Raw genomic sequence first — 55926 nt, 5'->3', positions numbered from 1 at the left:
GCGCCACCAGCCGTCGGGCACCGATCCCACGACATTGGCCCCGTCCACCAGCAGGAGGGGACGGAGAAGCGGATCCTCGGGATTCATGGCTCCAGGATGTCAGTACGGCCCCCGTGGAACCCGGAGGCCGCTACTCGGGCTCCGCCGCTTCCCGGGCCTGCTGGGCGATCTGCTCCAGCACGGCCTTCGGGTCGGCGGAGGGCGCGACCGCCTTGCCGATGTTCCGCTTGATGGTGTCGCTGACCTGAAGCCAGGACGGTTCGTTGACCGGATAGAGCTGGGCACCGCGCAGGGCGATCAGGAACTGCTCGGCGTCGGGGTCCGCCGCCGCGTCCTGGGACACCTGGGTGGCGGACACCGTCGACGGCAGCAGGTGGTAGCGCTCGGCGAACTCGTTGAGGTTCTTGTCCTGGTAGACGAAGTTCAGGAAGGAGCTGACCAGTTCGCGGTTGCCGTCGTGCCTGAAGGCCATCATCCAGTCGGCGACTCCCGCCGCCGGCGGGGTCTCCTCGTCGCTCAACGTGTCGGACACCGGCATGCGCAGCGTGCCGACCTTCACGCCCTTCTCCGTCGCCTCGTGGAGGAGCGAGGGATAGCCGTTGACCATGCCGACGTCGCCGCGCAGGAACGCGGCGAAGGCGTCCTCCCGGTTGAGCTCGGCCGGCGGCACCGGGCCCGTCAGGCCCGGCCCGACCAGGTTGTCCTTGATCCAGCGGAACGTCTGGGTGTTCCGGTCGGACGCGAGCGTGTACTCCCCGCGGACGTCGGTGTACCCACCGCCGTTGCTGAGTTCCCAGATCAGGGCTTCGGCGTGCGCCTCCTCGGGGCCGAGCGGCAGGGCGTACGGATAGGGCACGCCCGCCGTCCTCAGCGCCCCGGCCGCCTTCTTCAGCTCCGACCAGGTCTTCGGCGGCTTCGCCCCGGCCTTCTCGAACAACTCCTTGTTGTAGAAGAGCAGCCGGCTGCTGGCCACGAAGGGCAGACCGTAGAGGACGGTGTCGACCGAGCCGGCCTCCACGAGCGGCGGCAGGAAATTGGCCTCCGTCCTGATCGACAGCACCTCACTGGCGGGATAAAGACGGTCCTGCGCGGCGAAGTCGGAGTACGCGCCCAGCAGCGCCACGTCCGGCGCGTCGCCCTCCTGGACCATGCGGGTGACCTCGCGGTCGACCTCGGCCCACGGGTAGAGCGTCACCTCGACCTTCTTGCCGGGGTGGGCGGCGGTGAAGGCGGTGGTCAGCCTGTCCCAGTACGCCTTGGAGCCGGTCGAGGGGCTGGTGCCGTACTCGGGGGCCACCAGGCGCAGCGTCGTCCGGCCGTCCTCGGACGAGCCGCAGGCGGTGACGAGGGAACCCAGCAGACCGAATGCGGCCACGGAGGCGGTCATGCCGAAGAGTCTTGGTCGCACGAATTGTTCCTCATGGTTCATCGGATGGTGCGACCGAAATCCTCTCCTGTGAACGGGCTGATTTCGCCCCCTACCGAAAGGTTGTTGCATAACTCCAATCGGGAGGATTCAGCATGGTGTCTTCCGATAGGCGGGCGTGGACGGGCTTTGCTTCCGCGGGGTTCCGCGCGAGTGGTCAGACGGTGGAGCGGAAGGCCGGCAGGTATCCGCCCGAGTGGCCGGTGGCGTTGGGGTGGTAGCTGTTGGAGACGGGCACCGTGAGGCTGTGGAGCCAGGCGCTGCCGGAGCAGATCTCGTGGCCGGTGAACTCGTCCACGACGCTGGAGTACGCGAAGCCCGCGTTGGCGGCCTGCTTGGCGAGCATGGCGTTCAGGGCGTCGCTGCCCCGGTTGATCGCGGCGCGTTCGGTCTCGCTCAGGCCGGCGATGCAACTGCCGTTCAACCGGTAGAAGCGCGGATAGCCGAGGACCACCACGCGGGCCCGGGGTGCGCGGCTGCGGATGGCGCCGTAGAGCGACGACAGGCTCCCGGGAAGGGTGCCGTTGACTTGCGCGACGGCGTTGTTCACCGCGTTGACGCAGGTCGCCTCGCTCTGCAGCACACAGGTCTGCATGACGTCGGCGAAACCGACGTCGTTGCCGCCCGCGGTGACGCTGACGAGCGTGGTAGAGCTGGTGAGCGGGGTCAGTTGACCGCTTCTGACCGTGCTGGTCGTCGCCCCCGAGCAGGCGGTGAACGCGAACGAGGCCGGGGCGTTGGCCGCCGCCCACAGGGACGGGTAGGCCTTGCTGCTGCGCTGGCAGTCGCCACTGTCGGACAGGTAGCTGCCGGCGCCCACCCCCGAGGAGTAGGAGTCGCCGAGCGCGACGTAGCGCTCCCCGGCCGCCGCGGCGGCTGAGGCGGGCTGGACGAGACCCACGGTGAGGGCCGACGCGGCCAGGAGCGCGGACAGGACCCATCTCAACTTAGTTGTGCGCATGACAAGGGGCTCCTTGGGAGTGAGGGGGAGTCACTTCTAGCAGGGCGCGTGGCTCACGGAATAGATGTGCGAAGAGGTTTTCTTCTGTTCGCCTCGGGCGTCGGAGGTGCGAGGGGCGCGGGGTGTCCGGCATCGGGGCCACCCGAAGGGGGCTTGGCGTGCGAGCCGGTGCGACCCGGCGCTCCCGGGCGGGACGAGGGTGATTCTCCTGTGGGCGGGACGGGCGATTCCGCACCGGAACCGTGTCCGTCGCGTCTTCGAGCGTATGAATTCGGCCATGTGGCGGATCGGGTGAATGGTCATCATTGCCGTGTACGTGCTCGGTGGAGGCGGTGGTCTCTCCGGTCGCTCTTCCCGTCGCGCGGTCCGGACCTGCGGGTTCGCCGTGGCGTGGAGGGGGCTCGCGTGACGCCGCCCGTGGCTCCGTACGGCCGTGGGGCATTGCGTCAGCGCGTGCTCGTCCCGTGCGGCCGGAACGCGGGGCCGGCGGAGCCGCATCCGCGCGGAGCTGCGCCTTCCGCCTCTTCGTGCTCCGAGGGGCCGGACCTCGGGGCGAGGCGGAGTTCCGGAACGCAATCACCTTCTGCAACTTGCTGACGGCCTTTCAGGGAGAGGGGGAAGGTGAGGTGTTTATTTGTTCGATCCTGTGGAGTGCGCCTCGCGGCGTGGACGCGCGTAGAGCGGCCGAAAGGACACCTTGTGGCACTCCGGCGCGGAGTCGAGGATTCCCCCAGCAATTGACAGGTTCATGGCGGCCACCGCCGCCGATCCGTGCTCCACCGGGCCCCTCACCCAGCGGCCCGACCACCCCCACCGGAGGATGCAGTGAACCGTTCGTCCCGTCGCGTCAGCATCACCCGGGGCAGCCGGCTGATCGCCGTGCTCGGCGCCTTCGTGGCCGCCTCCGCCCTGACCGCCCCCGTCTCCTCGGCGCAGCAGGCCGACACCGCGCGGGCCACCGCCACCGCCCTGGCCACCACCAGCAGCGCCGTCCTCCGGGCCGACGTGGCCGGCTCCGCCTGGTACACCGACCAGGCCACCGGAAAGGTCGTCGTCACCGTCGACTCCACGGTCTCCCAGGACGAGATCGCGACCCTGCGCAAGGCCGCCGGCGACAACGCCGGGAACCTCAGGATCGAGCGGACCGCGGGGAAGATCAACAAGCTCATAGCCGGCGGCCAGGCCATCTACGCCGGAGGCGGCCGCTGCTCCCTCGGCTTCAACGTCCGCAGCGGCAGCACCTACTACGCCCTGACGGCCGGACACTGCACCAACATCGGCAGCACCTGGTACACCAACTCCGCCAACACCGCCGTCCTCGGCACGCGGGCCGGAACCAGCTTCCCCACGAACGACTACGGCATCATCCGTCACTCCAACGCCTCCGCCGCCGACGGGCGCGTCTACCTCTACAACGGCACCTACCGCGACATCACCGGCGCCGGCAACGCCTACGTCGGGCAGTCCGTCCAGCGCAGCGGCAGCACCACCGGCCTGCGCAGCGGCACCGTCACGGGCCTCAACGCCACCGTCAACTACGGCAACGGCGACGTCGTCTACGGCCTCATCCAGACCAACGTCTGTGCCGAGCCCGGCGACAGCGGCGGCGCCATGTTCTCCGGGACCACCGCCCTCGGCCTCACCTCCGGCGGCAGCGGCAACTGCTCCAGCGGGGGCACCACGTTCTTCCAGCCCGTCACCGAGGCCCTCAGCGCCTACGGCGTCAGCGTCTTCTGACCCCTGACCCACCGCGCTCCCGGGAGGCGCCTCCGTCGACGGAGGCGCCTTTCGTCTGTGAGCCCCCGCCGACCGGACCCGACAGGTCCCGACCGGCCCCGACCAGTCCCGACCGGTCCCGACAGGTCCCGGCCGGAAGGAAGGACTCACCGACCCGTACGGCTCCGGGGCCACGGAAGTCGAGGCTCCGGCCACCTCGTGTTTCCGTCGCCCGCCCGCCGGGCAGCGCTTCGCCGAAGGGGTCATTCCCCATGTCTCGGAGCGCAGTGCGGTGTTCATGGCCATGACATCGGCGGGGAGTGGGATGGGTTCGCTCGCCCACTCCGAAGGAGCCATCGCCTTGAGAAACTTCCTTCGCCGGATCGGCGTCGTCGCCGCGGGCACCGCCCTTCTGGGCGGCGCGCTCTCCGTCTCACCGGCAGCCGCGGTCGACACCGTCGACGTCCAACTCCTCAGCTTCACCGACTTCCACGGATACCTGCAGCCGCCCACCGCGGGTCAGGGCGGTTCCATCCCCACCGGACGCGGCACCTCGGTCACCGTCGGCGGCGCCGCCTACCTCGCCACCCACCTCCAGCGGCTCCGGGGCGACCGCCCCCGCTCCGTCACCTTCGCCACCGGTGACAGCTTCTCCGGCTGGCCGTTCGAAGTGGACGCCTTCCAGGACGAGCCGACGATCGAGGTCCTCAACAAGCTGGGCGTGCGCTTCTCGGCCATGGGCAACCACGAACTGGACGTCTCCCCGGAGTTCCTCGTCCAGCACATGCAAGAGGGCCGGTGCTTCGGCACGATCGACGTGGACAGTTGCTTCACGGACTCCACCGGACGGCGCTTCCACGGCGCCGACTTCGACTTCCAGTCGGGCAACATCGTCGACGCGCGGACCGGTCGCCCCGTGGTGGAGCCGTACCGCGTCGAGACGTTCCGCTCCGACAGCGGCAAACGCGTCCGGGTCGGCTTCATCAGCACCACCGTGGAAGCCACCGTCACCGGCTCGACCTCCTTCCAGCCGCGGCTGCGCGCCCTCGACCAGGTGCGGACCATCGAGCGCTCCACCGCGGAACTCAAGCGGCGCGGAATCGAGGCCATCGTCCTCAACGTGCACGAGGGCGGTTCTCCGGTGAACACCGCGACCGCGGGCTACAACGCGTGCGACTCCGTCTACGGGCCGGTCGTCGAACTGGCGAAGAAGGTCCCCGCCGAGATCGACGCGATCGTCACGGGGGACTGGCACTGGCGCTTCAACTGCATGCTGCCCGACCCGGCCGGGGTGCCGCGCCCGGTCGTGGAAGCGGGCAACCACGGCGCCGTGATCAGCGAGATCAACCTGGCCCTCGACCCGAGGACCGGCGAGGTCCTCAGGGACCGCACCCGGTCCGTCAACCACGCGGTGACGCGCGACGTGACACCGGACCGCGACGTCCAGAAGATCGTCGACCACTGGGTCGCACGCGCGGCCCGGCGGTTCGCCGAGCCGCTCGCCCGGCAGACGGGTCCCTTCACCCGCACGCCGAACGCCGCGGGGGAGAGCACGGCGGCCGACCTGTACGCCGACGTGCAGTACTGGAACGCCAACCGCACCCCCGAGGGGCGGGCCGACCTGGCGCTGATCTCCGCACGGCCCGCCAAGGGCAGCAACGCCGTACGGGGCGACCTGCCGTTCGCCAAGGGGAGCCACCCCGCCGACGCGGACGGACGCATCCTGTTCGGCGAGTCCTGGAACGCCTACGGCTACGGAAACCCGGTGCTCACCGTCGGCGTGAAGGGCAGCCGGCTCGACGCGATCCTCGAACAGCAGTGGCAGACACAGGCCGACGGCACGGTGAGGGCCGCGCCCCTCGCCGTGTCCCGCAACGTCTCCTACGGCTACGACCCGACCCGGCCCGTCGGCGACCGGGTCTCCCCGCGCGACGTACTGATCGACGGCCGGCCGCTCGACCCCGCCCGTACCTACCGGGTGGCCGCCCTCGCCTACACGGTCGTCGGAGCCGACGGATACGACGCCTTCGCCGGCTACACCGCACCCGTCCGCAACGGCGCCGACCACGAGAGCTTCGTGGACTACCTCAAGACCCACAGGACGATCTCCCCCGCACCCCTCGACCGCGTCCGCGTCAAGGGCTGACGCGATCGGGAACCCCGGCGATCGGGAACCCCCACGATCCGACCACGGCCCCGGCGCGGGGCGGCACCCGTACCGACGGCCGCGGCGTCGGCCCGGCCCCGCTGGACGCCGACGCACCGGCCAGGACGGGCCCGCGCCCGGACGCCGCCGCGGCGCGCCGGGCCACGGTCCCCGAAGGCGGGGAACTGCTCTGGCACCGGGGCTCGGACCGCTGAAGGACGCCGCACCCCCCCCGGCCGACCCGCTGAGGCGGTCCGGCCGGGAAGTCCGGCGCGTCGCGATGAGTTTTCCGGCGCCCGGCGGTCTTACTGTCGAACCCGGTACCGAGGAGGCTTCCGATGCGCAGTGTGACCTATTCGATGGGCGTCTCGCTCGACGGCTACATCGTCGGGCCGGACGGAGGGTTCGACTGGTCGGAGCCCGACGAGGAGGTCTTCCGCTTCTGGATCGACGACATCCGGCAGGTCGGCGTCCACCTGCTGGGGCGTCGGCTCTACGAGACGATGCTGTACTGGGAGACCGCCGACCGGGACCGGTCGCTCGACGACGCGGAGCGCGAGTGGACCTCGCTCTGGAACCCGCTCCCGAAGGTGGTGTTCTCCAGGACCCTGTCGGCGGTGCGGGGCCGCGCCCGCCTGGCCTCCGGCAGCCTCGCGGAGGAGATCGCGCGGCTGCGGGCCGAGCCGGGGGAGGGCGACATCGCGATCGGCGGCGCGACCCTCGCCGCCGAGGCGGCCGCGGCGGACCTGATCGACGAGTACCGGACCGTGGTCCACCCGGTCCTGGTCGGCGGCGGCATCCCGTTCTTCCCCCGGCACGAGCGCCGGGTGGACCTCGAACTCGTCGAGACCCGCACCTTCCACTCGAAGTTCGTCCACCTCCGCCACCGCGTGGTGCGCTAACCGAGGCCCTGCCCCCCCGGGCCCGGTCAGCGGGACGGCGCCGCCGGGCCGGTCGGAACGTCGCCGCGCAGCGTGATGCGGTGCATGACGCGGTGCCGGTCGTCGTAGTCGCGGTTGGCGTAGTGGGCCGTGCTGCGGTTGTCCCACAGCGCGACGTCCCCCGGTTGCCAGCGGTGCCGCACGACGTGCTCGGGCTTGGTGAGGTGGGCGTACAGGATGTCGAGGACGCCCCGGCTCTCGTGCTCCGACACCCCCACGATGTGCGAGGTGAAGCCGGGGTTCACGAACAGGCCCTTGCGGCCGCTCTCGGGATGCACCCGCACCACCGGGTGCTCCACCGGCGTGAGGCGGGTGACCACCTCGCCCTCCCACAGGTTGCCGCGCCCCTGCCTGCGCTGGGCCAGGTAGTAGCCGAACTCGCGGGTGCCGTCGTGGACGGCGGTGAGCGTGTCGACGTAGTCCCGCAGACCCGGCGACAGCGACGCGTAGGCGAGCTGGCTGTCCGCCCAGTTGGTGTCGCCGCCGTGGGGAGGCAGCACGACGGCCCGCAGGACGGAGATCGCCGGCGGCCGCCGCACGAAGGTGACGTCGGTGTGCCACACGTCGGCGAACCCGTTGTCCTGACTGTCCAGCGCGTACACCTCGGGGGCCACGTCACCGGAGTCGTGGACCGGGTGCCCGGCGGTGACCTCGCCGAGCCGCCTGCCGAACTCGATCTGCGCGGCGTCGTCCAGTCCGTGCTGGCCGCGCACGAAGAGCACCTTGTACGCCACGAGTGCTTCGCGCAGGGCCAGGACCCGCTCGTCGTCGAGGCGGCCGAGGTCGATGCCGTGGACCTCGGCACCGAAGTGGGGCCCGAGTTCGACGACCGGGATCACCGGCGCGGCGGGCCGTTCGCTGAGGATGCTCACCTGTCTGTCCTTTCCGTGGGGTTGCGGTCAGGCCGCCGCGGCGGCCTTGACGGCGTGGGAGACCCGCGCGCGCAGTGCGGTGAACTCGGGGGAGTTGCGCAGCTCCTCGGCGTCGACGTCGCCGCGCGGCAGGCCGATCGGCAGGTCCAGGGCGACGGTTCCGGGGCTCTTGGTCAGCACCACGATGCGCGAGCCCAGGAACACCGCCTCCTCGGCCGAGTGCGTCACGAGCACCGTCGTCCGGCCGGTCCGTCCGGTCACCCGGCGGACGTCCTCCTGGAGCCGCTCCCGGGTCAGGGCGTCCAGCGCCGCGAACGGCTCGTCGAGCAGGAGCAGCGGGTTCTCGGCGGCGAGGGCCCGCGCGATCGCGACGCGCTGCTGCTGACCGCCGGAGATCTCCCAGACGCGCCGGTTCTCGGTGCCCTCCAGGCCGACCCGGGCCAGCAGCTCCGCGCGCCGCTCCGGCCACCGGCCGCGGTCGACGCCCGCGTACCGCAGCGCCAGGTCGACGTTGCCCCGCACGGTCCGCCACGGGAACAGCCGGGGCGTCTGGAACACCACGCCGGCCGTCGCGCCGGGCCGCGGCTCGCCGCCGGAGACCCGTACCGACCCCTGCGTGGGCCGCTCGAAGCCGGCGATCAGCCGCAGCAGCGTGCTCTTGCCGCACCCCGAGGCACCCACCAGGACCAGGAACTCCCCGGCGGGAACGGCCAGGTCGACCGGCCCCACGGCCGTGAAGGCCTCGCCGCCGCGGCCGTACCGATGGGTGACGCCGTCGAGACGTACGGCACCGGCACGCCCGGTGTCGACCGCGGCCCCCGCCGCGGTGCTCTCACTTGAGGACATCGGACAGCCCTTCGAGGTGGAACGCCTCGCGCACGACGGCCTCGGACGGGGCGGCGCCGATCTGCTTCTGCTCCGCCAGGAAGCGGCCGGTGTCGGTGACGTAGTCGAGCAGCTTGCCCGGCTTGCCGTCGGTGCCCAGCCAGTCGGCGGAGACGACCTGCTCCGGGGTGAGGAACACGCCCTGCGTGAGCTGCGCCTCCGCGTCCGCCGTGCTGATGCCGAGCTCGGCCGCGACGGCCTTGACCGACCCCTGCCGGTCGGACGCGAGCAGGCGCAGCGCCTCGGCCTCCGCCTTGCGCCAGGCCTTGATCGCCCCGGGGTCCCGGGCGATCAGGTCGTCGGACACCACGGCCAGGTCCAGGGTCGGCTTGCCCGCCGCGCCGATCTCCTTGCTGCTGGTGAGCTGGGTGCCGGTCTTGCGCAGCTCGTCCAGGGTCGGCAGCCAGACGTAGGCGGCGTCGATGTCGCCCCGCTGCCACGCGGCGAGGATCGGCTGCGGCTGGAGGTCGATGAGCCGGACGTCGGACGGCGAGAGGCCGGCGGCCTTCAGGGCCGCCAGCAGGCTGTAGTGCGAGGTGGAGGCGAAGGGCGTCGCTATCTTCTTGCCCTTCAGCCCGGCGACCTCGGTGACGCCGGTCTCCTTGCGCGCCACGAGGCTCTCGTTCTCACCGGCGACGTCGAGGATCCACGCGACCTTGTACGGGATGGGCGAGCCGCCGGACACCCCGCGGGCGAACGGGCTGGAGCCGAGCGCGGCGATGTCGAGGGACTTGCCGATGAACGCCTGGTTGACGCTCGCGCCCGAGTCGAACTTGATCCAGGTGATCTCGTGGTCCGGCAGCGCCTTCTCCAGCAGCTTCTTGTTCTTCACGAGCAGGTCGCCGCTGGGGAAGGCGAAGTAGCCGATGCGCAGCCGCTTCCCACCGCCGGACCCCGACGCCGCGCCGTCCGGGGAGCAGCCGGTGACGGCGGCGGAGACGGCGGCGAGGGCTCCGGCGAGGAGGAGGCGACGGGACGGGCCTTGGGGGACACGGGGCATGGCGGAGCCGTTTCTGTGCGGATGAGGGTACGGGTGGAGAAGTTGTTCGCGGGAGCGGGAGCGGGGCGCCCGGACGAGGGGAGGGGAGCCGGGGCCTACGCCCGGCCCCGCCACGGCACGACCGCGCGTTCCAGCCGCAGCAGCAGGCCGTCGATGATCAGGCCGGACGCGCCGATGGCGATGATGCCGACGACGACCACGGGGGTGTTGTTGTAGTTGGCCGCGTCCTTGACCATCCCGCCGATGCCGGGCAGGCCGTTGACCAGCTCGGCGGCGACCAGGGAGGAGTAGGCGACGCCGACGGCGAGCCGGACCCCGGTGAGCGTCTCCGGCAGCGCCGACGGCACGACGACGTCCCTGACGACGTCCCACCGCGACGCGCCGAGCGCGCGGGCCGCCTCGACCAGGCTCTTGGACACGGCCACCACGGCCGCGGTGGTGGACACCGCCACGGGCGGGAACGCGGCCACGGCGAGCAGCGTGACCTTGGGCTCCTCGTCGATGCCCAGCCAGATGATGAGCAGCGAGAAGTACGCCAGCGGCGGCAGCGTCCGCAGGAAGGTGATCCAGGGCTCGAACAGCGAGCGCACCCAGCCGACGGTGCCCATGACCAGCCCGAGGACCACTCCGGCCGCGATGCCGATGCCGGCGCCGAACGCGATGCGCCGCAGGCTGATGCCGAGGTGCTCGACGAGGGTGGTGCCGTTGTATCCGCGTACGCCGTCGTGCGTGGTGGAGACGGCGACGAACGCGTCCCACACCGTGGCCGGCCGGGGGACCAGCGTCTCGCTCCACGTCCCGCTCGCGGCGAGCAGGTGCCACAGGAGGAGGAAGAGCAGCAACGAGCCGAGGGGGAGCGCGGCATGGCGCAGACGCGCCCGCGCACGTCGCGCCGGGACGCGGGGACCGGGCGGGGCGGCGGCCGGCGGGGCGCCGCCGGCGGTTTTGACAGGCGTGGTCGTGGACACGATGCGGTCCTCCAGAGACGCCGCCGGGGCACGGGCGATCGGCATCGGCGGTCGGAGACGGCCGCCGGCCCCGGGCGGGTGTGACGCGGAACGAGAAGAGGGGGAGAACGCCCTGTGCGAGGACGTGCGGACCGCCCCCGTGCGGGTGTGATCACCGCACGGCGGGGCGCGCCGGAGGGAACTCGGTCAGCGACAACACGAGCCCGGGCGACGGCACAGGTCGATGACCAGGCGGCGCACCAGGGACTCGGAGTTCATGAGGCCCATTTCTACAACAGCCGCGGCCCGGCACCAACACCCGTCCACCTTTTGGAACGCCCCGCCCGGCGGACCGCGACGACCGGGCCGGGTCCCGGCCGCCGCGCTATCGGGACGGCGCACGGTCCGGCGACGCCGAGGGGCGTTCGGTGCCGAGGAGTTCGCGTACGAGCGCGGCGACCTGCTCCGTCTCGACGAGGAACCCGTCGTGGCCGTACGGCGACCCGATCACCCGGAGGGCGCCCGCGCCGGGGATGCCCGCCGCCAGCTCCGCCTGCTGCGACGGCGGGTAGAGGCGGTCGGAGTCGACCGCCGCCACGAGCGTCCTCGCGCCCACCCGCTTCAGGGCGGCGCGCACGCCGCCGCGGCCGCGCCCGACGTCGTGGCTGTTCGCGGCCTCGGACAGGACGACGTAACTGCCAGCGTCGAAGCGGCGCACCAGCTTGGCCGCGTGATGGTCCAGATAGGACCCCACCTGGTACCGGCCCCCCTGCCACGGGTCCTCCGCGCCCTGCGGCGAGCGGCCGAAACGGGCCTGGAGCTCGGGCTCGCTGCGGTACGTCATGTGGGCGATCCGCCGGGCCTGGCCGAGCCCGGCACGGGGGCCCGGCCCGGCGCGGTGGTAGTGGCCGCCCCGCCAGTGCGGATCGGAGCGGACGGCGTGCAGTTGGACGCCGGTCCAGGCGATCTGCTCGGCGCTCGCCGCGGCGGTCGTGGCGAGCAGCAGGAGCGCCTCCGTGCGCTCCGGGTACGACACCGCCCACTCGAGGGCCCGCATCCCGCCCACCGACCCGCCCACCACGAGGGCCCAGCGCTCGACGCCCAGCGCGTCGGCGAGGCCGGCCTCGGCCGCGACCTGGTCCCGCTGCGTCAGGAACGGGAAGTCACCGCCCCACGCCCTCCCCGACGGACCGGGCGAGGACGGCCCGGTACTGCCCTGGCAGCCGCCGAGCACGTTCGGCGCCACGACGAAGAGGCGGTCCGTGTCGAGCGCGCGGCCCGGGCCGATCAGACCGTCCCACCAGCCGGGCGTGGGGTGACCGGGCCCGGCGGGTCCGGCGGCGTGGCTGTCGCCGGTGAGGGCGTGCAGCACCAGCACCGCGTTGCGCCGGTCCGGCGCGAGCCGCCCCCACGTCTCGAACGCCATCCGCACGCTCCCGAGTTCGCCCCCGGCCTCCAGCGCCAGCGGGTGCTCACGTACGTACCACTGGCGCCGCCCGGGCGGGTCCCCCTCCCGCCAGCCCCCGGAGGCCGGCGGGAGGGGGACCTGCGACGGCGTCAGGACGCCGTTCAGGACGCGCCCTTCGCCGCGCGGAACCCGGCCTCCAGGTCCGCCTTGAGGTCGGCGAGGTTCTCGATGCCGACCGAGAGGCGCACCAGACCGGGGGAGGTGCCGGTGGCCGCCAACTGCTGCGCGTCCAACTGGCTGTGCGTGGTGGACGCCGGGTGGATGATGAGACTGCGCACGTCGCCGATGTTGGCGAGGTGGCTGAACAGCTCGACGGCGTCCACGAACCGCTTGCCCGCCTCCACGCCGTCCCGCAGCTCGAAGGAGAGCACGGCGCCCGCACCGCGCGGCAGGTACCGCTGCCCCGCCTCGAACCAGCGGCTGGACTCCAGCCCCGGGTAGTGGACGACGGCGACCTCGTCGCGCTGCTCCAGCCACTCCGCCAGGGCCTGGGCGTTCGCGGAGTGCCGCTCGATGCGCAGGCTGAGCGTCTCCACGCCCTGGAGGAGCAGGAAGGCGGAGTGCGGGGAGAGGGCGGGGCCGAGGTCGCGCAGCAACTGCACCCGCAGCTTGACGGCGAAGGCGCCCGGCCCGAGCGCGGGCCAGTAGCGCAGGCCGTGGTAGCTCGGGTCGGGCTCGGTGAAGTCCGGGAACCGCTCGGCACGGGCACCGAAGTCGAAGGTCCCGCCGTCGACCACGACACCCGCGATGGCGTTGCCGTGCCCGCCGAGGAACTTGGTCGCCGAGTGCACGACGATGTCCGCGCCGTGCTCGATGGGCCGCAGCAGATAAGGGGTCGCCACGGTGTTGTCCACGATCAGCGGCACGCCGGCCTCGTGCGCCGCGTCCGCGACCGACCGGATGTCGAGCACGTTGCCGCGCGGGTTGCCCAGCGACTCCGCGAACAGGGCCTTGGTGTTCGGCCGGATCGCCGCGCGCCAGGCGTCCAGGTCGTCGGGGTCGTCGACGAAGGACACCTCGACGCCCAGCTTCGGCAGCGTGTGCCGGAAGAGGTTGTACGTGCCGCCGTACAGCGACGAGCTGGAGACGATGTGGTCCCCGGCGCTCGCGAGCGTGAGGATCGCCAGCGTCTCCGCGGCCTGCCCGGAGGCCAGCGCCACGGCGGCCACGCCGCCCTCCAGCGCCGTGACGCGCTGCTCGAAGACGTCCTGGGTGGGGTTGTGGATGCGGGTGTAGATGTTGCCGGGCTCGGCCAGCGAGAAGAGGTCGGCCGCGTGCTGCGTGTCCCGGAACACGAACGACGTCGTCTGGTAGATCGGCGTCGCGCGGGCGCCGGTCGTGGGATCGGGCACGGCACCGGCGTGGATCTGCTTGGTCTCGAAGGACCACGCCGAGGTGTCGGGGCCGGAGTGCTCGTTCTCGGGGGTGTGGCCTGCGGTGACGGAGTCGACGGGCTGGCTCGGGCTCATGGTTCTCCCTGGGTGCGGGCGGGGGGATGCCTGGATGCGGAACGGGGACGCCGATGCGGCCGCAGGCCGACGGCCCGGCACCGTGCCCGGACACGGACAGGGGTCGGCGGTCGGCGCGATGCGGTGGAAAAGGCGGGTCGAACGTCGGAGGACGGAGTCAGCTCACGACGGAACAGGCCGTGGTGGTGACACGCACGTAGTCAACGTGGCGGCGGGTCACGAGCACGGTCATGGCATCAGGTAACCACAGGGAGGCACGCGCGCACCAGCAGGGCGCGCACAAGACGGGACCGGGCCGTCGGTGTGCGGAATCCGTTCGTCCCGCACACCGGCGCCCCGGCCCCCGGAGTCGGAGTCTCCCGATCGTCAGCGGTAGTCGTCCGGGTGGCCCTGCATCCAGGTGTTGATCCGGTCCCGCGTCCCGATCAGCAGACCCTGGTGCTTCTTCAGGTTCTCGAAGGAACGGTCGCCGTCGAGCGCCCCGTTGAGCTTCCCGATCAGCGCGATCGGCTCGGGGAAGTGCCCGGGCCCCTTCGCGTCGCCCTTCATGGCCCGGTCCATCCTCTGGAGTTCGTCGTGGACCCGTCCGAGGAAGTAGGGACAGTTGCCCGGGTCGGCGCACGAGTCGTTCAGGGTCGCCTGGAGCCCGGCGAAGGCGTCGCGCACGCGCTCGACCGAGGTCGTGCCGGGAAGCGGGCTCGCGTCGTGCGTGCCGGTCGGCGCGGCGCTCCCGCCCGCGTCCGCCGTCGGCGACGCGTCGCCGGCCTCCTGACCGGCCGGGGCCGTCGTGGCCACGGAGGTCGGCGCGCCGGCCGGCGCGCCGTTGTCGTCCGTGTCGGACGCGCCGCAGGAAACGCCGAACAGGGCCAGCGCGACGGCGACGACCACCGTGCCGGGCATCGAGGACTTGAGCACGGATCTCCCCCTGGATCGATGTGACGTGTCGGACGACCCCACAGAACGATCGGTTCCGGGGCGGTGGGAGCGGTGGTGCCGTGACGCCCGCGCCGGAAACTCGGATGCGCGAGCCCGTGCGGCCCCCTAGGCTCCGCTCGCGGTCAAGGCGCGGTGCCGTGACCGGCCGTCGGAACATCGGAGACGTACGAGGTATGCCCAGCCATCTGTTCGCGATCTGCTTCCGTGCGACCCGGCCCGCCGACCTGGCACGGTTCTGGTCGGGGGTTCTGGGCTGGGAGCCGGACGACGGCCCGACCGGCGGCCAGGACGGCGGCATCGCGATCCTGCCTCCCGACGCCGGTGGGTTCCGCATCCGCTTCCTGCCGGGCGGGGAACCGAGGACCGGCCGGAACCGGGCGCACTTCGACCTGACGAGCGACTCCCCGGAGCAGCAGCGGCGGACGGTGGCCAGGGCGCTGGAACTCGGCGGGGCACACCTCGACGTGGGCCAGCTCCCGGAGGAGGAGCACGTGGTGCTCGCCGATCCGGACGGCAACGAGTTCTGTGTCATCGAGGCGGGCAACAAGTTCCTCGCCGACACCGGTTCCGTCGGGGCGCTGGCCTGCGACGGCACCCAGGCGGTCGGGTACTTCTGGAGCGAGGCGCTGGGGTGGCCGCTGGTCTGGGACCAGGACGAGGAGACCGCGATCCAGTCCCCGGACGGCGGTACGAAGATCACCTGGGGCGGCCCTCCGGTGGCGCCGAAGACCGGCCCGAACAGGCTGTACTTCGAGCTGGCGCTCCCCGCCGGGGCCGACGCGGAGGCGGAACTGGACCGCCTCGTCGCACTCGGCGCGAAGCGCGTCGACGCCGGCGGGGAAGATGCCGGCCGGGAAGACACCGGTGGGGGAGACGCCGGTGAGGGCGACGACGACCGGGTGATGATGCTCGATCCCGACGGCAACGAGTTCTCCGTCCGCACGCCCCGGTAGCGCAGCCGCCGCGGACGTCCGTACGCGGCGGCTCGCCCGGCGACGGTCCTCACGAGCCGTCGCGCAGCCCCCACGGTGAGCCGTACTCCGTGAGGAGGTCGAGGAAGGGGCGGGGCGGAAGCGCCTCGGGGCCGAGGACGCCGGTGGCGTTCCAGGCACCGGTGGAGAGGAGTTCCAGGGCGACGACCGGATTGATCGCGGTCTGCCAGACGACGGCCTGCGAACCGTACTCCCGCATCGACCACTGGTTGTCGACCACGTGGTACAGGTACACCTCCCGCGGCGCCCCGTCCTTCGTGCCCTTCACCCAGGTGCCGGCGCAGGTCTTGCCGGTCATCCGGTCGCCCAGGGTCGCCGGGTCGGGCAGACAGGCGGCGACGACGTCGCGCGGGGAGACGCGCACGGGGCCGTCCTCACCGGGCACCGCGACCTTCGCCGTGGAGTCCAGACCCAGCTCGTGGAGCGTCTTCAGCTTGGCGATGAAGTCGTCGCCGAGCCCGTACTTGAAGGTGACGCGGCGCGCCTCCACCCAGCGCGGGATCAGCAGCACCTCCTCGTGCTCGACGTTGACGCACTCCACCGGGCCGATGCCCTCGGGGAAGTCGAAGACCTCGGGCTCGCTGAAGGGCGCGCTGGTGAACCAGCCGCGGTCCTCCTCGTAGATCACGGGCGGGTTGAGACACTCCTCGATCGTCGTCCAGATGCTGAAGGACGGGGCGAAGTCGTACCCCTCGACGGTGAGGTTCGCGCCGTCGCGGACGCCGATCTCCTCGATCTCGTCGAAGAGCTCGTCGGCGGCGTACCGGGCGAAGACGTCGGAGAGGCCGGGCTCCACGCCCATGCCGACCAGGGCCAGACGGCCCCCCTCCTCCCACTGCCCGGCCAGCTCGAACTGCTCGTCGCCGAGCTTGACGCCGCACTCCTCGTACGGACGCTCCGGGTGCGGCGCCGACAGGGACATCGCCATGTCCACGTAGTGCGCGCCGGCGTCCAGGGCGGCCCGGAAGAGGGGCATCACGAACCGCGGGTCGGTCGCGTTCAGGAGCACGTCGCAGTTCTGCTCGGTGAGGACCCGGCTCACCGCGTCCCGGTCCGAGGCGTCGAGCCGCAGCGCGCTGAACCGGTCGCCCCGCCCGCCGAGGGAGGCGACGGCGGCCTCGGCGCGGGCCGGGTCGTAGTCGGCGACCACCATGTGGGTGAGGAACTCCCTGCGGGCCGCGATGCGGGTGATGGCGGTACCGACGCCGCCCGCTCCGATGAGAAGTACTCGCACGTCATTCACCTTCCGTACGGGAGGCGGACGCCTCCGGCACGGCCGATGCAACGGGATGCGGCACACTAAGGTCAATCGTGTTGGCATAAGAGGGCGTGTCGTGTCGTGCCGGTGGCGCGGCGGCCCGGTCCCGGGGGCGGTGGAGCATGGCGAAGAAAGTGGTGCCCGAGACGGAACGGCGCAGGCGGCGCCCCACCCGCACCGGCACGGTCCTGTCGGAGGGGATCATCGTGGACACCGCGCTGCGGATGCTCCGGGAGCACGGCAGCGGCGGGCTCACCGCGCGGCGCCTCGGCGCGGCCCTGGGGGCGGACCCCAGCACCCTCTACCGGTACTTCGCCGGCATGGACGACCTGACCCGCGCGATCGGCGACGAACTGATGGGACGGGCGCTCGCCGGGTGGCGGCCGACCGGGGACTGGCGGACCGACCTGCGGTCCCTGGGCCTTGCCGTCCACGCCTCCTACCTGGCGCATCCGCAGGCCGCCGTACTCACGGCCAGCCGGGTCACCGGCCGCCCGCGCGAGATCGCCGTGGACGAGACGATCCTCGGCATCCTGCGCGGCGCGGGCCTCCCCGATCCGGCCGCGGTGCACGCCTATCACGCGTTCATCGACCAGAGCCTCGCCTTCGCCGCGCTGGACGCGGGATCGCTCGCGCTGACGGACGAGGCGCGGGCGGCGGACGAGGAGATGTGGCGGTCCACGTACGCCCTCCTGCCGGCCGAGACCCACCCCCACATCGCCGCCACGGCGCCCCTCCTGGCCCGGCGCATGCCCCACAGCGCGTACCCGGCCGTCCTGGAGATGCTCCTCGACCACGTGGCGGCGCGGGTCGGGGGAGGAGGGGGCGAGGGGGCCCCGCGCGGGTGACCGACGCGCCCCCTCGCCCCGCAACGAGCCCGCGGAGAGAACGCGGACCCTACGGGCGGCGAGCGGCCGGGGTCGACGGGGAGGTGTCCTCGCGGCGCCCCTGACGGACGACGGCCGCGCGTTCCGGATCGTCCCGCGGGGTGTCCACCCGCAGCCAGCGGTAGCCGTACGGTGCCAGGCCGACGTCGACGCGACCGCCCGCCGACGCCTCCACGGTGTCGCCGGTGAGCAGGTCGACGAGCGGCCGGCCGTCCTTCAGGCCCGGCACGGTCACGGCCGCGTCGATCTTCCGGGACGAGAAGTTGTGCAGCGCCAGCACCGCTCCCTCGGGCAGCGAGCTGAGGTGCGCCAGCACGCCGGGATCGTCCGCGTCGAGCACCTCGGTGCGGCCCCAGGCGAGCTCGGGGGCCTCGCGGTACCGCTCGATCAGCGTCCGTACGCGGGTGAGGAGCGAGTCCGGGTCGCGCGCCTGGTCGTGCACGTTCACCCGCTCCGGCCCGTACGCGCCCTCGGCCATCGGGTTGGGGAAGTCGCCGCTCGGCGCGGTGGAGAACCCGGCGTCCCGGTCCGCCGTCCACTGCATGGGGGTGCGGACGGCCTGGCGGCCCTCCGCGGCGAGGTTCTCGCCCATCCCGATCTCCTCGCCGTAGAAGAGCACGGGCGTGCCGGGCAGGGTGAACAGCAGGCTGTAGGCCAGCTCCACGCGGCGGCGGTCGCCGCCGACCATCGGGGGCAGCCTGCGGCGCAGGCCCCGGCCGTACAGTTGCATGTCCTCCTCCGGCCCGAAGGCCGCGAACACCTCGGCGCGCTCGTCGTCGTCCAGCTTGTCGAGCGTCAGCTCGTCGTGGTTGCGGACGAAGGTCGCCCAGTGCCCGTCGCGCGGCGCCTCCGGGCGCTCGCGCAGGGCCGCCGCCAGCGGCCCGGCCTCCTCGCGGGCGAAGGACAGGTACATGTTCTGCATGCCGATGAAGTCGAAGCACATGGTCAGCTCGTCGCCCCGCTCGGACTCCGGGCCGTCGAAGAACTCCATGGTCTCGGGATAGGGCAGGTTGACCTCGCCGAGCAGGACCGCCTCGCCGTTGCGGCGCCCCAGGAAGGCCCGCAGGTCGGCCAGGTAGTCGTGCGGGTCGGGCAACTGGCCCGCGTCCTCCTGGCCGTCGGTCTCCAGGAGGAAGGGGACCGCGTCGACGCGGAAGCCGGAGAGCCCGAGCTGCGTCCAGAAGCCCATGATGCGGGCTATCTCGTCGCGCACGGCGGGGTTGGCCACGTTGAGGTCGGGCTGCTGCCGGTAGAAGCGGTGCAGGTAGTACTGCCCGGTCTTCTCGTCGTACTCCCACGGGCTCTTCTCGGCGTCGGGGAAGACGACGCCCTTCGGCCCGTCCTCGGGCGGCTCGTCGCACCAGACGTACCAGTCGCGGCGGGCGGACGTACGGCTGGAGCGGGACTCCTCGAACCACGGATGCCGGTCGGAGGTGTGGTTCACCACCAGGTCGGCGATGACCCGGATGCCCCGGTCGCGGGCGGTCCGCACGAACTCGGTGAAGTCCCCGAGGGTGCCCAGGCGCGGGTCGACGCCGTAGAAGTCGGTGATGTCGTAGCCGTCGTCCCGTTCCCGGGTCGGGTAGAACGGCATCAGCCACACGCAGGTGACGCCGAGGCGCACGAGGTGGTCGATCCGCTGGGTCAGGCCCGCGAAGTCGCCGATGCCGTCCCCGTCGCCGTCCTGGTACGTCTCGACGTCCAGGCAGTACACGACCGCGTTCTTCCACCACAGGTCGGAGGTCCGGGTCAGTCTCATCGGGCGTCCTCCGCGCGTGCGGGCCCGACCGGGGTCGCGTCGAGCCGGGGCAGCACCTTGGCGCCGAACGCGTCGACGAACGCGCTCTGTTCGCGGCCGACGTGATGCAGCATGACCGTGTCGAAGCCGAGGTCGGCGTACTCCTGGAGCCAGGCCGCGTGCTGTCCGAGGTCCGCCGAGACGTTGACCGCCTCCGCGACCCGCTCCGGCGTGACGTGCTCACTCACCCGGTCGAACAGCTCGGCCGTGTCCAGGTCCCAGCTCACCGGCGGACCGTGCACGTTGGTGCGCCACTGGTCGTGGGCGACGGCGAGCGCGGTGTCCGGGTCGGGGTCCCAGCTCAGATGGACCTGGAGGTGCAGCCGGCCCGCGCCCCCGGCGGAGCGGTAGGCGTCCACGATCCGGCGCAGGCGCTCGTGCGGGGCGTTGACGGTGATGAGCCCGTCGGCCCACTCGGCGCACCAGGCGGCGGTGGCCTCGCTGCACGCGGCGCCGAGCAGCGGCGGCACGGTCTCGGGGAGGGTCCACAGGCGCGCCCGGTCCACGGTCACCAGGCCGTCGTGGCTCACCTCCTCGCCGCGCAGCAGCGCCCGGATGACGTCGACGCACTCGCGCAGCCGCGCGTTGCGCACGTCCTTGCGCGGCCAGCGGTCACCGGTGACGTGCTCGTTGGACGCCTCGCCGCTGCCCAGGGCCGCCCAGAAGCGGCCCGGGTACATGGCGGCGAGGGTGCCGACGGCCTGGGCGACGATCGCGGGGTGGTAGCGCTGTCCGGGCGCGTTGACGACGCCGAAGGGGATGCGGTCGGTGGCCTGGAGGGCGGAGCCGAGCCAGGACCAGGCGAAGCCGGACTCGCCCTGCCGGGCGCTCCAGGGCGAGAAGTGGTCCGAACACATGGCGGCGCCGAAACCGGCCTCCTCCGCGCGGACGGCCGCGGCCAGGAGGTCCGCGGGGGGCACCTGTTCGTGCGAGGCGTGGAATCCGTAGACGGTCATGCGCCGCGTGTACCCCGGGGCGCGGAGATCAGGCGGCGCGCCTCGCGAGGTGACGGCGCCTCATCCGACCCGCCGGTGCACCCTCGCCTCCCAGGGCGCGAGGACCGTGCGCCCGTGCTCCGCCAACACGGACGGCCCGTTGCCCAGGACGAGTTCGGCGTCCTCCCAACCGCCGGGGAGGTCCACGGCCACGGTCTCCCCGGTGAAGTTGCCGACGACGAGCAGCGTGGTCCCCTCGTGGTGGCGGGTGAAGGCGTACACGCGCTCGTCGTCGGGCAGCAGCATGGTGAAGTCGCCGTGCACGACGGCCGGTTCCTCGTGGCGCAGGGCGATGAGCCGCCGGTAGTGGTGGTAGACGGAGTCGGGGTTCGCGCGGGCCGCGGCGGCGTTGACCTCGGTGTGGTCCGGGTTGACCGGGAGCCAGGGGACGCCCGTGGTGAAGCCGGCCTGCGGGGAGGCGTCCCACTGCATCGGCGTACGGGCGTTGTCCCGGCCCATCGCCCGGAGGCCGGGCAGGACCTCCTCGGGCTCCGCCCCCGCGCGCAGCGCCTGCGCGTAGTGGTTGAGGGACTCGATGTCCCGGAAGTCCTCGATGGTGCGCAGGGGCGCGTTGGCCATGCCCAGTTCCTCCCCCTGGTAGACGTAGGGGGTGCCCCGGTGCAGGTGCAGCACCGTGGCCAGCATGGTCGCGGACCGCGTGCGGTGGCGGGGGCCGTCGTCGCCGAACCGGGAGACGACGCGGGGCTGGTCGTGGTTGTTCCAGTACAGGCTGTTCCAGCCGACGTCCGCGAGACCGGCCTGCCAGCGGCCCAGGGACGCCTTCAGATCGGTCAGCCGCAGCGGGCGCGGATCGAACTTGTGGGCGCCGTGGTCGAGCCCGACGTGCTCGAACTGGAACACCATGTCGAGCTCGGCGCGGTCCGGATCGGTGAACAGCCGGGCCTGTTCGACGGTCACGCCGGGCATCTCCCCGACGGTCAGCAGCCGGCCGGGATACCGGGCCATGACCTCCCGGTGCATCTCCCGGAGGTACGCGTGGATGCGCGGGCCGCAGACGTAGGAGGGCGACCCGTCGCCGTACGGGCCGTCACCGCGCAGCTCCCCGTCGGGCAGCGCCGGGTCCTTCGAGACGAGGTTGACGACGTCCATCCGGAAGCCGTCCACGCCCCGCTCCAGCCACCACCGCATCATCGCGTACACGGCCTCGCGCACCTCGGGGTTCTCCCAGTTGAGGTCGGGCTGCTTCGGCGAGAACAGATGGAGGTAGTACGCGTCGCTCGCGGGGTCGCGCGTCCACGCCGGGCCGGAGAAGAACGAGCCCCAGTTGTTGGGCTCGCGGCCGTCGCGCGGCGGCCGCCACCAGTACCAGTCGCGCTTGGGGCTCCCGGGGTCGCGCGACTCCCGGAACCAGGGGTGCTCGTCGGAGGTGTGGTTGACGACCAGGTCCATGATCAGCTTCATGCCGCGCCCGTGCACCGCCGCGAGCAGGCGGTCGAAGGCCGCCAGATCGCCGAAGACGGGGTCGATGTCCTGGTAGTCGCTGATGTCGTAGCCGTTGTCGTCCTGCGGCGACGGATAGACGGGGGAGAGCCACAGCACGTCCACGCCGAGCTCCACCAGGTGGTCCAGACGGCCGGTGATGCCGTCCAGGTCACCGATGCCGTCGCCGTCGGAGTCGGCGAAGCTGCGGGGATAGATCTGGTAGACGACCGCGGACTTCCACCACGCGTCGTCCTTCCCTGTCACGGTGCCGGGCGTCATCGGCGGTCTCCTCCGGGCGTCAGGGGGCAGGGGCCACGGGTTTCCTGTCCCGCGTACGGCGGCTGAACCGCGCGACCGGCGCGCCGGTGGGGAAAGCCCTCAGAATCCCTCGCTCACGGGTTCCGCCGACAGGAGGGAACCGACGAGCGCGGCGCCGACCAGGAGGACGAGGACGACGCGCGCGGCGGTGCGCAGGCCTGTGGGCTCGCCGGGGCGCGGACCGAGGCGCGAGGGCTGGATCCCCCGGGGATCGCGGGTCACCTCCACCTCGCCGCCGACCCGCGGGGCCCCCTCCCCGCCGAGTTCCAGACGTGTGGTCGTACCGCCGGGCAGGGTGACGTCCACCGCGGTCACCTTGTCGTCGACCCCGGCGAACGGATCGGAGGTACGGATCCAGCGGGAGACCGTCGCGGTCGCGGTCACGCCCCGGTCGTGCATCGCCTGATCGTCGTTCACGTCGGACCACAGCCAGACCTGGGCGCACCACAGCACGGCGACGAGCATCACGACGGCGGCGGCCCCCGGGGCCCGCCGGCTCAGGAGCAGACACACCGCGGTGAACAGGAACCCGACGACTCCCAGGTACACGAACAGCCCCGCGCCGCCGCCCGCCGTCTCGTCCGAGACGATCCGCGCGGCGGCGTACAGCACCACGGGAAACCCCAGCCCGGCCGCCCACCCACCGGCGACCGCGGCCACCTCGCGCCACGACATCCGCCACCCCCCGTACCGCCGCCGGACACACCGGCGCCGAGGGGGCATACCCCTGGAGGCGGCCCCTCACCCGTACGACCGGGAGACCGGGGCGCGGCGGGACACGAGTTCTGTTCCGGAACCGTCCGGGTGACGGTGGGCGGACGGTCGCAACCCCCGCCCCCGCCGACCGGTTCCACCGGGTGCCACCCCCTTCGCACCCCCTGGAGGAGCGCCCGTGCGCGACCACCCCGTCCCGGCCGTCACACCCCAGGCCCCCGTGCCCGGCACCGGAGGCCTTCGGCACGGAGGGCGCGGGTGAGCCGCGGCGTCCTGGTGGGACGGCCCCTGGCGGCGGGCCGGGTGGCGGACGCGTACGACGCCGTGGTGGTCGGCTCCGGGGCGGGCGGCCTGACGACGGCGGTCTGCCTGGCCCGCCAGGGACGGCGGGTGGCGGTGTTCGAGCAGCACTACACGGCCGGCGGCTACACCCACGCCTACCGGCGGCGCGGCTGGGAGTGGGACGTCGGCATCCACTACGTCGGTCAGCTCGGGCCGCGCGAACCGGTCAGGGCGGTGTCGGACTACCTGACCGGCGGCGCCCTGCGCTGGGCCCCGGGGCGTCGTCCTCGCGGACGGCACCCGCGTCCGCGCCCCGGTGGTGGTCGGCGCGGCGGGGGCCCACCACACCCACCGCACCCTGCTGCCCGGCCCGCCGGCCGCCGGCACGGACCGGCTGGAGGGCATGCGGCGCGGATTCCCGTTCGTGGTGCTCTTCGGCGGCCTCGACGGCGACCCGGAGGAACTGGGCCTGCCCCGGCACAACCTGATGGTCACCGACGGCGACTGCGACGCCTTCTTCGACGGGACCGGCGGACGCACCAGCGGCCTCTTCCTCTCCTTCTCCTGCGCCAAGGACCCGACCTGGACCGCGCGGCACCCCGGCCGGTCGACCGGCGAGGTCCTCGCCTACGTGCACCCGGAGCTGTTCGCGCCCTTCCGCGGCTCCGGCCCGCGCCACCGGGACCCGGCCTGCCTCGCCCTCAAGGCCGACCTCACGGCGGAGCTCCTCGGACAACTCCACCGCCACCTGCCGCGCACCAGGGGCCGGGTGGCCCACCACGAGCTCGGCACCCCCCTCACCACGGAGCACTTCACCCGCTGGCCCGGCGGCAGCCTCTACGGACTCGCCAAGGACGTCGCCGCCTTCGGCGACGGCCACCGCCCCGGCCTCGCGGACCGGCTGCGTCCGCGCACCGGCATCCGGGGCCTGTACCTCTCGGGCCAGGACTGCCTCGCCGGCGGCTTCCTCGGCGCCGTCACCGGCGGCCTGCTCGCCGCCCACGAAGCCCTCGACCGCCCCGGCCGGGCCCGCCTGTGGACAGGACTCCTGAAACACGCCGTACGGCCGCCCGCGCCCCGGCCCAGCCCGCCGCCGGGGACGTGAACGGCCTCAGGAGGCGTGCCAGGTGACGACGTTCTCCGGCTCCTCGCGGTCGGTACGGAACGCGTTGACCGGGTGGTCGGGGTCGGGGTGACCGAAGGAGACGCCCGCCACCACGCGCCGGTGGTCCGGGATGCCGAAGTGCGCGCGGAGGAAACCCGAGCAGGCGGCGAGGGCGGCCTGGGGCGCCGCGGCCAGGCCGAGGCTGTGGGCGGCGAGCAGGAAGGTGCCGATGTAGAGGCCGCAGTCGACGGCGCCGTAGACACCGAGGTCGGCCTCGGTGGTGACGATCGCGACGTGCGGCGCGTCGAACAGCTCGAAGTTGCGCAGCATCTGCCGCAGGGTCCCCTCCTGGTCGCCCTTGGCGATGCCGAGGCTGCCGTAGAGCTGGAGCCCGCACGCGCGCCGGCGCTCCCGGTGGACGCCGGTGTACTGGACGGGGAACGGGAAGTCGGGCGAGTCCGGGTGGCTCCGGACGTGGGCCGACAGCTCGGTGCGCAGCCGCTCGGTCGCGGCGCCTTCGGTGATGTGCACCCGCCAGGGCTGGGTGTTGCACCAGGAGGGGGTGCGCTGGGCCAGACGCAGGAGCCGCTCGACGGTCGCCCGGGGGACGGGGTCGGGCAGGAACTGGCGGCAGGTGAACCGCTCGGCGAGGATCCGGCTCAACGCCTCGTACAAGTCGGTACCGGTGCTGGTCGGATTCAAGGGGACGCCTCCGCACGGTGGTCTCGTTCCGGGACCGCACCCTATCCGGGGGCGGCCCCGCCCCGGATCCGGGCGGCCGGGTCGCACCCGCGCTCCCGCCCGGGTCGCCCGTGCCGGGAGCGGAGCGTCCTCCCCGTACGGCCGAGGGTCGTTCCGTCCGAGGGCCGTTCCGTCCGGGGCGGCGCGCGGCCCCGTCGCGAAGCGACACCCGTCGCACCGATGAGTTTCCCCGGCGGGGCCGGTCTGCACGGGTATGGAGACCCACACGCTCGAGACAGTCGGCGCGGACCTCGTCTACGACGTCCGCGGACCGCTGCCGACCACAGACGGACGCCCGCCGCTGTTCATGATCGGGCAGCCCATGGACGCCACGGGCTTCGCCGCGCTCGCCGCGCGCTTCCCCGAGCGGACCGTGGTCACCTACGACCCGCGCGGCCTCGGCCGCAGCACCCGCAAGGACGGCCGGACCGACCACACGCCGCAGACCCAGGCCGACGACGTCCACGCCGTCGTCGAGGCCCTCGGCGCCGGGCCCGTGGAGATGTTCGCCAGCAGCGGCGGAGCGGTCACCGCGCTCGCGGTCGTGGCCGCGTACCCCACGGACGTGACCACCCTGGTCGCGCACGAGCCGCCGCTCATCACCCTCACGCCGGACGGCCCGGCGGCCGTGCGGGCGCGGGCCGGGGTCCGGGAGGCCTACGAGAAGCGGGGACGGTGGGCCGGGATGGCCGCCTTCGTGGCCATGACCTCGTGGGAGGGGGAGTTCACCGAGGCGTACTTCGCACAGCCGGAACCCGATCCCGCCGCGTTCGGCATGCCCACCCAGGACGACGGCTCACGTGACGACCCGCTGCTGTCCGACCGGTCGTGGGCGGTCAGCGGTCACCGGCCGGACGCCGACGCGCTCGCCGCCGCGCCGACCCGCATCGTGATCGCCGTGGGCGAGGAGTCCCGGGACGTGCAGACCGGTCGCACCTCCGCCGCGACCGCCGCACTGCTCGGACAGCGGGTGACCGTCTTCCCGAGCCACCACGCCGGGTTCTGCGACGGAGAGTTCGGATACCCGGGGAAGCCGGACGAGTTCGCGCACCGACTGCGCCAGGTCCTCGACGGCACCCCGTAGACCGTCCTCCGACCGAACGGTCCCCGCCCGGGGCCCGGCCCCCGATCTTCCTGAATTCGTACAACCATCCGCACGCTCGAGGAGTCATGGAGGGCGAGCACGCCGCAGGCGTGCTCGTCTCGTTTCCAGGGGGGACCCACATGACTCGTCACATATCCCTGCGTGCCCGCGTGCTCCCGGCCGTGGCAACGGCCACGGCCGGCGTGCTCGTGCCCGTCGTCGCGGGCGCGGCGCCCGCCTCCGCCGCCCCCGCGACGACGGTCGCCTGTACGTCGGGCAAGGCCGGGCTCGCCGCCAAGCTCCAGAAGGACATCACCGCCGCCCTCGCCGGACGCGCCGGCACCGTCGCCGTCGGCCTGTACGACCGCACCACGAAGACCACCTGCACCCTGCGCGCCACGACCTCGTACGACTCGGCCAGCGTCGTGAAGGTGACCGTCCTCGCCACGCTCCTGTGGGACGCCAAGAAGACCAACCGGTATCTGACGTCGCGCGAGTCCGACCTCGCCACCGCCATGATCACCAAGTCCGACAACGCGGCCACCACTTCCCTGTGGAAGCAGCTCGGCGTCACCAAGGTGAAGGGCTTCCTGAAGGCCGCCGGCATGACGGCGACGGTGCCGGGGGCCGACGGCTACTGGGGGCTCACCCGGATCAACGTCACCGACGAGCAGCGCCTGCTCGCGCTGATCACCGCCAAGAACACCGTCCTGAGCGACAACGCCCGCGCCTACGTCCTCAAGCTCATGGGCGGCGTCGTCACCTCGCAGAAGTGGGGAACCCCGGCCGGCGCGCCCTCCTCCGTGTCCGTGCACGTCAAGAACGGCTGGCTGCAGCGCGCCACCCGCGGCTGGCGCGTGCACAGCGTCGGCGCGTTCAAGGGCGGCGGCCACGACTACACCGTCTCGGTGCTCACCGACGGCAACAGCACGATGAACTACGGCGTGGCCACGATCCAGGCCGTGGCCAAGGCGATCCACCGGGACCTGACCCCGACCGCGTCCGCCACCTCCCGTTACGCGCCGACCACCACGCCCAAGGAGGCGTACGTCGCGGTGCCCCAGGGCTGACGCCCCCGACCGCGCGCGAGGAGGGAGCCACTCCGGTACGGGGCGGCTCCCTCACCCGCATCCGGAGGCCGACGACGCCCTTCCCCTGCCGCACCCGACCGGCAGCCGCTACCGTGGAGCCATGGCACGGGAGATCCGCATCGAGATCAGCGACGAGGCGTACGAGGCGCTGGAGCGCGTCGCGGCGGAGAAGCACGTGCCCGCCGAGCACTACGCGGGCAGCGTGCTGGACGCCGATCTGACCCGTGCCCGGTTCGTCGAAGGCGCCCGCTCCTTCGTCGACCGGCACGGCCGGGCGTTCGCCGAGCGGTTCGGCCGCCCCGCCGACGCCGCCTGAGCCCGCGTGTTCCTCCGGATCGACCTGTCCTGGCTCCTCGACCTCGCCCAGCAGGAGATCCCCGGCGACCCGGCGATCCTCGACTGGGGAGCACTCGAAGCCGCCCGTGCCCGCCACGCCTTCCGCGTGATGGACGTCCCCGTCTACGAGCAGCCGCACCACCGCGCGGCCGCGCTCCTGGAGCAGCTCGTCCGCGTCCCGGCCCTGGAGCACTCCAACGAGCTGTACGGCGTGGTCGTGGCCGCCGCCTACCTCCACGCCTGCGGGCGGCCGGTCGGCGTCACGGCGGAGGAGGCCATCGACCTCGTCGAGCAGGTGGCCGAAGCCCGCATCGACGTCCGGCAGGTCGCCGCCGTCCTGCGGGAGTGGTCCCGCTGACCGGCGGCGCCGCACACCGCTCCGGGCCCGGGGACGCCCGAGATCCCCGGGCCCGGTTCCGTAGGATCACCCGATCAAGTGATGCCGTGACCTCAGCTCCCTGCGCGCCAGGGGTGGTTGTGCCGGAACGGGGAGCACACCACCGGGGATCTGTTGTAGACCTGGCGGAGTGAAGCCGGGTGACCCGGCCCGCTGACGGCCCGCCGCCGAGCCGAAGACCTCCGGAGGCCGACCGGCACCGGGAAGAGCACGGGACGCGGCCGCGTCCCCGGTCCCGACCGGCCGTTGCCTCCCGGGCCGGACGCCCGTCGGAACACCCCGTACCACGGTGCGACGCCGCGAGCACGCGGCCGCCCCTTCGAGAAAGAACGCGTCGGATGACCGAAACACCGTCCGTGCCCGAACCCCGCCGGGACATGGCGATGCACAACGGCTGGTGGGAGACGGGCTGGGAGCACGTCCTGCCCCGCCAGGGCTTCCCGCTGACGATGCTGATCGGCACCGCCAGCCAGCCCGGCTTCACCGGCTCCCTGGACGACCTCGTGGAGGAGATCTTCGACGGCCACTGGAGAATGCTCGGCGGCGACCTCGACGCCGCGCTCACGTTCTCGTGGCCCGACGAGGAATGGGACTACGAGGAGGCGCCGGAGGGACGCGAAGCAAGCGAGGCCGACCACTGGGAGACGTTCGGCGCGCTGCTCACGGCGGCCGGCTTCCCGGTGCCCACGACCGTACGGGAACTCTCCGAGCTCTACCTGGCCTGGGGGCTGGCGTACCGGGAAGAGACGCCGCAGGGCACCCGGTGGTCGATGCCCGACGCACTGCCCCGGCCCGGTGACCTGCTGCCCCTGGACGCCGAACTCGCCGAACGGCTCGACGGGATCCGCCGGACGATGCGCACCGGCCCGCTCGTCGGCGGTCTCATCAGGCACCTCGCCGACGATCTGGGCGAACCGGACGAGACCCTCACCTCCCTCGACCGCCTGGCCGTCGCCACCGGCCAGGACACCGACGACGTCCGCCTCGCCCTCGCGGAGCTCGTGAGGTCCGGCGACGCCCGGGTACGGCGCGGACAGGAGACGGCCGACCCGGAAAGGCTGGAGGCGCATCGACGCTTCCGCCTGATCATGGACTGGGACCACTACGACGAGACCCGGACGCAGCTCCACGTCATGGTCGACGACGCGTGACGGGAAGCGTGCCGGGCGCGGCGGGAACGCGGGACACACGCCGGTCCGGCCCCACGCCGCCACCGCCCTCTCGCCCGGCCCGTTCGCGGTGCCGGGGACGGCGACGATCCGGGCCGCCGTTCCGACCGGCCCCGAGCCGTGCACCGGCCTGAATCATCCGGGGCGATCGGGGTGTGTAGGGGGCGGGTTCGGGGGCATGCGGGGGATGAGCGCATGGGGTCGCTCTGGATAGGTAGAGCCTGCCGGTCCTTCCCCTTCCGGCCGGCTCTTGGGTTGCCGAACGGCTCGCACCACTGGGTGATGGTGCGGGCCGTTCGGCATGTACCGGCGGCGTGACGTCCGCCGTTCGTCGAGTGGAGCCGGTGAACGACGAGCGGTCGGCGGCGTGGAAGCAGGCAGCGGCGCTCCTGCCCGGCCCGGACGCAGGAGCCGGGGGAGTACGCGAGAACCCTCGGCGCGTGCGTCGAATCCGGTGGTGTCGGCGATCACCTCCGGGATACTGGTCGCCCATGGATGAGGTCGAGGTCGTCGTCGCGCATTCCGAACGGGCGACTCTGCGCGTCGGTGACGTGTTCCTGAAGGTGGACGCCGACCGGGCCCGTATCGACGCAGAGGTCGAGGCGATGTCCCTCGCGCCGGTCCCGACCCCGGAGGTCCTGTGGCGCAAGCCGCCCGTGCTCGCGATCGCCGCGCTCCCGGGGACGACGCTCGGGCGCCTCGGCGGACCGTCGACCGGGTCGTCGGCGGCGTGGACCGCGGCGGGCGCCGCCATCCGGAAGCTGCACGACGCGCCGCTGCCGCCCCGGCCCGGCCGGGCCGGCCGGAGCGCCGCCGCGCTGGCGGCGGAACTCGACGACGAGTGCGAGTCGCTCGTGGCGAACGGCCTCCTGCCCGCCGGCCTGGTCACCCGCAACCGCCGGATCGCCGAGGCCGCGCTCCGGCCGTGGACTCCGGCGTTCACGCACGGCGACCTCCAGATCGCGCACGTCTTCGTCGACGGCGACGAGGTGACGGGCATCATCGACTGGTCCGAGGCGGGCAGGGGCGACGCCCTGTACGACCTCGCCACCTTCACGCTCGGACACGAGGAGCACCTCGACGACGTGCTCGCCGGCTACGGCACCGACATCGACCTCGACGTGCTCCACGCGTGGTGGTCGTTGCGAAGCCTGCTGGCGGTTCGCTGGCTGGTCGAGCACGGCTTCGACCCCTTCGCGCCGGGCTGCGAAGTCGACGTGCTGAGGTCCCGGATGTGAGGCTGCGCGGACCCGACCGCTCCGTACGCGTGCCGACGCGTCGAGCAGGCCGACCCCTCGGGCGCCCATCCGCCTGTCCGGACGCCTGCGACCGGGCCGCCGCGGACTACGCGGGACGGCCGGAAGCAGCGGCTCGATGCGCGTCCGCGCCTTCTGCTTTCTTCCGCGCCCGGTGCGCGTCTGCTTTCCCGGACGGGAGGCGCGCGTTGTCGCGGGGCAGCAGCCTGTCGACCGCCCAGACGGCCGACGCGCAGGCCGCGAAGCCGGCCCCGAGCAGACTGGAGCCCGCCCAGCCGTGAGCGGTGAAGAGGGCGGTGGTCGCGGCTGCGCCGAGGGCGGAGCCGAGCGAGTAGAAGACCATGTAGCCGCCGATGACGCTACTGACCCGATCGGGACGGACGGCGGAGAGCAGGTGCTGGTTGGTCACGTGCACGGCCTGAACGGCGAAGTCGAGACCCACGATTCCGACGACGAGGAGCCACAGCGACCACGGCAGTTGCGCGATCGCCGCCCACGAGAGGACCAGCAGGGCGAGCGCGAGACCGGTGACCGGGACCGCCCGTCCCGCATCCGCCCACCGTCCCGCGCGCGCCGCGCCGAGTGCGCCGGCGAGCCCGGCGACGCCGAACAGCCCGATCCGGCCCTCGCTCAACTGCCACGGCGTGTCCGCCAGCGGCAGGGCCAGCCCGCTCCACAGGGTCCCGAACGACGCGAACAAGAAGAACGCGATGAGTCCGCGGGTCAGGAAGACGCGCTGTCCGAACAGCCCGCCGAGCGAGACGACGACCCGCCCGTACCCCGCCGGCGGGTCGGAGCGCTCCTCCGGCGGCAGGAGGACGAGGACGAGGGCCGCGAGCCCGAGCGACAGCACCGCGAGCACGGCATAGACGCTCCGCCAGCCCCCCACCTCGGCGAGCGCGCCGGTGACGACCCGCGCGCCCAGGATGCCGACCACGACGCCGGAGGTCACGACACCGATGGTCCGGCCGCGTTCGGCGGGCGACGAGACCGACGCGGCGTAGGCCACCGCGGTCTGCACCACGACCGCGAACGCCCCGGCCGCCGCGAGCCCCACGAAAGCCACCCACGCGGCCGACGCCGTGGCCGTCAGGGTCATGCCCGCCGCGGTGACCGCCAGGTGCACGGCGACGAGCCGGCGCCTGTCGACCACGTCGCCGAGCGGCACCAGCAGCAACAGCCCCGCCAGATAACCGAACTGGCCGATCGCGACGATCCACCCCACGTCTCCCACGGGCACACCGAGATCGCGTCCCATCGGCTCCAGCACCGGCTGCGCGGCGTAGATGCCCGCCACCGCGACACCGCACACCACCGCGAGCAGCAACCGCCGCCGTACGTCCATCGCTCCCCAACCCCAATCGGTAGCGGATTGCAACCAACTTGACCGTACGGCATGATGGTTTCAATCCGCAACTCATCGGGAGGTCCCATGCCCCGCACCACCCCGCGCGCCCCGGGCCCCGACTGGACCGATCCCGACTGTCCCGTCGCCCGCACGCTCGACCTCGTCGGCGACAGGTGGAGCCTCCTCGTCGTCCGCGACGCGATGGACGGAGCGCGATCGTTCACCGAGTTCCAGCGACGGACCGGCATCGCCCGCAACATCCTCACCGACCGCCTGCGCAAGCTGACCGCTCACGGCCTCCTCACCCAGCGCACCGCGCCGTCGGGCCGCCGCCAGGAGTACGTGCTCACCAGTGCCGGCCGCGCCCTCTTCCCCGTCGTCCTCACCCTGCGACAGTGGGGAGAACGGCACGCCTTCGCCCCCGGCGAGCCCCACTCCACCCTCGTCGACCAGCACGGCACCCCCGTGCCGGAACTCGTGCCGACCGGCGCCGACGGCACCCGCCTCGACGCCGACACCACCCACGTGCGGAAGACCGGGTAGAAAGCAGACCCCCGGCACCTTCGGGCCTCACGCACACTCCGCATGTGCACGGCACGTCGACGTGACAGGCATCGGACGGTCCGGACCGGTCCGGACCGGTTCAGTTCGGTCCGGTCCGGGAAGCGAGGTGGCAGGATGACGCGGTGTCTGATTCTCCGCACGCGCCGTGGCTGCGCGGCCTCGCCTTCAATCCGGCGGCGCCCTCCGACGTACTGATACGCCTGATGGACCGAGCGGCCGGCGAGGCCGGCCCGCTGATGTGCGAGGGCCGCGACCTGCCCGACGCCGTCATCGACGCGGCCCTGCGCCATCCGGTCAGAGACATCCGTGGCGCGCTGGCCCGCAACCGGTTCGTCGACCCGGCGAGGCTCGCACCGCTGGCGAGCGACCCCTCGGGCATCGTCCGCGCCCGGCTCGCCCGCGGCCCCGACCGCCGCTTCGAGCTCCGGTACGTCCGGCCGCTTCCGGACGACGTCCTCATCACCCTCCTGACCGCACAGGACGGCGGTGACGACGGAAGGGTCACCGCGGAGGAGATCGTGTCGGAACTCGAATCGTCCCGGCAGATGCCGTTGTCCTTCCGCCGCTCCCTGGCCGGCCGTGAGCACTCCGGACTCCGGATACGGGCCGCCCAGGGCTGGGGTTCGCTCACCCCGGAGCAGCGGGAGGCGCTGCTCGGCGACCCGGACCCCGCCGTCCGCGAAGCGGCCGAGAACGCCGACTGGATGCTGGACCCGCGACGGGTGGAGAGCCGGCTGCCGGACTACGACCGGCGCGGCAAGCTGTTCTTGTTCGCCACGTGCGCCCTGTCCGACGCGGTCGTCGAACGGTGCCTCGCGGACGGCATCGTGCTCCCCCTGGCCCGTAACCCCCACCTCCCGGCCCACGCCGTCGCCCGTCTCGCCCGCCGCCCCGAGGCCGAGGTCCGCGCGTTGGTCGCCGCCCGCCCCGACCTGGAACCGCACCTGGTCGCGGAGTTGGAACAGGACCCGGACGACGGCGTGCGGATGCGGGTGCGCCTCCGCCCCTACCCCCGCACCTGGGACGAATACGGCTGGTTCAACTGGACCGCCGACCACGGGCCGGACTGCACCTGCCCGATGGCCGAGCCCGACACCGGCTCGTCACCCGAATGGTTCGCCGCCTGCGCGGCGTCCGGGGAACCGGTGCTTCGCCAGGTCGCGGCGAGGTCGCCCCGCCTGCCCGCCGAACTCGTCGACGAACTCGCGCGGGACGACGACGAAGCGGTACGCGTCGACCTGGCCTGCCACCACCCCCTGGCCCCGCCACGCCTCCTCCTGGACGTCTTCGTCGCCCACCCGGTCCACCGCCCGCACCTGCTGGCCCTGCCCGCGTTTCCCCGTACCGGCACGAGCCACCTCATCGGCCATCCGGACCCGCAGGTACGCGCCCTGGCCGCGGCCGACCCCGCCCTGCCCGACCCGCCGGTGGAAGACCCCGACGAGTCGGTGCGCCGGGCGGCCGCCGCCAACCCGAGCCTGACACCGGGGGCCTTGGAGGACCTCCTCGCCGACCCCCGCACCGCAGAGGGCGCCGCGGCCAACCCGTCCCTCCCCGTCCCCCGCATGCACGCACTCCTCGACCGCTGCCTGAACGACGCCCCCGCGGCGCCGGCGACGCCCCGAGCGGCCTCTCGGACCGCACCCCCGCGATAACCACGAGGGCGGAGACGGCCCGGCTGTTCAGGCCTCGGTGTCGCTCAGGGCGCCGTCGGGGATCCAGGAGCCGTGGATTCCGGCGGGCACGCGGCGGGGCAGATGGACGGCGGCGACCCGGCCGAGACCGGAGGCGTCCAGGACCAGCAGGTGCGAGGTGTCCTGCTTGAGGTCGGAGACCACGCTGAAGAGGTAGCCGTCGTCCTCGTTGACGGCGTCGGCCGCGGGGACGAACACCGCCGTGTCCTGCGGCGCGGCGCCGCAGGCGCTTCCTCCCCGGACGGAGCGCTCTCGCCACCGAGCAGTGAGCGATCGTGGAACCCGGCCGCACAGCCGGTGGACGCCCTCTGCGGGCAGGGCGGCACCCCGGACGTCCGGGCGCTCCTCACCACCGCAGGTCAGGACGCCGTACGACGGACTTGCGCCGCTCGGCCCGCCTCTTCCGCGGCACGATGCCGGGGCGCCTCCGGCGCACCGTGCCGGGCCGGAACACCGTCTCGGCTGCCGGTGCGCCGCCCGGACACCGGCCCCGGCTTCAGAGACAGGCGATCCCGGCCGGGGCATTGGCGCCCCTGAAGTCCGCGCCGCTCCCGGACGCGTTCGCCCGGCCTCGTCCCGGCCGACGGGCACGCAGAGGCTCGGCGCTGCCGTTCAGACTTCCGGTCCGGTACGGACGACGGCCTGGTCGCCGTGCGGGCCGAACAGGTGCAGGATCTCGACCGCGCTGTCGCCCGCGGGCCCGAACCAGTGCGGCTCGCCGGTGTCGAACTCGGCGACCTCGCCGGGGCGCAGCGTGACGTCGGAGCCGCCCAGGATCAGCCGCAGTTCACCGGCGAGGACGTAGAGCCACTCGTAGCCGGCGTGGGTGACGAGCTTCGGCTCGCGCGGGGCGAGCACCTGCTTGAAGACCTGCACGCGGCCCGGGTACTGCGTGAGCGGCACCAGCACGCTGCCGCGGTCCTTGCGGTGCGGGCGCAGATGCACCCGTGGGTCACCGGTGGCCGGGGCCGCGACGAGCTGGTCCAGGGCGACACGGTGGGCGCGCGCCAGCGGGATGAGCAGGTCGAGGGTGGGGCGCCGGATGCCCGACTCCAGGCGGGAGAGGGTGCTCAGGGAGATGCCGGTGTCCTGGGCGAGCGCCTCCAGGGTGAGACCGCGGTCGCGGCGCAGGGCGCGCAGCCGGGGTCCGATGCCGTCGAGGATCTGGGTGAGTTCGGCGTCCATGACCTCCATTTTGCGGTCTCCGCAAAGACGCTGGGTGCGGGCGGCCGACCGGCCCGAGCATGGCGGCACATGATCCCGACGGAAGGCGGTCGCCGATGACCACGACCTCTTTGGCAGCAGAACCCGGACTCGGTGCGCGCCGGCGCTGGACGGTCCTCGCCGTCTGCGCGCTCAGCATGTTCCTGGTGGGGCTGGACACCACCATCGTCAACGTGGGGCTCCCCGCGATCGGGGAGGGCCTGGAGGCCGGCACGCGGGGCCTGGAGTGGGTGGTGGACGCCTACACCGTCGTCCTGGCCGCGCTCCTCATCACCTCCGGCGCGCTCGCCGACCGCTTCGGACGCCGGCGGGTGTTCCGCGTCGGCCTGGTCGTCTTCGGGGCCGCGTCGCTGGTCTGCGCGGTGGCGCCGTCGCTGGGCGTCCTGGTCGCGGCGCGGGCCGTGCAGGGGGTCGGCGCGTCGATGCTGAGCCCGGTGGCCCTGGCGATCGTGGTGAGCGCGATGCCCGATCCGAGGGAGCGGGCCAGGGCCATCGGGATCTGGGCGTCGGTGTTCGGGCTGAGCATGGCGGCGGGGCCGGTCACCGGCGGGGCACTCGTCGCGGCGCTCGGCTGGCGGTCGGTGTTCTGGGTCAACGCCCCGGTCGTCGTGGCCGCGCTGGTGCTGGTCGCGGTGTTCGTACCGGAGTCCCACGGGCAGCGCGCACGGCGTATGGACCTGCCCGGACAGGTGCTCCTCGCGCTGGCCCTGGGGGCGGGCGTCTGGGTGCTCATCGAGGGCCCGCGCATCGGCTGGTCCTCTCCCGCGGCCGCGGCCGTCTACGCGCTGATCGCCCTCACCGCGACCGCGTTCGTCCGGGTCGAGAACCGCCGGAGCGAGCCGCTGATGGACCTCGGGCTTTTCAAGCGGCCGGTGTTCGCCACGGCGGTGCTGGGCGCCGTCGCCGTGTTCGTCGCCCTCAGCACGGCCCTGCTGCTGAACACGCTCTACCTCCAGCACGCCCGCGGCTGGACCCCTCTCGCGGCCGGGCTCACCACCCTGCCCATGGCGCTCGGCGCCACCCTGTGCGCGCCCTGGGCCGGCAGCCTGGTGGGCCGCCTCGGGCCACGGCGCCCCCTGCTGCTGGCCGGCGCGTTCACCGCGGCGGGCGGCCTGTGCCTGGCCGACCTCGGCCAGGACACCGACATACGCCTCCTGCTGACGGCCCAGTTGCTGCTCGGGATCGGCTTCGGCTTCGCCAACACCCCCCTCACCAATGCCGCGGTCGGCGGCCTCCCCACCTCCCGCGCGGGCGTGGCCGGGGCCATCACGTCCACCGCCCGCCAAGTCGGCTCCGCCGTCGGGGTGGCCGTCTCGGGGGCCCTGATCGCCGGAGCCGGACCGGACGGACTGGTCCGGGCGGCACGTCCCGGCTGGCTGCTGGTCGCGGCCTGCGGGCTCTTCCTGATGGGTGCGGCGCGGGTCGCCGCGCCGGTACGCCACGCGCGGACGTGAAGGACCGCTGCACCTCGTAGGCGCTCGCCCCGCTCACCGCGGGCCAGGAGAGCCGGGCGCCGGCGCCGTAGGGGTCGTGTGTGGCCTTGAGGCCGGTGGGAGCGCCGGGAGGCATCTTGTCGGCGCTGACGACCCGTACCGGGACGGACGGCGGGAACGGGCTGCCGGAGCGGTCGAGGGCGCGGAGCGTGTACTCGTACGTGGTGCCGGTGGCCGGGGGAGTGCCCGTGTGCGGGGCGCCGGTGAGGGTGGTGGCGTTCCTGCTCGGCCAGGACGACGAGATCCACTCGGCCCGCCCCACAGGGCGGACGCCACCGAGCCCCCGGGACGGGAAGCGACCACCTCACGACCCCGTCGCACAGGGTGAAGATCACGTTAGGATCGGTCGTATGCCGCTGACGACGACCGATGTGGAGCGCTTCGAGGCTGCCCGGCCCCGCCTGGAGTCCATCGCCTACCGGATGCTGGGCTCGTCGGCGGAAGCCGAGGACCTCGTGCAGGAGACGTACCTGCGCTGGCAGGCGGCCGACATCGGGCGGATCGAGGTCCCCGATGCCTGGTTGACCAAGGTGCTCACCAATCTCTGCCTCAACCACCTCACTTCGGCCCGTGTCCGTCGCGAGACCTACATCGGCCAGTGGCTGCCCGAGCCGCTGCTCGAAGGCGACCCGATGCTCGGCCCGGCCGAGACGGCCGAGCAGCGCGAATCGGTCTCGTATGCCGTACTGACGCTGATGGAGCGGCTGACGCCCAACGAGCGCGCCGTGTACGTCTTGAAGGAGGCCTTCGCGTACGGACATCGTGAGATCGCCGAGATCCTCGACATCAGTGAGGCCTCGAGCCAGCAGGTCTTCTCGCGGGCCAAGAAGCACGTCGCCGGGGGCAAGGCGCGCACCGAGGTCGACGAGGTCGCGGCGAAGCGGATCGTCGAGGAGTTCCTGGCCGCCGCGACCAGCGGTCAGACCGAGCCGTTGGTGAAGCTGTTGTCCTCCGACGCCCTCGCGATCGGTGACGGCGGCGGGAGGGTTCCGGCGAAGGCCACGCCGTTCCATGGTGCCCTCGCGGTGGCGAAGTTCCTGCGTGGACTGTTCAAGCCGGCCGAGAGCAAGCGCCGCATGCTCGGCGGCGCCGCTCCGGAGGTCTACGCGACGACGGCCAACGGCTCCCCGGCCCTCGTCATCGTGGTCGAAGGACGGGTCTTCGGGATCATGTGCCTGGAGCACGGCGAGAGGGGCATCGTCGCGGTCCGCAGTCAGGTCAACCCCGACAAGCTGCACAGGGCCACCGAGATCTGGGCGTCGACCCGGCGCGGAGAACCGCTGGCCCTGAACGGCTGGTAGACGCACAGCCGCATGTGTGATGCGGGTCACGTTCGGCTCTTGTCAGGAATTCGAGGGCTGTCCGGTTCAAAGGACACGACCGCGAAAGAGCGGGTCCTGGAAGTGGCCGGGCCGCCCGAGAACAGGAGCAGCACCATGACTGCCGGAACCACCCGCAAGCACCGCATCGTCGTTCTCGGCGCCGGCTACGCCGGAGCCTCCGCGGCGGGCCGTCTTGCCAAGCGACTGCACCGCGACGACGTCGAGATCACCCTCGTCGACACCGAAGAGGACTTCGTCGAGCGGGTCCGCAACCACCAGCTCGCCGTCGGCCAGGAACTCAGGCACCGGCCCTTCGGCGCGATGTTCAAGGGCAGCGGTGTACGGCTGAAGTCCGCGAAGGTGACCGCGGTCGAAGTGGACCGAAGGTCCGTACGGGTCGAGGGCGCCGAGGGCGAGGAGGAGCTCGGGTACGACACCCTCCTCTACGCACTCGGAAGCCGCTGGAACGACCACGGGGTCCAGGGCGCCCCCGAGCATGCCCACGAGATCTCGAGCCGGGCCGGTGCGCTGAGGCTCCGCTCGCGTCTCGAGTCCCTCGCGCCCGGCCGGAAGGTCCTGGTCGTCGGCGGCGGACTCACCGGTATCGAGGCCGTCACCGAGATCGCCGAGTCCCGCCCGGACCTCGACGTCGCCCTCGCCGCACGCGGTGGGCTCGGCGACTGGCTGAGCCAGAAGGGCGCAGCACACGTACGCAAGGTCTTCGGCAGGCTCGGCATCACGGTGCACGAGCACACCACGGTCACCGCCGTCGAAGCGGAGCAGGTGAAGACCGCGGGCGGCAAGGCCATCGCGACCGATGTGACGGTGTGGACCGCGGGCTTCGCGACCCACCCGATCGCCGAGGCCGGCGGCCTGCGGGTGACCGACAGCGGTCAGATCGTGGTCGACGGCATGATGCGCTCGGTTTCGCACCCCGAGGTCTACGTGGGCGGTGACGCGGGCTGCGCGACGGGCGACACCGGCAAGCCGCTGCGAATGAGCTGCGCCACCGGCACCCCGATGGCCTGGCAGGCCGTGGACGCGATTACGGCGAAGCTGACGGGTCTGAAGCAGCCGAAGGTGCCGCTGCGTTACTTCAACCAGTGCGTCTCACTGGGCCGCAAGGACGGCTTGATCCAGTTCGTCACCGCCGACGACACCTCGAAGGAACAGGTCCTGACCGGCCGGACGGCCGCGTACTACAAGGAACTGGTCTGCAAGGCGGCAGCCTGGGCCGTGGCCAACCCGGGAGCCACCGTCCTCTCTCGGGGGCGGCGGACGATCGACAGGCCGACGGCCGAGGTGACGGCCGCATAACCCGGCGCGGAGGGTGGGCGTCCCCACTGGTGTGAGGCAGGGACGTCCCCTTTCCGTGCAACGGCGCGTCCTCCGGTTGATCCCGGCGCCTCCACCGCACCCGCGCCAGGCACGGATCCGCACCCTCGGACAGGCCCATCGCCACGACCATTGCTGAAGCAGGTCGTTTCGCCGGGGCGACCACCTCGTCGGTGGCACTCCGACAACAACGCCGGAAGCCGAACCCACCACAGACACGTCACGGCCCGGTGCCCGACGGGAGCCGGGCACCGGGCCGAGGGAGGTGGGGGTCAGAAGGGCATGTGGCTGCGGGCGCGACGGCCGGCGGAGCCACTCTTGCCGACCGCCTTCGAGCTGCTGCGGAACGGCTTGCTGAAGAGTCGGCCCAGCGGACCGGGGGCCTTGCCGCCCGCCCGCGAGCCCAGGCCGAGCGTCTTCTTGGTGCCGCGCTCGGGGTGCTTGGAAAGGCGGGGCAGGAAAAACGCCAGAACGGCGAGCACCACGCAGATGACGATGATTCCGACGATCATCATGGGCGGACTCCACTTCCTCGGTGGCGCGGTAACGCCTCGTCGTGTGAGGCCACGCGTACCCGGCCAACCTTCGTTCACGCGCCGGCCGTCAAGCGCACCACGGCGCAGAAGGCGCCTTCGGACATGCCTCGTCCTTCACGCTCCTGGCCGTGTCGCCCTCTCCTCGGTCTCACTGCTCGGAAGCGACGAGAACTCTGCCGTTCCGGAGCCCTGCCGCCGTTACCTGCGCTGCCCCACCGATGAACCGGCCACTCCCACCTGACCTGCTGACGTGACAGGAGGAAGTGGACGCCGGGACTTTCGGGCGCCCGCCCTGGCCGGGTCCGCGCGGACGAGGCGTACGCCTTCCACGGAAACCGCGCCTGCCTGCGCCGCCGTGGGATCCGCTGTGCCGTCCCTGACAAGGCAGACCAGGTGCGCAACCGCCGAAAGCTCGGGTTCCGCAGCGGCTGGCTGACCATGATCACCGCGTGCACGGTCCTCTACCGCGCCCTCCGCCGCAACAAGCGGCTTTGACCGGTGCCACCGACGGCGGCCCTGTGAGAAGAGGACCACACGGCAGACCAGTCCTCGAAGTCGGCGCCTCCGATCCGACCAAGGTGAGGACGGTGGACGGGTGCGATTGACAGGGCTGCCTCTCGCGGAACGACGGCCCTGTTGCTCCCGCTCCTTCACGGGCGGCGCCCGGTAGAAGACCTCACCCGCCGATGTCCCGTACGCGGAAGTCCTCCAGAGTCTCGCGCCGGACCAGCACCCGGGCCCCGCCGTCGTGGACCGCGACGACGGCGGGGCGGCCGACGAGGTTGTAACCGGAGGCCATGGAGAGCTGGTAGGCGCCCGCCACCGGTACGCCGAGCAGGTCGCCGGGCCGGACGTCACCGGGGAGTTCGGCGTCGACCGCGAGGACGTCGCCGGCCTCGCAGTGCCGGCCCACCACGGTGACCGCACGGACCCGGGCCGTCGAGCGGCGGCCGACGAGACGGGGCGCGTAACGCGCTCCGTACAGGGCGGGACGCGGGTTGTCGCTCATGCCTCCGTCGACCGCGACGAACACCTTCTCGCCTGTGTGCTTGACGGCGAGCACCCGGTACAGCGCGATCCCGGCCGGCCCGACCACGGCCCGCCCGGGCTCGACGAAGAGCCGTGGGAGGGGCAACCGGGCTGCGGCGCAGCCCTCGACGAGCTCAGCGCGCAGCCGCCCGGCGAGGGCGGTGGGATCGAGAGCGGGCTCGCCGGGTCGGTAGGCGATGCCGTGGCCGCCGCCCATGTCCAGTTCGGGCAGGGTGATGCCGTGCGCGTCACGGAGGCGGGCCATCAGCCCGATCATCCGGCGCAGGGCCACCAGATAGGGCTTCACCTCGCTGATCTGGGACCCTGTGTGGCAGTGCAGACCGGTCAGTTCGAGGGACGGCTGGTCCAGGATCCGCGCGAGGGCGTGCTGCGCCGAACCGTCGGTGGGGGACAGGCCGAACTTCTGGCCGTCCGTGCCGGTGCGGATCTTGTCGTGGCCGCCGGCCGAGACGCCCGGTACGACCCGCACCATGACCTTCTGCCGTTCGCCCGGGCCGACCGCGGCCGCGATCCGGGCGATCTCCGACGGGCCGTCGATGACGATCCGGCCCACGCCGAGGCGCAGCGCCGTCTCCAGGTCGCGCGGCGACTTCGCGTTGCCGTGCAGCACGATCCGCTCCGGCGGGAAGCCTGCCGTGACGGCCAGCTCCAGCTCCCCGGCGGAGCACACGTCCAGACCGAGGCCCTCCTCCCGCACCCAGCGCACCACCGCACGGGACAGGAAGGCCTTGGCCGCGTACAGCACCTCTGCCTCGGGGAAGGCGTCCCGGTACATCCGGCAGCGCCCGCGCACCTCGCCCTCGTCGAGCACGTAGAGCGGGGTGTCGAAGCGGGCAGCCGCCTCCGCCAAGGACACTCCGCCGACGGCCAGGTCGCCGTGCGGGAGGGGCAGCGTGGACGCGGGCCATATGGACAGGTCCGCCGCGTCGGCGGTGACCTCGGTGATGATCTCGGCGGTCACCGGAACCTCCTCATAGCGCACGGGCCGCGGCAGCGGTGGTCCGCGCCGGGACGGGGGTGACGACGGGAGCGGTGAAGGTCGGGTCGACCGTCAGCCGGCACGTGCCGAGCGCCGAGGCCAGCGCGCGCAGCGCCGGCGCGGACAGCCGGATCCAGGGCTGCTCCGCACCGAGGACCGTGGCCAGAAGGCCCGGGCGGGTGAAGCCGACGGCGGTGCGCTCACCCAGGGGGGTGCGGAACATGCGCAGCACCACCTCCGTGGTTCCCGGCCGGACGGGCACGTGGAGGAGTCCGGCCGGGACCGGTTCCTCGGGCTCGGGGTCGTCGTCGTACCGGAACAGACACATGGGGCTCTCCTGGGAGACCGCGAGGGACGGGTGGGGCCCCGGACGCGGGGAGGCGATCCGGGGCACGACGACGAAGCTATTCCCGCTCCCCTCGTCCGAGGGCGTCCCGTAACGGGTCCCTTACGGCGACCGGCCCCGTTCATACGGGGCGCTGACGGACGATGTCGTTCGGCGTCGGGGCTCCGTGCGGACCGGCGGCGACGCGGACACCGGACCGCGGCCGTCGAGCGGCTGAGGGCCGTCCTGGACACGGCCTTCGGCGCGGCGGGGCCCGGCGTCACCCTCGCAGGACTCACGGTTCGGGACAGTACGACGCCGGAATTCCCGGAGAAGGCCGTTGGGCCTGCGGGAACTCTCCGCATGAGGCTTGTACGACGCGATCCGAGCAGAGGGCCGAGTGGACGGCCCCGCACCCGGCGGACTGGGCGACGGACGTTCAGACGCACAGGTACGTCAAGGGCTCGGTGGCCAAAGCCCTTGCCCCGACCGACCGCCGCCTTGGGGCCGTTCTCATCAGCACTTCCGGAAACCACCGATGCGGGTGAGAACGACCTCTTATTCCGGGTCGAGTGGGTCTGGGGCGGGGGTGTGGGGGACGAGGGTGATGACGGTGTCCAGGCCGAGGCGGTGGAGCAGGTCGTAGACGTTGGCGTTGGCCCCGGCCAGGCTCAGGGTGCCTTCGAGCCCGCTCAGGCGCTGGTACCAGTTGATGAGCAGGGTGATGCCGCTGGAGTCGAGGAAACGGCTCTGCGAGGCGTCCAGGGTGAGGTGGCGGCAGCCTTCGTCGATGATGCGGGCCGCTACGGGGCGCAGCAGAGGAGCGGTGTGGAGATCGATGTTCTCCGGCAGCAGGGCGGTGACCCGGTCGCCGGTGCGTGTGGTGACGTGGAGCACAGCAAGGTCCCCTGCCTGGTGGGCCGGTGAACCTGCGGTCAGGTATTCCCGGTGCTGCACTCTTCACTGTAGTCCTGCCGGGCCGGACCGGTCACCGGCTCCAGGGGATGGTCTGCTGCTCTGTACCGGCGACCTGGTCCAAGGACCCTGCATCTCCACCGACCGGACGATCGAACAGGTCTCCCGGCTGCTCGTCGCGCACAGCAGCATCCGGAGGGAAGGCCTTCTTGAGCAGATCGCCGACCGGATCGCCGGCCCCGCTCATGACGACGACGTCACCCTGTCGTGACGAAGGCGTCACCCTGTCTGCCGTCAGCGCCGACACCCCGAACGCAGCTCAGGGCGAACCGTCACAAAGAAACGGGATCTCCACTGCTCTTGCCCTTCGCGGCGAGTTCGCCCGCCGGGGATCGCGGCATCGGGTCAGGCCTGCCGGTCGGTGGTGTCCAGGACGACCTGGACGGTCTTTCCCGCCTTGAGGGGGATGACGGTGACCTGGCGGCTGAGTTTTTGGATCAAGGGCCAGCCGAAGCCACCGGGCGCGGTGGGGTGGCTGTCCGTCCTCGTCCGCGGAATCACGGGCGAGGCGTCGGTGGCGCGGACGATGAGGGCGCCGCCGGTGAGATGGGCGGTGAAGCCGGTCAGGCCGCCACCGTGCCGGTAGGCGTTGGTGACGAGTTCGGAGACGACCAGGAGGATGTCGTCGGTGACTGTTCGGGGCGGGGGAGCGCGTCCGGTGGTGTGCAGGAGATCACGGACCTGGGCACGGGCCGCGCCGGCGGTGGCGGGCAGCGTGTGTCGGCCCGCACGGGGCTCCGTCGTCGTCATGTCCGTCCACCTTTCCCCTTCATGCGGTCACCTTCGCGTTTTCCCGTGCAGGCGGGTTGTACGCGGCTCACCGCTGGCGGGGCAGGGGGATGCGCGCGGATGAGGTCCGTGCCCGCGGACACGGTGGGGACGATGGTGAAGGCGCGGGTGAGGCCGGTCAGCTCCAGCATTCGCTCCAGGAACGGAGTGAGCCCGGCCAGGACCAGGGGGACGGCGGCTTGCTCGTGGCGCTGCCGGGCGGTGAACAGGGTGTGCAGGAAGGAGGAGTCGGCGAAGTCCACCCCGGCCAGGTCCACCACGGTGCCGGCCAGGGAACTGCCGGAAGGCAGGGCGAGGCCCCGGGCCAGGACGTCGGCCTCGTCGGTGTCGAACTCTCCTGCGACCCGCACGGTCCGTATGCCGTCGGCCGTGGCGACGGTCACTTCCACCTCGTCGTTCATCCGGGCATCTTCACAGACCGGCCCCACTTCGAACCAGCTCGGGGTGTCCGTCAGTACGGTCCTGCGGGTTCGCCGGGCAGCGAAACCCAAGGAGAGACCGATGTCACTGCCTCGTCCGTGCGAGCCGGTACTTCCGCGTCCGTAAGAGGGCGATATGTCGCTGATGGTGTGGGGAAGTCGTGCTGGCTTTGGCCTGACATTGCATGGGACTGGCGGATGCGAGACGGTTGCAGTCAGGCAAGTATTCTCCAGCGGCAGAAAGGCGGTGGGGTACGCACGATGCGTCCCCTCCCATGTGATTCCCTCCCCGGGTAACCCTGACAGTCCGCGCGGTGGTGGCGTTCACGTCAGTACGGCGTGGAGCAACGCCCCCTATCCCGTTCTCGTCGCCGACCGTGCCGGGAACATCGTCGAAACCAACGAGGCCGCCCGTCATCTGTTCACCCCGGCCGGCGGAGATCCGGTGGCCGGCGCGCTGCCGGACTGGCTGGCGCAGGCCCATCAACGCCTGACGAGCGGGATTCCGCCGCAACGCGCCCGCGGCACTGTGGCGGAGCGCACCTTCGAGGCGCATCCCTCGTCCGGCGAGGACGGGCACACGGTGTGGTGGCTGGTGGAGAACACCGACCTGCACCTGGCCGAACAAGCCCTGCGAGGAGAGCGCGAGCGCACCACTTTGCTGGTGGACGTCTCCAGCGCCCTGTTCTCCTCGCTGAACGTCGAACGGTGTACGGAGGTGACAGTGCGCATGGCCGCCGACCATCTCGCGGATGCCGCCGTCATCGTCGCTCCCTCCCAGGGGCGCCGCCACACCCTCACCTACGCCCAGGTCGGCGGTGAGGTCACACAGAGGACCGCGGCGATCGACCCCCACACGGTCCCGGGCCTGACCGAGGCCCTCCAGGGCTTTCCCCCCGTGCCCACACGCTGGATCGACCCCGGCGACATCCCCGACTGGGCCGTCCCACCCGGTTTCACCGGACCGATCGGATCGGTCATCGTCACACCCCTGCCCGGCTACGGCATGCCCGCCGGCGTGCTCATCCTGCTGCGCTCCAGCACCCACCAGGCCTTCACCGACGGCGAGGAGGTCTTCGCCCGTCTGTTCGCCGCCCGGGCCGGCGCCGCCCTGTCGGCCGCCCGTCTCTACGCCGAGCAGGCCTCGATCACCGCCACCCTGCTGCGCGAGCTGCTGCCGCCGCGGCTGGAACGCCTCCACGGGGTGGAGTACGCCGGCATCTACCGGGCCGCGAAGGACCACGAACGTGTCGGCGGCGACTTCTACGACGTCCATCCCGGCACCGACGCGACGAAGGAGACCTTCGTCGTCCTGGGCGACGTGGCGGGCAAGGGCCTGGAAGCAGCCGTCCTGACCGGCAAGATCCGCAGCGTCCTCCACGCCCTGCTGCCACTGTCCACAGACCATCAGCGTGTTCTGAACCTCCTCAACGACGCGGTGCTCACCTCTCACCACACCCGCTTCGCCACCCTGGTCCTGGCCTCCGTCCAACGCCGCCAGGGTCACGTGCGGATCAGGCTGACCAGCGCCGGGCACCTGCCCCCGCTCGTCGTCCGCACCGACGGCCGGGTGGAGGAAGCCCTCACCCGCGGCACCCTGATCGGCGCCCTGCCCGACATCAGCGCCCAGACCACGGAGGTGGTGCTGGCGCCGGGGGAGACGTGCCTGCTCTACACCGATGGCATCACCGAGGCCCGCGGCGGCCCGCTGGGCGATCAGCTCTACGGCGAGGAAAGGCTGCGGGCCGCGTTGCGGGAGTGTGTGCGGATGCCGGCGGAGGCGGTGGTGGAGCGAGTGCAGATGCTGGCCTCGCAGTGGCTCGGGGGCCGTGAGCACGACGACATGGCCACCCTGGCGATCACCAACCCGGCCAGCGGACACGGCGCACTGCACATCGTGGGCGGGCACAACGACTCCCGCACGTACACCAGGGAAGGCTGATGACCACCACCACTACACCCCGCCCCCTGCCTGAACTGCCGGAGCTGTCCGAGCGGTTGTGGGAGGCGGTGATCGGCCGGGACGAGCCGGCCGCGATGCGGCTGGTGACGGCGGCGGCCGACGCCGGAGCGGACACCGAAGTCCTACTGCTGGACGTCGTGGCCGGCGTGCAACAGCGGGTCGGCACGGAGTGGGCCGCCGACCGCATCGGCGTGGCCGACGAGCACGCCGCCAGTGCGATCACCGACCGCGTCCTGGCCGCCCTCGCCCACCACCAGGCCCCCCGGCAACCGCGCACCCGAGGACGCGTCACCGTGGCGTGCGTGGAGGGCGAGTGGCACGTCCTGCCCGCCCGGCTGCTGGCCGAGGTGCTCACCCACCGCGGCTGGCAGGTCGACTTCCTCGGCGGCCACACCCCCACCCCGCACCTGGTCGCCCACGTCCACCAGACCAACCCCGTCGCCGTCCTGCTCTCCGCCTCCCTGCCCACCCGCCTGCCCGCCGCCCACAAGGCGATCAGCGCCCTGCAGTCCATCGGCGTCTCCGTCATGGCCGGCGGCCGTGCCTTCGGCCCCGACGGCCGCTACGCCCGCCTCCTGCACGCCGACGCCTGGACACCTGACGCACGGGAAGCAGCCGACCACCTCGACCGGGGCCTGACACGGCACCACGTCGGGCAGCGCCAGCAGATCGAGGACGATCTGCCCCACCTCACCGACCAGGAGTACACCCTGGTCACCACCCGGCGCGCCGTCCTGGTCAAGCAGGCCCTGGAGGTCCTGGAGGAACGCTGGCCCGCGATGCGCACCTACAGCACCGCCCAGCGCGACCGCACCACCGAGGACCTCGCCCACATCGTCGACTTCCTCGCCACCGCCCTCTACGTCGACGACGCCGAACTGTTCACCACCTTCACCACCTGGACCGCCGACATCCTCACCGCCCGCGGTGTTCCCGCCGCGAGCCTGCGCCTGGGCATGGACGCACTGGCCGAACAACTGCGCGACTTCCCGCGCGCCCTGACCTTCCTCGCGGCAGCCACCGACGCGCTGCGCGCCACCTCCGATCACACCGGCCCGGGAATCACCGCATGACCTACCTGCCCACCGACCTCACCGTCACCGTCCGCAGCACCCACCCGCAGGCGCTGCACCTGGCCGTTACGGGAGACCTCGACTACGAGAGCGCCAGGCAGTTCACCCACGAGACCGACCAGGCGCTGGACACCCACCGCGAAGAGCACGGACCGGCCTTGCGGGACCTGCACCTGGACTTCAGCGGCCTGACCGGCATCGACTCCAGCGCCCTGAGCGCCCTCCTCGGCCTGCGCCGCCGCACCCACCCCGCGGGCACCACCCTGCACCTGGACCATCCACCCGCCCGCATGGTGCGCATACTCGAACTCACGGGCATCGCCGACCACCTCACCCAGGACGCCCGCACCCTCAGCACCTCCGGCGGCGAACTGGACGAGCAGACGGAAACAGCCTCCGCTCCCTGAACGGCCCCGGCCCGTGCACCGCTTGTGCGGACACGGATGCGAGAACCGAGTGGTGCGTCAGGCGCTGCGAACTGCGGCGGAGCGGCTGACTGGGGCACTGGGGGAGCCGTTGCCATTCGGTCACCCGCGCGCGATCGCCTCGGCGGTCGGCCATCTCGTCCGCACGGGCCTGCTTGCCCACCCCGGCGGCGGGGTGGCCACCCCTGACGCGCACCCCGAACAGGTCGCCATCCTCGTACGCCGCCGGGACCTGCCCGCGACCTGGACCGGTACGTCCCCCTCGGCCCTGAGCGGCCCGCCGTGCGCCTCGGCGTACGCCGCACCGACTTCGACCACGTCGTGCGCCTGGGGTGGATCGCTCCCGTCGGCGCGGTGAGGGTCGACTTCAAGCGTGCCCGGGGCGAGGTGACGGAAGTCCCGTCGTACTCCGGCCAGGACATCGCCCTTCTGCCTGTCTCCCGGCCGTCGGTGGACTGGCGGACCCTGCGAGTCCTCGCCCCGGCCACCGGGACCGACGTTCCCCCGGTTCGAGCGCTCCGCGTTGGTCGCCCGGCTCCTGGCGTACGACAAGACCGGAGTGTCTGCCGGCATTACGAGACCCACCTTCCGCCGGTCGGCTTGCAGACGGCTGCCACGGTCGGCTCCTGGACGGCTTCGGCGAGGAGGACCTCGCTTCGGGTGTCGCAGCCGTCGGCGGGGTCGGGGCCGGTGTTCCAGTGCCGGAAGGAGCTGCGAGTGCAGCCGGTGCGGTCCTCGTCGGCGACGGGGAGTCGGCCGACAGAATGCCGACACCTTCCAGGAGAGAAAATCTACGACGGCGGAGATAGATTTTTTCTCCCGGTGGGGCTAGTCTCTTCCTCGTACCCAGAAGTCGAAGGGCGCGGCAGGGACGCACTGCCGCGCATGCAGGTCCAGCAGGTGCGGAACGGCGGCGGAGTGGCGGAGCCGGAAGCGACGGGTTCCTCCACTGGCCGCCGGGCCGGGCGGCCCCAGGGGCCGTGAGCAGCACACGCAGTGAAGTGCACGGAAGAGAGAAGGAGCGGAACGCCATCAGGATCGCCCGGGCGAGCACGGCAGCCCGGGTACCGCAGGCCCCGGATTGGCAGGTGGTCCCCGGTCACGCAACCGCGATCCCCGCAGCCCCGCCCGCAAGGCGGCACCTGCGGAACAAGAAACCCGGCGCAGTCGGCCGGTAGATGGTGTTGAAAGCTCGGGGCCCGGACGCATGAGGCGTCCGGGCCCCTCGACGCGTCCCCGGAAGAAGAGGCCTATGCCCCCTCGCAGCACCCGCCCCGCCGACAAGTTCGACGACGACGACTACCCCGCCTACACCATGGGCCGGGCCGCCGACATGCTCGGCACCACCCCCGCCTTCCTGCGCGCCCTCGGCGAACACCGCCTGATCACCCCGCTGCGCTCCGAGGGCGGCCACCGCCGCTACTCCCGCTACCAACTGCGCATCGCCGCACGCGCCCGCGAACTCGTCGACCGGGGCACCCCCGTCGAAGCCGCCTGCCGCATCGTCATCCTCGAAGACCAGCTCGAAGAGGCCCAGCGCCTCAACGACCAGTACCGCCACGCGGCAGCCGACCCGCACCTGTCGACCACGGAGTGAACCGAACACCGCTCGCACGACGGGGTCCGCACGCCCCGGCCCCTGCGGACACCCGGACCTTTCCGGCGGTCACGGGTGGGGTGGGCATGTGGCGTCACCGTTAGCTGTCGTGGTTCGGAAGTTCCCCTTTGCCCACGCCTCGGGCATCCGCGAGCTCCAGGAAGGACAGGGCGTGACGTTCGGCGTCACCCAGGGGAAGAAGGGCCCCAGACGCAGAACATCACCCCCGCCTGACCCCCTCGCCCCGGCAGGACGAACACCCGGCGGCACAGCGTCTGGTGAACAGGTTCAGGGCTGTGCGGCTACCGACTGCACGGCCCTGAGTCGTTGTCCACGCAAGCCGGCCCGCCCGGTACCGATCCGAACGACCTGGACTCCTCCGGAGACGGCCGGGGCTGCGGTGCGAACGCGAGCAGACCGGGCCGCGCTGCCCCACTTCCTCTCCCGGCGGGCCCGGCCGTTCAGTGCCAGGTGCGGTGTTCGTAGTGCAGGAGGCGGGCGCGGGCGGCCTTCTCGGCAGTGCCGATGGTTTCGGCGATCGCAGGCATCGCCTCGTCGTGCTCGCGGACCAGGGCCCGGGCGATGCGGGCCTGGGGTGCTGACCGGGACCGGCCCACCCCCGAGCGATCACCGGCCTGTGCATCCGAGTTCGACCCGGTGGAACTGCTGTGGTCCTCGCTGAAGAAACGGGAGCCGGCCACCCTCGCCGGCGATCACCTCGTCGACGCCACCGAACAGGGCATCCACCGGATCAACGGCAACCCTCAACCGCCCTGGTCCTTCCTCACCCACACCGGCCTCACCCTCCACCCACCGACCCCACAGAACCAACGAGAAGGTCGGTAGCCGCAAAGCCCCGCTCATCAGGGATCCTCGTGGCCCGGCAGCGTTCACGATCCGACGTCCAGGCTTCGGGCAGGCAGAGCTTCCGGCCGGCCAGGGCCCGGCCCGAGCCGGTGGGCAGGCGGCGAACACTCCGATCTGGCAGTTGCCGATCTTTCCTGAGGTTCCGGTGTACTGCCGGCCCACTCGGCCAGACACCGGCCGTTCTTCCGCCCGACCGGCCCCGGCAGACCACGCACACGGTCCCGCATCCGCCACCGCACTCCCTCCCCGCCTCGCGATCACCCCGACACTCCCGCGCGGGCGGGGGTGGCATACCAGCCGAAAGATCATCCGCCGGTCTGGCGGCACGCGGGGACGGGCAGGAAGGGGGAGCGCCCGCCCCGGCGCCCACAGCAACGCCGAACAGCGAGGGAGGAACGAAGTGATCCCGTACGACGCCTTACGGCCATTTCCGCGTCCGAGCGGCCGTCCCGCCAACCGATCCGCTCCACAGCACCTCCTGCACGCCGGAACGACATGACCGGAACCGAACAGAGATCCTGTCGCCGAGAACGAGGAGAGTGGGGATCAGTGCTGTGGGAGCGGGACGAGTTACTGGGCACGGCCGCCGCCGCAGGGGAAGCCGCGCGGGCGGGCAACGGACGCTGGATGCAGGTCACCGGGGCGGTGCCCGGCACGGGCAGGACCGCCCTGCTCGACGAGGTCGTACGGCGGCAGACCGCCGACGGCATGCGTGTCGAGCACGCGCGCGGCACGCCGGAGGAGGCCGCGTTCCCGTACGGGCTCGTCCGCCGGCTCTTCACCGAGGACATCGGCGGCGTCCCCTTCGCCACACCCACCGGACACGGCGAGCAACGGCTGTACCACCGGCTGGTGACCCGGCTGGCCCGCCTCGCCACCGAGCGCCCGGTGCTGCTCGCGGTGGATGATCTGCACCACGCCGACGAACCGTCCCGGCACTGGATCGGCTATCTGGCACGCCGCATCGCCGAACTTCCCGTCCTCCTGGTGACCACCACCTGCGCGGGCTACACCGACCCCCCGGTGTTTCCCGCGGACACGGGCACATCCGCCGAGCTGCGCCCGCTCAGCGCCCCCGCGGTCGTCCGTATCGCGCGGGCGGCGGGTCTGAGCACCCAGGAGACCACGACCTGTGTCGAGGCGGGTGCGGGCAATCCGGCGCTGGTGCACGCCTTGGTCGCCGATCTCCGCGACGGACCGCTTCCCCGCTCGTCCCCGACCTCGGTGCGCAGCCGCTACCGAGAGACGATCACCGGCTGGATCCGGAGTCTCCCCGATCCGCGCTCACGTCACGACTGCCTGGCCCTCGCCGTGACGGCCGAGGGAGGGACGACCCCGGGCCTCACCGACCGGGTCACCGGCCTCCTCCCGACCCGGCCCGCACCCGGCTCCCCGTCGATGGGCCACCGCCTCGGCACCCTGCTGAGCCACCCCCTCGCGAGGGAGGCCGTTCTCGCCGCCGCCGAACCCGAGGAGCTGGCCGCGCTGCACACCCACGTGGCCCAGGTGCTGGCCGAGGAGGGCGCGCCCGCCACCGACGTCGCCGCCCGGCTCCTGCATGTGGACCGGCCCGGGGAGGCGTGGATGGTCCGCTCCCTGGAGGAGGCGGCGGACGAGGCGCTGCGCGCGGGCCGGCCCGCCGAGTCCGCCGGATATCTGCGCCATGCCCTGAGGGGGCCGCTCGCCCCGGACCGCCGCGCCGGTCTCGCCATGCGCCTCGGCGCGCTGGAGCTTCCCGGCAACGTGACCGCCGGAATCCGCTGGCTGCACACCGGACTGGAGCTCCACACCGATCTCCGGGAACGCGCGAGCGCCGCGAGCGCGCTCAGCGCCGGCCTGGTCGCGGGGCGGGACCCCGACGCCGCGTTACGGATCCTGCACCAGGTCGGCCGGGCCGCCGCCGACGACGAGCTCGTCCATGTGCTGCAAGCACTCGCCGCCCTCGTCTCCTCGCACGACGCCGAAGCCTGGCGCGACGCCGTCTCCGCGCTGCGCGCGCTCGCCCCGGTGGCTCCCCCCACCATCGAGCCCCTGGTGTGCGGACTGATCACCGAGTACGAGGCCGGGGCCGGGCTCTGCTCGGCGGCGGAGGCGATGGCCAGGGTCGAACGGCGCCTGGGGGCACCGGTGGACCAGCGCCTGCGGACGGCCTGGCTCGGCAGCGCGGCCACGCTCCTGCAGTGGGCGGACCGTCTGGAGGAGGCGCGCGCACTCACCGCCCGGTGTCTGCCCTCCTCGCCGGTCCCTCCGGACCTGACGGACATGGGCCTCCAGTGCCTGCTCAGCGTACGGGCCGAAGCGGCGCTCTGGGCCGGCGAGTTCGGCCGCGTCATCGACGAGAACGTCGCCTGGGTGGAGCTGTCCGCCGAGCAGGGCGTCCGGCTGCCCCATCTGGCGGCCATGGTGGCGCTCGCCCGGTCCGAGATCGGGGCGCGCGCCGAGGCGTGGGAGGCGGTGACCGTCGCCGGGCCGTCCGGCGCCGACACCTCCTGGGAGTGGAACGAACTCGGCTACGCGCGCGCCCGGCTCCACGAGGCGGACGGCGACTGGCGGGCCGCCCTCGAAGGTCACCTGGCCTGTGGAGCCGGCCAGAACGCCCGTGACTTCGTCAGCCCGGTCGCCACACCATGGCGCTCGGGGGCGGCGCTCGCCCTGGCGCGGCTCGGACGCCGGGAGGAGGCGCGCGAGCTCGCCGAGGAGGAACTCCGCCACGCCCGCACCTGGGGAACCGGGCGCACCATCGGCCGGGCGTTGCGCGCCCACGCAGCCGCTCTCGGCGGCAGACTGGCCCTGGAATCCCTCACCGAGGCCGCGGAACTGCTCGGCTCGGCCCCCGCGCCGGTGGAACTCGTGGAGACCCTCGTCGACCTCGGCCGTGCCCGCCTCGACGCCGGCAACGGACGCAAGGGCCGCGACACCCTGCGCGAGGCGCACGCCGTGGCGCTGCGGCTCGCCGCGCAGAAGCCGGGTGCCCGCCGTCTCCTGGATCTGACCGAGGAGGCGCTGCGCCGGGGCGGCGCCCGGAAGACCAGCGGCGGACAGGCGCTGACCGCGGCCGAACGCCGGGTCGCCGAACTGGCCGCCGCGGGGCACACCAACGCACGGATCTCCTCCTCGCTGTGCCTCACCCGCCGCACCGTGGAGATGCATCTCACCAACGCCTACAGGAAGCTGCGGATCGCCCGGCGGACCCAGCTCGTGGCGGTGCTGGCGCGGGAGGCGGGCCCCGTGGGCGAGTGACACCCCGTTCGTCACCGGTTGCCGTGTGCCGGACCCCCACCGCACACCACACCGCGTCCCGCCGGTGATCCGGCGGGACGCGGTGGTCTCGTGAACGGTCGATCGCATCCGTGGGTGGTCCGGGTGGTGGTGGCGGAGCGGCGGGGGGCGCCGCACTCATCCCTCGGACGGGGCCACCCGGACCGGCACGGTCAGAGCTTCGTCAGAGTGAAGGCGACCGTGGCGTTGTTCCCGCCGCCGCCCTGACGGGTGCAATCGAATCCGGACGGAGCGGTGCAGGAGTAGCCGTTGCTGCCCGAGTAGGGGTTGTTCCAGTACACCTTGACCTTGTTGGTCTCCCCGGACACGTTGAAACTCACCTCGCCCTCCGTGCCGGTCATGAAGCCGTCGGACTCACTCTGCCAATTGCCGGAGACACCGGACTGGATGACGGAGGGCGGCAGCATGTTGGTGGACCAGATGCCCCAGTGCAGTTGCGAGGTGGAGCGGGTGAGCAGCCGCCCCGAGACGTTGGTCAGGGTGACATTGGTGCTGCGCGCGGCACTGGCCGTGAGCGGATCGGCCGCCACGCCCCGGGCCTTGGCCGCGCCGGACGCCTTCTTCGCCGCCGACGCCTTCTTCCAGAGGTCGAACGTCACCGAGGCGTTGTTCCCACTGCCGCCGTACGTGTCGCACTGGTACGCCGCCGGGACGACGCAACTGTAGCTGTTGGATCCCGAGTAGGGGTTCTTCCAGTGAATGCGGACCTCGCCACCCCCGGGAATCGCGTACGTCACCTTCCCCTCGGTTCCGGTCATGAAACCGCAGGATTCGCTCTGCCATAGGGGCTTCGCGCCGTTGGCGACGGTATCGGGCGGCAGCATGTCGGTCGTCCAGCAGCCGTGGGGCAGTTCATCCCACGTCTTGACCAGATTGGTCCCGGAGTAGTTGATCAGTTCGACCTCGGTGGAGCGGGCCGCGGCGACACCCGCCTGGCCCTTGGTCTCGTTCTCGGCCTTCGTGGAGCGCTGTTCGGCAACCGCCGCCCGAGTCCCGGGCCCCTCGTCCACCGCCTGCGCCGTCGGGGCCAGGGCGACCGCCCCGGCCGCCATCAGGACGGCGGTGAGAGCGCCCGCCGCGGCACGGCGCACACCGGTGATGCGAGTCATTCTCTTCATGGTTTCACCCATTCCGTTCGAGCGGCGGGGAGTGCGCCGCGCTGGTCCGGCCCACTGCGCACGGGCTCACGGCCCGACGCGGAGGGGATCACTGGTAGTAGAGGTCGTACGTTTCGTACGGGGTGGCCTCGATCATGTACTGACTGGCCATCCCGAAGCCGACCAGAGTGGCGTACGCGGCCATCGCCGCGAAGTAGGAGGGGTAATTGCCGCCATAGATCCAGATGTTCGCCGCCGCCGGTCCTTCCCGGCCGGCGGGTGCGGCGGAGGTGTTCGCCCGGTCGGTGTTGCCGACCGTCGCCGTGGCGGCATGCGCCTGAGCGGTTCCGCCGATCAGAACAGCGGACGCAAGCACGGCGCTGACCGCGACCTTCCGGATTCCTCTTCGCATGACAATTCCCTTCTGGGCGTTCCATGTTCGCGGTCGGTCGCCCGCGGCTCGTGTGCCGCCGGACCACCGGACCGCGAAGTGCGGTGGCGATCACAGAATGGCATGTCGTTGCTACGTACAGGCATTGTGGAAAACCGCATACATACGACTCCCGTCGTCCGTCGGCGCCTCCGCGAGCGGGATGGCGTGGATTCCCGCCCGGCCGCCCCGGTGCCGTCTCCCGCGGATGCGGTGGAGCCCGCGGCCGTCGACCCGGCCGGCGCGCGAAGGGCGGAGCTGTCCGGATGACCGCCCGCGCCGTACGGAGCTGGCCGGCCGCCAAGAACCCCCTCCACGCGATGCCGTTCCGGCAGGACGGAAAGGTGCTGGCCACCGGAGGCGGTGACGAGACCGTGGTGCTGTGGAACGTCGAGGACCCGGCCCGGCCCACCCGCGCGCTCACCCTGGACGGCCACCAGAGCTTCGTCGAGGCCCTGGTGTTCGGTTCCGGCGGACGGGAACCGGCCAGCTACGCCTCGGGCGAGGTG

Annotated in this window: 52 protein-coding genes and 3 pseudogenes (2 of these 55 running past the window's edge); 25 read left to right on the top strand and 30 right to left on the bottom strand. The window is 72.5% G+C overall.

Annotated elements, in window-relative coordinates:
- From ACFYNX_RS31805 to ACFYNX_RS31795, 3 genes are all read right to left on the bottom strand, one after another.
- Positions 1 to 87 carry the start of an NTP pyrophosphohydrolase gene (locus tag ACFYNX_RS31805; protein WP_388666615.1) on the bottom strand. 312 nt of this gene lie to the left of the window's left edge, so the window shows 87 of its 399 coding nt (coding positions 1-87); it begins with the start codon at positions 85 to 87; its stop codon lies off the left edge, out of view.
- Positions 88 to 130: 43 nt separating this feature from the next.
- Positions 131 to 1387 carry an extracellular solute-binding protein gene (locus ACFYNX_RS31800; RefSeq protein ID WP_388666612.1) on the bottom strand — a complete coding sequence of 419 codons (1257 nt, stop codon included), beginning with the start codon at positions 1385 to 1387 and terminating at the stop codon, positions 131 to 133.
- A 196-nt stretch (positions 1388 to 1583) separates the two neighbouring features.
- Entirely contained in the window at positions 1584 to 2387 is an 804-nt protein-coding gene (locus ACFYNX_RS31795; RefSeq protein WP_388666610.1) for an SGNH/GDSL hydrolase family protein, read from the bottom strand.
- An 825-nt stretch (positions 2388 to 3212) separates the two neighbouring features.
- Between ACFYNX_RS31795 and ACFYNX_RS31790 the strand changes: the two genes are divergently transcribed.
- The 3 genes from ACFYNX_RS31790 to ACFYNX_RS31780 all read left to right on the top strand — a co-directional run bounded on the left by ACFYNX_RS31790 (position 3213) and on the right by ACFYNX_RS31780 (position 7151).
- Positions 3213 to 4124, top strand: coding sequence for a S1 family peptidase (locus ACFYNX_RS31790; RefSeq protein ID WP_388666607.1), 912 nt, complete (start codon positions 3213 to 3215; stop codon positions 4122 to 4124).
- Between the two features lie 340 nt (positions 4125 to 4464).
- Positions 4465 to 6249, top strand: coding sequence for a bifunctional metallophosphatase/5'-nucleotidase (locus ACFYNX_RS31785; protein ID WP_388666604.1), 1785 nt, complete (start codon positions 4465 to 4467; stop codon positions 6247 to 6249).
- 338 nt (positions 6250 to 6587) lie between these two features.
- Positions 6588 to 7151 carry a dihydrofolate reductase family protein gene (locus tag ACFYNX_RS31780; RefSeq protein WP_365549621.1) on the top strand — a complete coding sequence of 188 codons (564 nt, stop codon included), beginning with the start codon at positions 6588 to 6590 and terminating at the stop codon, positions 7149 to 7151.
- Positions 7152 to 7177: 26 nt separating this feature from the next.
- Here ACFYNX_RS31780 and ACFYNX_RS31775 read toward each other — a convergent pair whose 3' ends face one another.
- The 7 genes from ACFYNX_RS31775 to ACFYNX_RS31745 all read right to left on the bottom strand — a co-directional run bounded on the left by ACFYNX_RS31775 (position 7178) and on the right by ACFYNX_RS31745 (position 14746).
- Positions 7178 to 8062 (bottom strand): TauD/TfdA dioxygenase family protein, encoded by an 885-nt coding sequence (locus ACFYNX_RS31775; protein WP_388666600.1) that lies wholly within the window; start codon positions 8060 to 8062, stop codon positions 7178 to 7180.
- 27 nt (positions 8063 to 8089) lie between these two features.
- Positions 8090 to 8908, bottom strand: coding sequence for an ABC transporter ATP-binding protein (locus ACFYNX_RS31770; RefSeq protein WP_365549615.1), 819 nt, complete (start codon positions 8906 to 8908; stop codon positions 8090 to 8092).
- Complete coding sequence (locus tag ACFYNX_RS31765) at positions 8895 to 9947, bottom strand: ABC transporter substrate-binding protein (RefSeq protein ID WP_388666597.1); 1053 nt, start codon at positions 9945 to 9947, stop codon at positions 8895 to 8897. Before ACFYNX_RS31765 ends, ACFYNX_RS31770 begins: the two co-directional genes overlap by 14 nt.
- A gap of 95 nt (positions 9948 to 10042) precedes the next feature.
- Positions 10043 to 10915 carry an ABC transporter permease gene (locus ACFYNX_RS31760; protein WP_388666594.1) on the bottom strand — a complete coding sequence of 291 codons (873 nt, stop codon included), beginning with the start codon at positions 10913 to 10915 and terminating at the stop codon, positions 10043 to 10045.
- Positions 10916 to 11279: 364 nt separating this feature from the next.
- Positions 11280 to 12467, bottom strand: coding sequence for a homoserine O-acetyltransferase (locus ACFYNX_RS31755; protein ID WP_388666637.1), 1188 nt, complete (start codon positions 12465 to 12467; stop codon positions 11280 to 11282).
- Positions 12464 to 13831, bottom strand: a complete 1368-nt coding sequence (locus ACFYNX_RS31750) for a bifunctional o-acetylhomoserine/o-acetylserine sulfhydrylase (RefSeq protein WP_388666591.1) — start codon at positions 13829 to 13831, stop codon at positions 12464 to 12466. The genes ACFYNX_RS31755 and ACFYNX_RS31750 overlap by 4 nt, the downstream gene beginning before the upstream one ends.
- Positions 13832 to 14197: 366 nt before the next feature.
- The gene (locus ACFYNX_RS31745; protein WP_388666588.1) at positions 14198 to 14746 is read right to left on the bottom strand and encodes a hypothetical protein; all 549 of its coding nucleotides are present in this window, start codon (positions 14744 to 14746) and stop codon (positions 14198 to 14200) included.
- Between the two features lie 194 nt (positions 14747 to 14940).
- Here ACFYNX_RS31745 and ACFYNX_RS31740 point away from each other — a divergent pair, with 194 nt between their 5' ends.
- A complete protein-coding gene (locus tag ACFYNX_RS31740) occupies positions 14941 to 15720 on the top strand; it encodes a VOC family protein (RefSeq protein ID WP_388666585.1) in 780 nt (259 codons plus the stop codon).
- A gap of 49 nt (positions 15721 to 15769) precedes the next feature.
- Here ACFYNX_RS31740 and ACFYNX_RS31735 read toward each other — a convergent pair whose 3' ends face one another.
- A complete protein-coding gene (locus ACFYNX_RS31735) occupies positions 15770 to 16993 on the bottom strand; it encodes a saccharopine dehydrogenase family protein (RefSeq protein WP_388666582.1) in 1224 nt (407 codons plus the stop codon).
- Between the two features lie 146 nt (positions 16994 to 17139).
- Here ACFYNX_RS31735 and ACFYNX_RS31730 point away from each other — a divergent pair, with 146 nt between their 5' ends.
- On the top strand, positions 17140 to 17865 hold the full coding sequence (locus ACFYNX_RS31730; protein WP_388666580.1) for a TetR/AcrR family transcriptional regulator: 726 nt from the start codon (positions 17140 to 17142) through the stop codon (positions 17863 to 17865).
- A 49-nt stretch (positions 17866 to 17914) separates the two neighbouring features.
- Here ACFYNX_RS31730 and ACFYNX_RS31725 read toward each other — a convergent pair whose 3' ends face one another.
- The 4 genes from ACFYNX_RS31725 to ACFYNX_RS31710 all read right to left on the bottom strand — a co-directional run bounded on the left by ACFYNX_RS31725 (position 17915) and on the right by ACFYNX_RS31710 (position 23133).
- A complete protein-coding gene (locus ACFYNX_RS31725) occupies positions 17915 to 19663 on the bottom strand; it encodes an alpha-amylase family protein (RefSeq protein ID WP_388666577.1) in 1749 nt (582 codons plus the stop codon).
- Positions 19660 to 20658 carry a TIGR03885 family FMN-dependent LLM class oxidoreductase gene (locus ACFYNX_RS31720; RefSeq protein WP_388666574.1) on the bottom strand — a complete coding sequence of 333 codons (999 nt, stop codon included), beginning with the start codon at positions 20656 to 20658 and terminating at the stop codon, positions 19660 to 19662. Before ACFYNX_RS31720 ends, ACFYNX_RS31725 begins: the two co-directional genes overlap by 4 nt.
- A gap of 60 nt (positions 20659 to 20718) precedes the next feature.
- On the bottom strand, positions 20719 to 22419 hold the full coding sequence (locus ACFYNX_RS31715; protein WP_388666571.1) for an alpha-glucosidase: 1701 nt from the start codon (positions 22417 to 22419) through the stop codon (positions 20719 to 20721).
- Positions 22420 to 22518: 99 nt separating this feature from the next.
- On the bottom strand, positions 22519 to 23133 hold the full coding sequence (locus ACFYNX_RS31710) for a hypothetical protein (RefSeq protein WP_388666569.1): 615 nt from the start codon (positions 23131 to 23133) through the stop codon (positions 22519 to 22521).
- A 129-nt stretch (positions 23134 to 23262) separates the two neighbouring features.
- Between ACFYNX_RS31710 and ACFYNX_RS31705 the strand changes: the two are divergent.
- Positions 23263 to 23700: pseudogene (locus ACFYNX_RS31705) on the top strand (FAD-dependent oxidoreductase); the annotation flags it as partial.
- Between the two features lie 70 nt (positions 23701 to 23770).
- Positions 23771 to 24559, top strand: coding sequence for a phytoene desaturase family protein (locus tag ACFYNX_RS31700; RefSeq protein ID WP_388666566.1), 789 nt, complete (start codon positions 23771 to 23773; stop codon positions 24557 to 24559).
- Positions 24560 to 24565: 6 nt separating this feature from the next.
- Here the strand turns inward: ACFYNX_RS31700 and ACFYNX_RS31695 are convergent, their stop codons facing one another.
- The gene (locus tag ACFYNX_RS31695) at positions 24566 to 25261 is read right to left on the bottom strand and encodes a nitroreductase (protein WP_388666563.1); all 696 of its coding nucleotides are present in this window, start codon (positions 25259 to 25261) and stop codon (positions 24566 to 24568) included.
- A 253-nt stretch (positions 25262 to 25514) separates the two neighbouring features.
- On the opposite strand from ACFYNX_RS31695, the gene ACFYNX_RS31690 reads away from it, so the two are divergent.
- The 6 genes from ACFYNX_RS31690 to ACFYNX_RS31665 all read left to right on the top strand — a co-directional run bounded on the left by ACFYNX_RS31690 (position 25515) and on the right by ACFYNX_RS31665 (position 30615).
- Entirely contained in the window at positions 25515 to 26384 is an 870-nt protein-coding gene (locus tag ACFYNX_RS31690) for an alpha/beta fold hydrolase (RefSeq protein WP_388666560.1), read from the top strand.
- Positions 26385 to 26524: 140 nt separating this feature from the next.
- Entirely contained in the window at positions 26525 to 27454 is a 930-nt protein-coding gene (locus tag ACFYNX_RS31685; protein ID WP_388666557.1) for a serine hydrolase, read from the top strand.
- Between the two features lie 121 nt (positions 27455 to 27575).
- Positions 27576 to 27791: a hypothetical protein gene (locus ACFYNX_RS31680; RefSeq protein WP_365549573.1), complete on the top strand. Its 216-nt coding sequence runs from the start codon at positions 27576 to 27578 to the stop codon at positions 27789 to 27791.
- Between the two features lie 6 nt (positions 27792 to 27797).
- Positions 27798 to 28169 (top strand): fic family toxin-antitoxin system, toxin component, encoded by a 372-nt coding sequence (locus ACFYNX_RS31675; protein ID WP_388666554.1) that lies wholly within the window; start codon positions 27798 to 27800, stop codon positions 28167 to 28169.
- A gap of 377 nt (positions 28170 to 28546) precedes the next feature.
- Complete coding sequence (locus ACFYNX_RS31670; protein ID WP_388666551.1) at positions 28547 to 29359, top strand: DUF6042 family protein; 813 nt, start codon at positions 28547 to 28549, stop codon at positions 29357 to 29359.
- A gap of 509 nt (positions 29360 to 29868) precedes the next feature.
- Positions 29869 to 30615: a phosphotransferase family protein gene (locus ACFYNX_RS31665; RefSeq protein WP_388666548.1), complete on the top strand. Its 747-nt coding sequence runs from the start codon at positions 29869 to 29871 to the stop codon at positions 30613 to 30615.
- Between the two features lie 106 nt (positions 30616 to 30721).
- Here the strand turns inward: ACFYNX_RS31665 and ACFYNX_RS31660 are convergent, their stop codons facing one another.
- Complete coding sequence (locus ACFYNX_RS31660; protein ID WP_388666545.1) at positions 30722 to 31978, bottom strand: MFS transporter; 1257 nt, start codon at positions 31976 to 31978, stop codon at positions 30722 to 30724.
- An 87-nt stretch (positions 31979 to 32065) separates the two neighbouring features.
- Between ACFYNX_RS31660 and ACFYNX_RS31655 the strand changes: the two genes are divergently transcribed.
- Entirely contained in the window at positions 32066 to 32524 is a 459-nt protein-coding gene (locus ACFYNX_RS31655) for a winged helix-turn-helix transcriptional regulator (RefSeq protein ID WP_388666542.1), read from the top strand.
- Between the two features lie 143 nt (positions 32525 to 32667).
- Complete coding sequence (locus tag ACFYNX_RS31650; RefSeq protein WP_388666540.1) at positions 32668 to 34200, top strand: hypothetical protein; 1533 nt, start codon at positions 32668 to 32670, stop codon at positions 34198 to 34200.
- A gap of 27 nt (positions 34201 to 34227) precedes the next feature.
- Here ACFYNX_RS31650 and ACFYNX_RS31645 read toward each other — a convergent pair whose 3' ends face one another.
- Positions 34228 to 34437 (bottom strand): carotenoid oxygenase family protein, encoded by a 210-nt coding sequence (locus tag ACFYNX_RS31645; RefSeq protein WP_388666538.1) that lies wholly within the window; start codon positions 34435 to 34437, stop codon positions 34228 to 34230.
- Between the two features lie 414 nt (positions 34438 to 34851).
- Complete coding sequence (locus ACFYNX_RS31640) at positions 34852 to 35424, bottom strand: helix-turn-helix domain-containing protein (RefSeq protein WP_388666535.1); 573 nt, start codon at positions 35422 to 35424, stop codon at positions 34852 to 34854.
- 95 nt (positions 35425 to 35519) lie between these two features.
- Here ACFYNX_RS31640 and ACFYNX_RS31635 point away from each other — a divergent pair, with 95 nt between their 5' ends.
- The 3 genes from ACFYNX_RS31635 to ACFYNX_RS31625 all read left to right on the top strand — a co-directional run bounded on the left by ACFYNX_RS31635 (position 35520) and on the right by ACFYNX_RS31625 (position 39595).
- Positions 35520 to 36917 (top strand): MFS transporter, encoded by a 1398-nt coding sequence (locus tag ACFYNX_RS31635; protein ID WP_388666532.1) that lies wholly within the window; start codon positions 35520 to 35522, stop codon positions 36915 to 36917.
- Positions 36918 to 37306: 389 nt separating this feature from the next.
- Positions 37307 to 38257, top strand: a complete 951-nt coding sequence (gene sigJ, locus ACFYNX_RS31630) for an RNA polymerase sigma factor SigJ (protein WP_388666529.1) — start codon at positions 37307 to 37309, stop codon at positions 38255 to 38257.
- Positions 38258 to 38392: 135 nt separating this feature from the next.
- The gene (locus tag ACFYNX_RS31625) at positions 38393 to 39595 is read left to right on the top strand and encodes an NAD(P)/FAD-dependent oxidoreductase (protein WP_388666526.1); all 1203 of its coding nucleotides are present in this window, start codon (positions 38393 to 38395) and stop codon (positions 39593 to 39595) included.
- A 290-nt stretch (positions 39596 to 39885) separates the two neighbouring features.
- Here the strand turns inward: ACFYNX_RS31625 and ACFYNX_RS31620 are convergent, their stop codons facing one another.
- From ACFYNX_RS31620 to ACFYNX_RS31590, 7 genes are all read right to left on the bottom strand, one after another.
- Positions 39886 to 40128 carry a DUF6411 family protein gene (locus tag ACFYNX_RS31620; RefSeq protein WP_388666523.1) on the bottom strand — a complete coding sequence of 81 codons (243 nt, stop codon included), beginning with the start codon at positions 40126 to 40128 and terminating at the stop codon, positions 39886 to 39888.
- 697 nt (positions 40129 to 40825) lie between these two features.
- Positions 40826 to 42160, bottom strand: a complete 1335-nt coding sequence (lysA, locus tag ACFYNX_RS31615; protein WP_388666520.1) for a diaminopimelate decarboxylase — start codon at positions 42158 to 42160, stop codon at positions 40826 to 40828.
- A 10-nt stretch (positions 42161 to 42170) separates the two neighbouring features.
- Positions 42171 to 42506, bottom strand: a complete 336-nt coding sequence (locus ACFYNX_RS31610) for an SAV_915 family protein (protein ID WP_388666517.1) — start codon at positions 42504 to 42506, stop codon at positions 42171 to 42173.
- Between the two features lie 555 nt (positions 42507 to 43061).
- Positions 43062 to 43400 carry an STAS domain-containing protein gene (locus ACFYNX_RS31605; protein WP_388666514.1) on the bottom strand — a complete coding sequence of 113 codons (339 nt, stop codon included), beginning with the start codon at positions 43398 to 43400 and terminating at the stop codon, positions 43062 to 43064.
- 91 nt (positions 43401 to 43491) lie between these two features.
- Positions 43492 to 43725 (bottom strand): hypothetical protein, encoded by a 234-nt coding sequence (locus ACFYNX_RS31600; protein WP_388666511.1) that lies wholly within the window; start codon positions 43723 to 43725, stop codon positions 43492 to 43494.
- Between the two features lie 98 nt (positions 43726 to 43823).
- Positions 43824 to 44228: an ATP-binding protein gene (locus ACFYNX_RS31595; protein ID WP_388666509.1), complete on the bottom strand. Its 405-nt coding sequence runs from the start codon at positions 44226 to 44228 to the stop codon at positions 43824 to 43826.
- Positions 44225 to 44668 (bottom strand): STAS domain-containing protein, encoded by a 444-nt coding sequence (locus ACFYNX_RS31590; protein ID WP_388666506.1) that lies wholly within the window; start codon positions 44666 to 44668, stop codon positions 44225 to 44227. The genes ACFYNX_RS31595 and ACFYNX_RS31590 overlap by 4 nt, the downstream gene beginning before the upstream one ends.
- 295 nt (positions 44669 to 44963) lie before the next feature.
- On the opposite strand from ACFYNX_RS31590, the gene ACFYNX_RS31585 reads away from it, so the two are divergent.
- The 3 genes from ACFYNX_RS31585 to ACFYNX_RS31575 are packed head-to-tail and all read left to right on the top strand — an operon-like array spanning position 44964 to position 48129.
- The gene (locus tag ACFYNX_RS31585) at positions 44964 to 46628 is read left to right on the top strand and encodes a PP2C family protein-serine/threonine phosphatase (protein WP_388666503.1); all 1665 of its coding nucleotides are present in this window, start codon (positions 44964 to 44966) and stop codon (positions 46626 to 46628) included.
- Positions 46628 to 47722 carry a B12-binding domain-containing protein gene (locus ACFYNX_RS31580; protein WP_388666500.1) on the top strand — a complete coding sequence of 365 codons (1095 nt, stop codon included), beginning with the start codon at positions 46628 to 46630 and terminating at the stop codon, positions 47720 to 47722. Before ACFYNX_RS31585 ends, ACFYNX_RS31580 begins: the two co-directional genes overlap by 1 nt.
- A complete protein-coding gene (locus ACFYNX_RS31575; RefSeq protein WP_365549526.1) occupies positions 47719 to 48129 on the top strand; it encodes an STAS domain-containing protein in 411 nt (136 codons plus the stop codon). The genes ACFYNX_RS31580 and ACFYNX_RS31575 overlap by 4 nt, the downstream gene beginning before the upstream one ends.
- 593 nt (positions 48130 to 48722) lie before the next feature.
- Here the strand turns inward: ACFYNX_RS31575 and ACFYNX_RS31570 are convergent.
- A pseudogene (locus tag ACFYNX_RS31570) lies at positions 48723 to 48911 on the bottom strand (HNH endonuclease); the annotation flags it as partial.
- A gap of 488 nt (positions 48912 to 49399) precedes the next feature.
- On the opposite strand from ACFYNX_RS31570, the gene ACFYNX_RS31565 reads away from it, so the two are divergent.
- The gene (locus ACFYNX_RS31565) at positions 49400 to 49744 is read left to right on the top strand and encodes a MerR family transcriptional regulator (protein ID WP_388666497.1); all 345 of its coding nucleotides are present in this window, start codon (positions 49400 to 49402) and stop codon (positions 49742 to 49744) included.
- Between the two features lie 461 nt (positions 49745 to 50205).
- Here ACFYNX_RS31565 and ACFYNX_RS31560 read toward each other — a convergent pair whose 3' ends face one another.
- Positions 50206 to 50361 (bottom strand): hypothetical protein, encoded by a 156-nt coding sequence (locus ACFYNX_RS31560; protein ID WP_388666495.1) that lies wholly within the window; start codon positions 50359 to 50361, stop codon positions 50206 to 50208.
- Between the two features lie 40 nt (positions 50362 to 50401).
- Between ACFYNX_RS31560 and ACFYNX_RS31555 the strand changes: the two genes are divergently transcribed.
- Together ACFYNX_RS31555 and ACFYNX_RS31550 are read left to right on the top strand one after the other, a co-directional pair.
- On the top strand, positions 50402 to 50590 hold the full coding sequence (locus ACFYNX_RS31555; RefSeq protein ID WP_388666494.1) for a transposase: 189 nt from the start codon (positions 50402 to 50404) through the stop codon (positions 50588 to 50590).
- Between the two features lie 570 nt (positions 50591 to 51160).
- Positions 51161 to 53851 (top strand): AAA family ATPase, encoded by a 2691-nt coding sequence (locus ACFYNX_RS31550; RefSeq protein ID WP_388666492.1) that lies wholly within the window; start codon positions 51161 to 51163, stop codon positions 53849 to 53851.
- Between the two features lie 191 nt (positions 53852 to 54042).
- On the opposite strand, the gene ACFYNX_RS31545 is transcribed toward ACFYNX_RS31550, so the two are convergent.
- A complete protein-coding gene (locus tag ACFYNX_RS31545; protein ID WP_388666489.1) occupies positions 54043 to 54999 on the bottom strand; it encodes a Crystal protein ET79 in 957 nt (318 codons plus the stop codon).
- A gap of 97 nt (positions 55000 to 55096) precedes the next feature.
- Entirely contained in the window at positions 55097 to 55399 is a 303-nt protein-coding gene (locus ACFYNX_RS31540) for a hypothetical protein (RefSeq protein WP_388666486.1), read from the bottom strand.
- Between the two features lie 23 nt (positions 55400 to 55422).
- Between ACFYNX_RS31540 and ACFYNX_RS31535 the strand changes: the two are divergent.
- Positions 55423 to 55926: pseudogene (locus ACFYNX_RS31535) on the top strand (WD40 repeat domain-containing protein); its annotated part runs 99 nt beyond the window's last position; the annotation flags it as partial.

Origin of the sequence: Streptomyces sp. NPDC007872, assembly GCF_042868165.1 — a bacterium.
Lineage (GTDB): Bacteria > Actinomycetota > Actinomycetes > Streptomycetales > Streptomycetaceae > Streptomyces.
Note: the sequence above shows the minus strand (reverse complement) of the source record. Positions and strands in the feature narration are given on the sequence as shown.

Excerpts from the sequence above, each read along its gene's own strand:
- ACFYNX_RS31800 (WP_388666612.1), bottom strand. The coding sequence starts at position 1,387 with ATGACCGCCTCCGTGGCCGCATTCGGTCTGCTGGGTTCCCTCGTCACC.
- ACFYNX_RS31795 (WP_388666610.1), bottom strand. The coding sequence starts at position 2,387 with ATGCGCACAACTAAGTTGAGATGGGTCCTGTCCGCGCTCCTGGCCGCG.
- ACFYNX_RS31780 (WP_365549621.1), top strand. The coding sequence starts at position 6,588 with ATGCGCAGTGTGACCTATTCGATGGGCGTCTCGCTCGACGGCTACATC.
- ACFYNX_RS31770 (WP_365549615.1), bottom strand. The coding sequence starts at position 8,908 with ATGTCCTCAAGTGAGAGCACCGCGGCGGGGGCCGCGGTCGACACCGGG.
- ACFYNX_RS31765 (WP_388666597.1), bottom strand. The coding sequence starts at position 9,947 with ATGCCCCGTGTCCCCCAAGGCCCGTCCCGTCGCCTCCTCCTCGCCGGA.
- ACFYNX_RS31750 (WP_388666591.1), bottom strand. The coding sequence starts at position 13,831 with ATGAGCCCGAGCCAGCCCGTCGACTCCGTCACCGCAGGCCACACCCCC.
- ACFYNX_RS31740 (WP_388666585.1), top strand. The coding sequence starts at position 14,941 with ATGCCCAGCCATCTGTTCGCGATCTGCTTCCGTGCGACCCGGCCCGCC.
- ACFYNX_RS31730 (WP_388666580.1), top strand. The coding sequence starts at position 17,140 with ATGGCGAAGAAAGTGGTGCCCGAGACGGAACGGCGCAGGCGGCGCCCC.
- ACFYNX_RS31725 (WP_388666577.1), bottom strand. The coding sequence starts at position 19,663 with ATGAGACTGACCCGGACCTCCGACCTGTGGTGGAAGAACGCGGTCGTG.
- ACFYNX_RS31720 (WP_388666574.1), bottom strand. The coding sequence starts at position 20,658 with ATGACCGTCTACGGATTCCACGCCTCGCACGAACAGGTGCCCCCCGCG.
- ACFYNX_RS31715 (WP_388666571.1), bottom strand. The coding sequence starts at position 22,419 with ATGACGCCCGGCACCGTGACAGGGAAGGACGACGCGTGGTGGAAGTCC.
- ACFYNX_RS31710 (WP_388666569.1), bottom strand. The coding sequence starts at position 23,133 with ATGTCGTGGCGCGAGGTGGCCGCGGTCGCCGGTGGGTGGGCGGCCGGG.
- ACFYNX_RS31690 (WP_388666560.1), top strand. The coding sequence starts at position 25,515 with ATGGAGACCCACACGCTCGAGACAGTCGGCGCGGACCTCGTCTACGAC.
- ACFYNX_RS31685 (WP_388666557.1), top strand. The coding sequence starts at position 26,525 with ATGACTCGTCACATATCCCTGCGTGCCCGCGTGCTCCCGGCCGTGGCA.
- ACFYNX_RS31680 (WP_365549573.1), top strand. The coding sequence starts at position 27,576 with ATGGCACGGGAGATCCGCATCGAGATCAGCGACGAGGCGTACGAGGCG.
- ACFYNX_RS31670 (WP_388666551.1), top strand. The coding sequence starts at position 28,547 with ATGACCGAAACACCGTCCGTGCCCGAACCCCGCCGGGACATGGCGATG.
- ACFYNX_RS31665 (WP_388666548.1), top strand. The coding sequence starts at position 29,869 with ATGGATGAGGTCGAGGTCGTCGTCGCGCATTCCGAACGGGCGACTCTG.
- ACFYNX_RS31660 (WP_388666545.1), bottom strand. The coding sequence starts at position 31,978 with ATGGACGTACGGCGGCGGTTGCTGCTCGCGGTGGTGTGCGGTGTCGCG.
- ACFYNX_RS31655 (WP_388666542.1), top strand. The coding sequence starts at position 32,066 with ATGCCCCGCACCACCCCGCGCGCCCCGGGCCCCGACTGGACCGATCCC.
- ACFYNX_RS31640 (WP_388666535.1), bottom strand. The coding sequence starts at position 35,424 with ATGGACGCCGAACTCACCCAGATCCTCGACGGCATCGGACCCCGGCTG.
- ACFYNX_RS31635 (WP_388666532.1), top strand. The coding sequence starts at position 35,520 with ATGACCACGACCTCTTTGGCAGCAGAACCCGGACTCGGTGCGCGCCGG.
- sigJ (WP_388666529.1), top strand. The coding sequence starts at position 37,307 with ATGCCGCTGACGACGACCGATGTGGAGCGCTTCGAGGCTGCCCGGCCC.
- ACFYNX_RS31625 (WP_388666526.1), top strand. The coding sequence starts at position 38,393 with ATGACTGCCGGAACCACCCGCAAGCACCGCATCGTCGTTCTCGGCGCC.
- ACFYNX_RS31620 (WP_388666523.1), bottom strand. The coding sequence starts at position 40,128 with ATGATGATCGTCGGAATCATCGTCATCTGCGTGGTGCTCGCCGTTCTG.
- ACFYNX_RS31610 (WP_388666517.1), bottom strand. The coding sequence starts at position 42,506 with ATGTGTCTGTTCCGGTACGACGACGACCCCGAGCCCGAGGAACCGGTC.
- ACFYNX_RS31595 (WP_388666509.1), bottom strand. The coding sequence starts at position 44,228 with ATGACGACGACGGAGCCCCGTGCGGGCCGACACACGCTGCCCGCCACC.
- ACFYNX_RS31590 (WP_388666506.1), bottom strand. The coding sequence starts at position 44,668 with ATGAACGACGAGGTGGAAGTGACCGTCGCCACGGCCGACGGCATACGG.
- ACFYNX_RS31580 (WP_388666500.1), top strand. The coding sequence starts at position 46,628 with ATGACCACCACCACTACACCCCGCCCCCTGCCTGAACTGCCGGAGCTG.
- ACFYNX_RS31575 (WP_365549526.1), top strand. The coding sequence starts at position 47,719 with ATGACCTACCTGCCCACCGACCTCACCGTCACCGTCCGCAGCACCCAC.
- ACFYNX_RS31565 (WP_388666497.1), top strand. The coding sequence starts at position 49,400 with ATGCCCCCTCGCAGCACCCGCCCCGCCGACAAGTTCGACGACGACGAC.
- ACFYNX_RS31545 (WP_388666489.1), bottom strand. The coding sequence starts at position 54,999 with ATGACTCGCATCACCGGTGTGCGCCGTGCCGCGGCGGGCGCTCTCACC.
- ACFYNX_RS31540 (WP_388666486.1), bottom strand. The coding sequence starts at position 55,399 with ATGCGAAGAGGAATCCGGAAGGTCGCGGTCAGCGCCGTGCTTGCGTCC.